We start from the raw sequence: 57362 nt of genomic DNA on the forward strand, positions 1-57362 counted from the left end.
AGCCGGGGCTTCGGATATCGGGCGATGTTGTCRCCCGAACTGCCGACCTTAGGCGGCCAGCGGCGTCACGACGACCGTCGAGCGGCTGTTGGCGCCCTTGACGGTGAAGCTGACGTGGCCATCGACCAGCGCGAACAGCGTGTGGTCCTTGCCGATGCCGACGTTCACACCGGGGTGGAACTTGGTGCCGCGCTGGCGAACGATGATCGAACCAGCGGAGATCAGTTCACCGCCGTAAGCCTTGACGCCCAGCATCTTGGGCTTGGAGTCGCGGCCGTTCCGTGTAGAACCGCCGCCCTTTTTCTGTGCCATGTTTAGCTCCTAGAAATTAGCGAAAGAAGAGGGATCAGCCGTTGACCGCGCTGATTTCCAGCTCGGTGTAGTTCTGGCGATGGCCCTGGCTCTTCTTGTAGTGCTTGCGACGGCGCATCTTGAAGATGCGAACCTTGTCGTGCTTGCCGTGGCTGACGACCTTGGCGCTGACGGTAGCGCCGGCGACCAGCGGAGCGCCGACCGTCAGGCCGTCACCGCTGCCAACTGCCAGCACCTGGTCGATGGTGACCTCGGCGCCGACTTCCGCGTCGAGCAACTCGACCTTGATCTTTTCACCAGCAGCAACCTTGTATTGCTTGCCGCCGGTTTTGATGACCGCGTACATATTCATCCTTCCGTACCTCGGGGGTACATTCACCCGGCTCCAGCGGCTCAGGTGCCAGCATCACGCTGAGCACCGCCGCCCTCGTCGGGCCTTTTTGTCGGTTTTGATCTCTCGGCAGATCACACACCAAAGGCGCACGAGCCGCAAAGAGCCCACGAGTATACCCTGAGCCTCAACCGGAAGGCAATTGCGCCGCCGCCAGGGCGCGTGCAAGCCCCGTGACAACTGCCCACAACGCCAAGCCCGTGAGGGGGCAGACAGCGTTTCTATAATCGCCGGATTCCTTGACTGAGAGTCCAGAGTGAGCGTCGAGTCTGCCTCGCCCCCGTCCCAAGTTGCCGAGGTACTCGCCCTGCTGGCCGCCGAAATGGCCCAGGTCGACGCTGTCATCGCCCAGCGCCTCTCTTCCGATGTGGCGCTGATCGACCAGATCGCCCACTACATCGTGCATGCCGGCGGCAAGCGCATGCGCCCCAAGCTCGTGCTGCTGTTTGCGAATGCCCTCGGCTTCGACAAGCCCGCGCGCTTCGAACTGGCCGCCGTCGTCGAGTTCATCCACACGGCGACCCTGCTGCACGACGACGTCGTCGACGAGTCTTCGCTGCGCCGCGGCAAGCCGACGGCCAACGCCCTGTTCGGCAACGCGGCGAGCGTGCTGGTCGGCGACTTCCTTTACTCGCGCGCCTTCCAGATGATGGTGTCGGTCGACCGCATGCGCGTGCTGGAAGTGCTGGCCGAAGCCACCAACGTCATCGCCGAGGGCGAGGTCCTGCAGTTGATGAACATGCACGACCCCGACATCACCGTGGAAAGCTATCTGCGCGTGATCCGGTTCAAGACCGCCAAGCTCTTCGAGGCCAGCGCCCGCCTGGGCGCGGTGCTCGCCAATGCGTCGCCCGAGGTCGAAGAAGCCTGCGCTGCCTACGGACGGGCCTTGGGAACAGCCTTCCAGCTCATCGACGACGTACTGGACTACGAGGGCGATGCCCTGGAACTCGGCAAGAACATCGGCGACGACCTGCGCGAGGGCAAGACGACGCTGCCGCTGTTGATCGCGATGGAGCGCGCAACGCCCGATCAGCGCGCCCTGCTGCGCCACGCGATCGAGGAAGGCGAACAGGAAAAGCTGCAGGACATCGTCGCCATCGTGCGCTCGACCGGCGCGCTGCAGTCGACGCGGGAGGCCGCCCGCACCGAAGCGCGGCACGCGGCCGACTGCCTCAGCCATCTGCCTCCAAACAAGTGGACCGAATCTCTGCTAGAATTCGCAATTCAGTCGGTTGAGCGTCACTCCTGAAAAAGAGGAGCTCAGCGGAAGACATCGGGGTGTAGCTTAGCCTGGTAGAGCGCTACGTTCGGGACGTAGAGGCCGGAGGTTCGAATCCTCTCACCCCGACCAGATCTTCCATCATTGCCCCTCGGGACGAGGGTCGTGAAAACCGACACAGGCGCCGCAAGAGTGACCTGAAATCCTGACGTTATCCCTGGAAATCGTTTGCCGCGAGTGCGGCTTGCGGCTGGCACAATCAGCAGACTTCGCTCTTTCCGTCGTCGACGCAACTGCCTGTGGAAACCACGCTCGCCGAGCCGCTCCAGTCCTCCCTGTCGGGGGTTGCGCGCATGCTGGTGCATGCGGGCAAGCTCCCAGCCAAGGCGGCCGAAGATCTCGTCAAACAGGCGAGAGAAAAGAAGACCAGCTTTGTCAACGCGGTGATCGCGAGCGGCCAGGTCTCGCCCGTCGATCTCGCGCACACGCTGTCCAGCGCACTGGCCTTGCCGCTGCTGGATCTGTCCGCGATGGACCCGCAGCGCATGCCGCAGAACGTCATCGACGCCAAGCTGGCCCTGCAGTACCAGGTTGTCGCCCTGTCCCGGCGCGGCAATCGTCTCTTCGTCGGCGGCGCCGACCCCACCGACCTGGAAGTCATCGAACGCATCAAGTTCGCGACCCAGTTGCAGCCGGAATGGGTCATCGTCGAGCACGACAAGCTGGCGAAGATGCTGTCCAGCACCAGCGCGAGTGCCACCGAGTCGCTGGAGAGCATCGCCGGCGGCGACTTCGACTTCGACATCGCCGAGGAAGATGCGACGCCGCAGCAGGAGTCGGCGGAGCTGGCAGACGTCGAGGACGCACCGGTCGTGCGCTTCCTGCAGAAGATGCTGGTCGACGCGATCAATCTGCGCGCCTCGGACTTGCATTTCGAGCCCTACGAATTCCATTACCGCGTGCGCTTCCGCGTTGACGGCGAGCTGCGCGAAATCACGCAGCCGCCCATCGCGATCAAGGACAAGCTGGCCTCGCGCATCAAGGTGATTTCGCGCCTGGACATCTCCGAGAAGCGCGTGCCCCAGGACGGGCGCATGAAGCTGAAGTTCGGCAGCAAGTCCATCGACTTCCGCGTCAGCACCCTGCCCACCCTCTTCGGCGAAAAGATCGTCATCCGTATCCTGGACTCCTCCTCGGCCAAGCTGGGCATCGAGGCGCTGGGCTACGAGAAGATCGAGAAGGATCGCCTGCTCGCCTGCATCTACCGCCCTTACGGCATGGTGCTGGTGACCGGGCCGACGGGTTCCGGCAAGACGGTGTCGCTCTACACCTGCCTGAACATCCTGAACCAGCCCGGCGTCAACATCGCGACCGTGGAAGACCCGGCCGAAATCAACCTGCCCGGCATCAATCAGGTCAACGTCAACGACAAGGCCGGCCTGAACTTCGCGGCCGCGCTGAAGTCCTTCCTGCGCCAGGATCCGGACATCATCATGGTCGGCGAAATCCGCGACCTGGAGACGGCCGACATCGCGATCAAGGCCGCGCAGACCGGCCATATGGTCATGTCGACGCTGCACACCAACGACGCACCCAAGACGCTGACCCGCCTGCTCAACATGGGCGTGGCGCCGTTCAACATCGCGTCCAGCGTGCTGCTCATCACGGCCCAGCGCCTGGTGCGCCGGCTGTGCGAGAACTGCAAGCAGCAGGCCGACTATCCGCGTGAGGCCCTGATCAAGGCCGGCTTCGTCGAGGACGACTTCGACGGCAGCTGGAAGACCTACCGTGCCGTCGGCTGCAGCAACTGCACAAATGGTTACCGCGGCCGTGTCGGTCTTTACCAAGTCATGCCGATCACGGAAGACATTCAACGCATCATCCTGGCTGAGGGAACGGCGATGGACATCGCCGATCAGGCCAAGAAGGAAGGCGTGCGCGATCTGCGCCAATCCGGCTTGGTGAAGGTACGCCTCGGCGTTACGACGCTGGAAGAAGTGCTGGCCGCCACCAACGAATAATCAGTCTCGAGGAGAGCGCATGGCTACTGCCACCGCTGCAGCAAAGGGCGTCAAGGACTTCGTCTTCGAGTGGGAAGGCAAGGACCGCAACGGCAAGATCGTCAGAGGTGAACTGCGTGCCGGCGGCGAAGCCATGGTCAGCGCCACCCTGCGCCGCCAGGGCATCCTGGTCAACAAGGTCAAGAAGCGCCGCGCCAGCGGCGGCAGCGCGATCAAGCAGAAGGACATCGCCATCTTCACGCGTCAATTGGCGACGATGATGCGCGCCGGCGTGCCGCTGCTGCAGTCCTTCGACATCGTGGCTCGTGGCGCGACCAACCCGCGCCTCACGCGGTTGCTGAACGACATCCGCCAGGACGTCGAGACCGGCACCAGCCTGTCGTCGGCCTTCCGCAAGCACCCGATGTATTTCGACGCGCTGTACTGCAACCTCGTCGAGGCGGGTGAGTCGGGCGGTATTCTGGAAGCGCTGCTGGACCGGCTGGCCGTCTATCAGGAAAAGACCGTCGCCATCAAGAACAAGATCAAGTCGGCGCTGACCTACCCCATCGCCGTCATGGTCGTGGCCTTCATCGTCGTCGCCGTCATCATGATCTTCGTCGTGCCGGCCTTCGAGGACGTATTCAAGTCCTTCGGCGCCGACCTGCCTGCACCCACGCTGTTCATCATCGCGCTGTCGAAATTCTTCGTCTCCTACTGGTGGGCCATCTTCGGCAGCATCGGTGGCGGCATCTATTTCTTCCTGCAGACCTGGAAACGCTCGGTGCCGATGCAAAAGCGCATGGACCGCCTGTTGCTGAAGGTGCCCGTCTTCGGCGACCTCATGTACAAATCGGCCATCGCGCGCTGGACCCGCACGCTGTCGACGATGTTCGCGGCCGGCGTCCCGCTCGTCGAGGCTCTGGACTCCGTGGGCGGCGCGTCGGGCAACGCGGTGTTCGCGGAAGCCACCGAGCAGATCCAGCGTGACGTCTCCACCGGCGCCGCGCTGACCACGTCGATGCAGACGACGGGCATCTTCCCGACCATGGTGCTGCAGATGTCGTCCATCGGCGAGGAATCCGGCTCGCTGGACCACATGCTGGCCAAGGCCGCCGAGTTCTACGAGGACGAGGTCGATGAGGCGGTCAAGGCCCTGTCCAGCCTGATGGAGCCCTTCATCATCGTCATCCTGGGCGGCCTGATCGGTGGCATCGTCGTGTCGATGTACCTGCCGATCTTCAAGCTCGGCCAGGTGGTTTGAGAATGGTGGTTGACTACAGCCAGCTGCTGTCACCCTGGGCCCTTGGCCTCTTCGGCCTGTGCATCGGCAGTTTCCTGAATGTCGTCATCCACCGCCTGCCGCTGATCCTGGAGCGCCAGTGGCTGCATGAGTCGGCCGCGCAGCTGACCGACGCGCCGGCGATGGCGCGCGTCGCCGGCGTGCCCCTGCCCGAGGCGGAAAAGCTGGCCAAGGCCGTCGACGCCTATGGCACCAAGATCGAGGCCCTGCCGCCCTTCAGCATCGCCGCGCCGCGTTCGCGCTGCCCCCACTGCGGCCACCAACTGCGCTGGCATGAGAACCTGCCCGTCGTCGGCTGGCTGCGCCTGGGTGGCAAGTGCGCGTCCTGCAAGGCGCCGATCTCCAAGCGCTATCCCATCGTCGAGGCCGTCACCGGCATTGCCTTCGCCGCGCTGTCATGGCGCTTCGGCGCCCAGCCGACGACGCTGCTGTGGTGCGGCTTCGTCGCCGCTCTGATCGCGCTGGCGATGATCGACTGGGACACCACGCTGCTGCCCGATGCGATCAACCAGCCCCTGCTCTGGGCCGGCCTGATCGCCGCGCTGATGGGCTGGACCATCCCGCTGGACAAGGCCCTGATCGGCACGCTGGCTGGCTATCTGTCGCTGTGGTCGGTCTACTGGGTGTTCAAGCTCCTCACCAAGAAAGAGGGCATGGGCTACGGCGACTTCAAGCTGCTGGCCGCCCTGGGCGCCTGGCTGGGCTGGCAGATGATCCTGCCCATCGTGCTGGGCGCGTCGGCCATAGGCGCCGTCATCGGCATCATCATGAAGATGAATGCCGGCCTGCGCGAGGGCCGCTATGTGCCCTTCGGCCCCTTCCTGGCAGGCGGTGGCCTCGTCGTGCTGTTTGCCGGTCAGCCGACCGTGCTGGGCTGGCTCGGCTGGACCTGACGCCTTGATGAGGGTCGGCCTGACCGGCGGTATCGGCAGCGGCAAGAGCACTGTTGCCGGTTTTCTGCGCGAAGCCGGGGCCGCCATCATCGACACCGACGCCATCTCCCGCGCGCTGACCGCTCCTGGCGGCGCCGCCATGGCCGCTGTCGCCCAGCAGTTCGGCGCTGATTTCGTCGGCGCCGACGGCGCCCTTGACCGCGACCGCATGCGCGCCCTCGCCTTCTCGGACGCGGCCGCCAAACGTCGGCTCGAGTCCATCCTGCATCCGCTGATCACCGCTGAAGCGCTGGCCCAGGCGGATGCCGCCACGGCACCCCTGCTCGTCTTCGACGTGCCCCTGCTCGTCGAATCCACGCGCTGGCGGCCTCGCCTGGCCCGCGTGCTCGTCGTCGATTGCTCGGCACAGACCCAGTTCGAGCGCGTGCAACAGCGCCCGGGCTGGACGCGTGAGCGCATCGCGGGCGCCATCGCCGCGCAGACGACGCGGGAGGCGCGCCGCGCCGCGGCCGACGCCGTGCTGCTGAACGATGGGATGCCGCTTGTTGCGCTCAGAAACGAAGTTCTCGACCTGGCCGAGCGCTGGGGCTGTGGAACAATCGCCCGGCCCTGACCGCAGTCCATCCCGAGGCCCCATTGGTCCTGTACGAGTACCCGTTCAACGAAAGCATCCGCACGATGCTTCGCCTCGAGCATCTGTTCGACCGCCTCGGTACGCTGATGTCGCGCGAGTCCGCGCTGGACCATCATTTCGCCCTGGTCACGCTGTTCGAGATCATGGACGTCGCCTCCCGCGCCGACCTCAAGAGCGACCTGCTCAAGGAGCTCGAGAAGCACAAAGCGCAATTCGTGGGCTACCGCGGCAGCCCCGGCCTCGATGAGGCCCGCCTGGACGAAGTCGTCGCCCGCATCGATGGCGCCTTCCAGCGCCTGAACGCGCTGTCCGGCAAGGCCGGCGCGACGCTGACGGGCAACGAGTGGCTGATGAGCATCCGCAGCCGCATCAGCATCCCCGGCGGCACCTGCGAGTTCGACCTGCCGGCCTACTACAACTGGCAGCAACTGCTGCCGGTGCGCCGCCGCAAGGATCTGATGACCTGGGCCCAGACGCTGATGCCGCTGGCCGAGGCCCTGCAGGTGCTGCTCGGCCTGCTGCGCGACTCCGGCGCGCCGCACAAGGTGGCGGCCACCGCGGGCCAGTTCCAGCAGAGCCTGCCGGCCGGTCGCGTCTACCAGCTGCTGCGCATGCGCATCGACCCCAGCCTCGGGCTGATCCCCGAGATCTCCGGCCACCGGCTGATGATCTCCATCCGCCTGATGCGCCAGGACGAGGAAGGCCGGCTCAAGCTGGCCCAGGAAGACAGCGGCTTCGAGCTCGCCCTTTGCCAGTAAAGAGCCCATGAAGACGAATGCACAAGGCGAGCGCATCGTGCGCTGCCCCCAATGCGGCGGCGACAGCGTGTTCGCGCCCAGCAACAAGTGGCGGCCTTTCTGCAGCGAGCGCTGCCGTCAGATCGACCTCGGCGCCTGGGCCAGCGAGTCCTTCCGCGTGCCGGCCACGCCGCCTCAAAACCCCGATGAATACGGGCCGGACGGCGAGCCGCTGGTGCACTAAGCGTTCAGCAAGCGCCGCGACACCAGCTCACGCCGCGCACTCGCGGCATCGGTGAACAAAAAGGCCTGCCAGTCGCGCGCCAGGGCCGCATCGACATTGGCCGGATGGTCGTCCAGGAACAGCAGCTCCTGGGGCGGCGCATTGAAATGACGCTCGGCCATGGCGAAGATCTCCGCGCCAGGCTTGATCTGCTTGGCGCGGCCCGAGAACAGACCCGACTCGAACCATTCGTTTAGCGGAAAGGTCCTGCTGAGATGGTCCGCATAGGGCTCGGGCATGTTGGACAGGAAGTGCAGCGTGTGCCCCGCCGCACGCAGGTCGCGGATCAGCACGACGGTGGCCGGGATGGCCATCAACTCATCCGGCACGGCACGCACCACGGCCTCGACCTCGCCGCGCGGCCAGCCGGTGCGGGCCGAGATGCGGCGCACGACCTCGGCCGCACCGATCAGGCCCTGGTCGAACAGGCCCCAGTCACCACCATAGTTCTGGAAGAAGGTTGCCGCGGCAGCGGCGCCCTGCTCCAGCGTCTCGATGCGGTGCGGCCAGAGGCGCGCGAGGAAGCTTGCCGGGTGCCAGCGGAACACCACGCCGCCGAAATCGAAGACGATCTTCATGCGGCCACCAAGCGCTTCAGCAGACCGGCCGTCGAGCCGTCCAGGCCCGCCGTGTCGCCGGACTCGAGGCGCGGCAGCAATTGGTTGCACAGCGCCTTGCCCAGCTCGACGCCCCATTGGTCGAAGCTGTTGATGCCCCACAACGCGCCGGTCACGAAGACACGGTGTTCGTAGAGAGCGATGAGCGCACCGAGCGAACGCGGCGTCAACGCGTCCAGCACGAGGGTCGTGCTCGGGCGGTTGCCGGGGAAGCTGCGGTGGCGGGACAGCACCTCGCGGTCCAGCGTGGCGGAGGCGGTCGGCGCCTTCTCGGTCAGCGCCTCGGCGGCCGTCTTGCCCTGCATCAAGGCCTGGCTCTGCGCCAGACAGTTGGCCAGCAGCTTGCGATGCTGGTCGGCCAGCTTCTCGGCCAGCTCACCGCTCACGCCGTGGTTGGGACGCTTCACGGCGATGAATTCGACCGGGATGACGTCGGTGCCCTGGTGCAGCATCTGGAAGTAGGCATGCTGGCCATTGGTGCCGGCCTCGCCCCAGATGACCGGCGAGGTGCCGATAGCCAGCGCGTTGCCGTCCAGGTCCACGCCCTTGCCGTTGCTCTCCATCTCCAGCTGCTGCAGATAGGCCGGCAGACGGCGCAGGCCCTGGTGGTAGGGCGCGACGCTGCGGCTCGTGAAGCCGTGGAAATTGCGGTACCAGATGTCGACGAGACCCAGCAGCACGGGCAGGTTCTGTTCGAGCGGCGTGGACGCGAAGTGCTCGTCCATCGCATGCGCGCCGGCCAGCAGCGCGCGGAAGTTGTCGGCGCCGACGGCAATGGCGATAGGCAGGCCGATGACCGACCACAGCGAGTAGCGGCCGCCGACCCAGTCCCAGAAACCGAAGGCCGTGTCGATGCCGAAGGCCGCGGCGGCGGCCGTATTGCTGCTGGTCGCGACGAAGTGGCGGGCGATGTCCCTGCCGCCCGCGGCCAGGAACCAGGCCTTGGCGGCCTGGGCGTTGGCCAGCGTCTCCTGCGTCGTGAAGGTCTTGGACGCGATGACGAACAGCGTGTGCTTCGCATCCAGCCCCGCCAGCACGGGCGCCAGATCATGGCCGTCGACGTTGGACACGAAATGCAGTTTCAGGTCGCGCCGGCCGAAGGCCTGCAGCGCCTGCACGACCATGGCCGGACCCAGGTCGCTGCCGCCGATGCCGATGTGCACGACGTCGGTGATCTCACCGCGCTCACCAGCCCGCACGCTCTCGGCAAAAGCCAGCATCGCGTCAAGCGAGGCCTGCACCTCGGCGTTGAAAGGCGCGTCGCTGCCGGCCGGCGCGCGCAGCGCCGTGTGCAGCACCGCGCGGCCTTCGGTGTGGTTGACCGGATCGCCGCGCAGCAAGGCATCGCGGCGCGCCTCGAGGCCGCAATCGCGGGCCAGCTTCAGCAACAGGGCCAACGTGGGCGTGTCGATGCGGTTCTTGGACAGATCGGCGAAGACCTCGGGCGCTTCGAAGGACAGCGCGCCGAAGCGACCCGCGTCAGCCTTGAAAGCTTCACGGATGTCGAAGCCGCGACCCGTCGCGGCATGGTGGGCTTGAAGTTCGGCCCAGACGGCAGACAGGTCGCAGCGCTTCATGATCAGGCGGCCTCGATGAGCTTGTCGAGCTTGCCGGCGTCGACGGCGAACAGGCGGATGCCCTCGGCCAGCTTCTCGGTCGCCATCGCGTCCTCGTTGAGCGCGAAGCGGAAGGCGGCCTCGTCGAGATGGATGGCCGGCGTCGCAGCCGTCTTGGCCGGGTCGAGGGCGCGCTCGAGCTGGGCATCCGTCGCCTGCAACTGGGCCAGCAGATCGGGGCTGATGGTCAGCAGGTCGCAGCCGGCCAGCGCCTGGATCTGGCCGATGTTGCGGAAGCTCGCGCCCATGACCTCGGTCTTGATGCCATGCTGCTTGAAGTAGGCGTAGATCTGGCTCACCGACTTCACGCCCGGGTCGTTGACGCCGGCCATTGCAGCTTCGTCCCACGCAGCCCCGGCCGACTTCTTGTACCAGTCGTAGATGCGGCCCACGAAGGGCGAGATCAGCTGCACCTTGGCTTCACCGCAGGCCACGGCCTGGGCGAAGGCGAACAGCAGCGTCAGATTGCAGCGGATGCCTTCGCGCTCCAGCTCGGCAGCGGCCTCGATGCCTTCCCACGTGGACGCCAGCTTGATCAGCACGCGCTCGCGGCCAATGCCGGCGGCTTCGTACAAGCCAATGATGCGGCGGGCACGCGCCAGGCTGGCGGCCTTGTCGAAGCTCAGGCGCGCATCGACCTCGGTCGACACGCGGCCCGGCACGACCTTGAGGATCTCCAGGCCGAAGCGCACCAACACCCGGTCGACGATCTCGTCGAGCGCCTTGCCACGATGGGCTTCGACGGTTTCCTTCAGCAGCGGCGCGTAATCTGGCGACTGCACCGCCTTCAGGATCAACGAAGGATTGGTCGTCGCATCCCGCGGCGCGAACTGCGCGAGCTGCAGGAAGTTGCCGGTATCGGCCACCACGGTGGTGAAGGATTTGAGCTGGTCGAGCTGGTTCATGACGAGGGTCTGTTCAGATGACGGGGTTCGGTGCGAGAGGGTTAGCGCGGGTGCAGGGCTAGGCGCCGCGCTGAAGCCCGGGCTGGTTGCCCGGGCAAGGCGCGCAACGACGTCGTGCGCCCGCGCCAACCCTCTCCCGAAGGGTTGGCACTCAAAAGCCTGCGTGCGGCGTTGCGAAACCTCGCTGGGGCGGCACCCCAGCTTCGTTTCGCGCCTTGCTCGCAGGCTTTTGAGTGGCAACGCATCCGATCCCCGTCATCTGAACAGGCCCCGGCCGGATTGACCCGGCGAAGAAACTGCTGCATAGTATTTCACGAAACTTAGTTACACAACGGTTAGCCTCTCATGGGAGATGCTGGCCTGGAGACCCCGCAAATGTCTTTCGATCTCGTGTTCTTTGGCGGCACCGGCGACCTGACTTGGCGCAAGCTGATGCCCGCGCTGTTCCAGGCCTTCCGGCACGGCAAGCTGCCCGAAGGCGGTCGTATTCTCGCCGTCGCGCGTGACGACCAGACCGACGAACGCTACCGCGAATGGCTGAAGGAGCGCTTCCGCGAAGTGGACGGCGCCAAGCGGCCGAGCGACGAGGAATTCGAGCGCTTCGCCGCGCTGATCCACTACCGCCGCATGGACCTGTCCCAGCCCGAGCACTACCAGGGGCTCAAGGACTGGCTGGATGCGCGCAATGCCGACACCGTCGTGCTCTACCTCGCCACCAGCCCGCATCTGTTCACCGGCATCTGCCAGCAGCTCGGCGCCGTGGGGCTGAACCACGCCAAGGTCCGCGTCGTGCTCGAGAAGCCGCTGGGCCACGACCTGGCCAGCGCCCAGGAGATCAATCGAGCGGTGCGCAGCGTGTTCGCCGAAAGCCAGGCCTTCCGCATCGACCACTACCTCGGCAAGCCCTCGGTGCAGAACCTGATGGCGCTGCGCTTCGGCAATGCGCTGTTCGAGCCGCTGTGGCGCCGCGAGAGCATCGCCAACATCCAGATCACGCTGGCCGAGCGCCTGGGCGTGGGCACGCGGGGGGCCTTCTACGACGGCACCGGCGCGCTGCGCGACATGATCCAGAACCATGCGCTGCAGCTGCTGACGATGATCGCGATGGAGCCGCCGAGCAGCAACGACGCCGACGCCATCCGCGACGAGAAGCTCAAGGTGCTGCGCTCGCTCAAGCCCTTCACGACCGAGAGCGTGGCCCGCGACGTCGTGCGCGGCCAGTACCGCGCCGGCAACATCGAAGGCCAGGCCGTGCCGGGCTACCTGGAAGAGGTCAAGGTACCGCCGGAAAGCCCCTGCGAAACCTTCGTGGCCCTGCGCACCGAGATCAACAACTGGCGCTGGGCCGGCGTGCCCTTCTACCTGCGCACCGGCAAGCGCCTGGCCGAGCGCGACGCACAGATCGTCGTCAACTTCCGCCCGGTGCCGCACAAGATCTTCGCTGGTGGCAGCCAGCCCAACCGCCTCGTCATCAAGCTGCAGCCCGAGGACGGCCTGGAGCTGCAACTGCTGGCCCAGAAGGGCGCAGGCGCCGGCGAACAGCTGACGCCGGTGTCGCTGGACCTGGACTTCGACAAGGCTTTTGCGACCCAGCGTGTCGGCGCCTACGAGCGCCTGTTGCTGGACGCCATCGCCGGTCGCCTGAATCTCTTCGTGCGCAGCGACGAGCAGGAACAGGCCTGGCGCTGGGTCGAACCCATCCTCGATGCGTGGGCGGCCGATGCGAGCGGCCCGCGTCCCTATTCCGCCGGCTCCTGGGGCCCGGCGGCTGCAAGCGCCTTGGTGGCGCGTGATGGTTTCAGCTGGGCGGAAGAATCATGATGGCCCCCACGCAAACTTCGTTTGCTGCCCCCCGGGGGGGCGCAGACCTCCCTAGGGGCGGCCCGTCGGAAGGTCTGGTATGAGCATCCTCGAACGCGTCAAGGCGGCCCTGCCCGCCCTCCCCCCGGCCGAACAGCGGGTCGCCAAGCTGTTGCTGGCCGATGCGCGCAGCTTCGCCAGCCTGCCCGTCAGCGAGCTGGCCGATCGCTCGCATGTGTCCAAGCCGACGGTGGTGCGCTTCTGCCGCAGCGTCGGCTATGACGGGCTGGCCGACTTCAAGCTGAAGCTGGCCGGCAGCGTCAACGAGGGCGTGCCCTTCGTGCACCGCGCGGTGGACGAGGACGACAAGACGGGCGACATCATCGTCAAGGTGGTCGACAACGCTGTTGCCGCCCTGCTGCACTACCGCAACGACGCCGCCAGCCACGCCTTCGAGCGCGCCATCGACGCGCTGGCCGATTCGGCCCGCCACAACAAGCGCATCGAGTTCTACGGCGTCGGCAACTCCGGCATCGTGGCCCAGGATGCCCAGCACAAGTTCTTCCGCCTCGGCGTGAACACGGTGGCAACCAGCGACGGCCATGTGCAGCTGATGAGCGCCACCATGCTGACGCCGGGCGATTGCGCCGTCATCATCAGCAACTCGGGCCGCAGCCGCGACCTGTTGGACGCCGCGGAGATCGCGCGCAAGAAGGGCGCGACCATCATCATCATCACGGCCAGTGCCTCGCCGCTCGCGCAGATCGCGCTGGGCCCCAGCCAGATCCTGCTGGCGGTGGACCACCCGGAGGACTTTGACCGCTACAGCCCGATGGTGTCGCGGCTGCTGCACCTGATCGCGGTGGACATCCTGACCACGGGCGTGGCGCTGAAGCTGGGCCAGCACCTGCGGCCCATGCTGCAGGAGATCAAGAAGAACCTGCGCGCCAAGCGCTACGCAGGTTAGGGCTACCCTGGGCTGATCAAACCGCCACGGCAGGCGGCCAGAGCAGCTCGGCCACGCCGTAGACGCGCGCCAGTTCGCGCAGCTTGTCGGGCGCGTTTTCGAGCTTGAGCGTTGCGCCCTGCTCGGTGCATTGCCGCCCGGCCGACAGCAGCACGCTCAACGCCGCGGAATCGAAATCCGTCAGTTCGGCGGCCGACAGCCTGACCTCACGGCCGGCCGCGGCCAGCACCTGGGCAGCCTCGGCGCGCAGGGCCGGCGACATCTGCGCCCAGGCGGCGCGGGCACCGTCCAGGCGCAGCCGCGTGGGCAGCTTCAGACCGCTCAAGATCAGCTCTTGGCAGTCGAGCCGGCCTTGGCATTCTTGTCGGCCAGGCTCTTGATCAGGCCGTCGATGCCGTTGGCGCCGATCTCCTGAGCGAAGCTGTTGCGGTATTGATCCGCCAGCCAGATGCCCAGCACGTTGACGTCATAGATCTTCCATTCGGCGCCGGCCTTCTCGAGGCGGTAGTCGAGCTGGATGGCGTCACCCTTGCCGCGGATCTCGGTGCGCACGACGACTTCGGTATCGGTCGGCTGGGCACGCAGCGGCTTCAGGCCGATGGTCTGGTCCTTCACCTGGGTCAGCGCGCCGGCATAGGTGCGCACGAGCAGGGTCTTGAACTCGGCCTGCAGCTTGGTCTGTTGCTCGGGCGTGGCCTGGCGCCAGAAGCGGCCGACGGCGGAGGCCGTCATGCGCTGGAAGTTCACGTGGGGCATCACCTTGGCATCGACCAGGGCAATGATCTTGTTGACGTTGCCGCCCTGGATGTCCTTGTCGGCCTTGACGGCCTCGATGGTCTCCAGGGACAGCTGGCGGATCAGCTGGTCGGGCGCGCCGGCATCGGCCGCGTGGGCGGCGTGCACGAGGCCGAGGCCAATCGTGGCCACGGTGAGCAGTCGGCGCAGGGAGGTCAGCAGAGTCATGGTGTCACTTTCACTGGACGGGACGGGACGGGCGCTCAACGCCGCAGCCCGGGTTTTGGTTGGCTCTCGGCACGTAACCGTTGGTGGCACATCAGGTCAGCGGGACGCCGCGGAGGCGGGTTCGGCCGGCTTCTTCACGCTGGCTGCGGGTTCTGAGGCCGCGGGCTGAGCGGCCGAAGCCGCCGAAGCGGCGGCAGCCGGCGCCGAGGCCCCATTGCCCGGCACCAGCAATTCGATCTCGTCGTCATCATCGAAGCTGCCGCGCCTTTGCAGATAGGCATCGCGGTAAAAGGTGTATTTGTCCAGCGCGATGCCTTCCAGCATCTCGCCGGCGCGCAGGAAGTTGGCGCGGGTGTTGATGATGTTCAGCGACGTGATCAGCACCTTCTTGCTGCCGTCGTCGAAGACGACCGCAGGCGACGCCTTCCAGTCCATCGGCAGGGCCAGCGAGTCGCGCACCGAGGACGGACCGAACAGGGGCCAGACGATGTAGGCGCCGGTGCCCATGCCCCATTTGCCCAACGTCTTGCCGAAGTCCTGGCTGTTCTTTTCCAGGCCTGCCTCGGTCGCGACGTCCAGCACGCCGACCAGGCCGATCGTCGAGTTGACGGCGAAGCGCATGCCCTGCTCCACGCCGGCCTTGAAGCGCCCCTGCAGGAACAGGTTCACCGCCGACCAGGCGTCGCCGATGTTGCCGAAGAAGTTGTCGATGCCGGTGCGGATCGGTGAGGGCACGATCTCGGAATAGGCGGTCGCCACGGGCTTGAGCACGTTCGCATCGAGGCTTTCGTTGAAGGCGAAGACCTTGCGGTTCCACGACTCCCACGGGTCCAGCTTCTGGCCCTTGGAGCCCATGACCTTGTCGACGGCGCGCTCGATGCGCGTGCCAACGCCCTTCACGGTCTGGCAGCCGGCCAGGCTCAGCGCCAGCACCAGCAGGGCCAGCATGCGCAGGACCCGGCTCACGGCTTGCCCCCCGACGCGGTCGCCGCGGGCGCCGCGCTGCCCATGTCGGACGCCTTGCTGTTGATGAACTGGCCGATGAGGTTTTCCAGCACGACGGCGCTCTGCGTCTGCTTGATGACGTCACCGCTGGCCAGGTTCTTCTCGTCGGCACCCGGCTCCAGGCCGATGTACTGCTCGCCCAGCAGGCCCGAGGTCAGGATCTTGGCCGAGCTGTCCTTGGGGAACAGCGTGTTCTTGTGCATATTGAGCAGCACCTTGGCCTGGAAGGTCTTGTCGTCGAAGCTGATCGACTCCACGCGGCCGACGACGACGCCGGCGCTCTTGACCGCCGCGTTGGGCTTGAGGCCGCCGATGTTGTCGAAGCGTGCCGAGACCTGATAGGTGGCGTCGAAATTGAGGCTCAGCAGATTGCCGGCCTTGAGCGCGAGGAACAACAGGGCCGCGCCGCCGATCAGCACGAACAGGCCCACCCAGGCGTCATATCGAGAGGATTGCATCCTTCCTTCTCCCTAAATCGAAAACATCATGGCGGTCAGCATGAAGTCCAGCGCCAGCACGGCCAGCGACGACACCACGACGGTCCGCGTGGTCGCCGCCGACACGCCTTCCGGCGTCGGCTTGCAACCATAACCCTGCAGCAGCGCGATGAAGGTGACTGTCACACCGAACACCAGGCTCTTGACGACGCCGTTGCCGACGTCCTTGAACACGTCCACGCCGCCTTGCATCTGCGACCAGAAGGCCCCGGCGTCGATGCCCAGCAGCGGCACGTCGACGAGCCAGCCGCCCATGATGCCAAGCGCCGAGAAGACCGCGGCCAGCAAGGGCATCGCGATGAAGCCGGCCCAGAAGCGCGGCGCCAGCACGCGCTGAATCGGGTCCACGGCCATCATTTCCATCGCGGTGAGCTGCTCGCCGGCCTTCATCAGGCCGATCTCGGCGGTCAGCGACGTGCCGGCGCGGCCCGCGAACAGCAGCGCCGTCACCACCGGCCCCAGTTCGCGCACCAGGCTGAGCGCCGTCAGCAGGCCCACGGCCTCGCGGGAGCCGTAGCGCTGCAGCGCGTAGTCGCCCTGCAGGGCCAGCACGGAGCCGACGAAGAGGCCCGACACGCCGATGATGAGCAGGGAGCGGTTGCCCAGATAGAAGAGCTGCTCGCGCACCAGCACGAAGCGCATCAGCGCCCGCGGCGAACAGGCAAGCAGTGACCAGAACAGGCGCGCGGCGGCACCCCAGTCGGCGAGCATCTGGCGCACGCCCAGGCCCACCTTGGCGGCCACAGCCATCATGACGCCACCCCGAAGTCCTCGGCCACGGGCCGGGCCGGTTGATGGAAGCGCACCGGACCGTCGGCCTCGGCACCGACGAACTGGCGCACCAGCGGGTCGTCGCTGTGGCGCAATTCATCCGGCGTGCCCTGAGCGACGATGCGGCCGTTGGCCACCATGGCCACCTCGTCGGCGATCTGGAAGGTCTCGTGCAGATCGTGCGAGACGATGACGCTGGTCAGGCCCAGCGCGTCGTTCAGGTCGCGGATCAGGCGGGCGGCGACACCCAACGAGATCGGGTCCAGGCCCGCGAAGGGCTCGTCGTACAGCACCAGGTCGGGGTCCAGCGCGATGGCGCGGGCCAGCGCCACGCGCCGGGCCATGCCGCCGGAGATCTCGCTGGGCAGCAGGTCGCGCGCGCCGCGCAGGCCGACGGCATTGAGCTTCATCAGCACCAGGTCGCGGATCATGGCCTCGGGCAGGTCGGTGTGCTCACGCAGCGGGAAGGCCACGTTCTCGTAGACGCTGAGGTCGGTGAACAGCGCGCCGAACTGGAACAGCATGCCCATGCGCCGGCGCACGGCGTACAGGCCGTCCAGGTCCAGCGGCGCCAGGTCCTGGCCGTCGAACAGCACCTCGCCGCCCAAGGGTCTGAGCTGGCGGCCGAACAGGCGCAGCATGGTGGTCTTGCCGCCACCCGAGGTGCCGATCAGCGCCAGCACCTTGCCGCGCTGCAGCTTCAGGTTGACTCCATCGAGGATGACGCGGTCGCCATAGCCGACGCTGACGTTGCGCAGTTCGATCAGGGGAACAGGTGCCGAGGGATTCACGCGATCAGGCCAAAGCCGGGCGGGAGAAAGGGCGCCATGATAGGGGAAACACCAAGCCTTCCCGCACAGCCGGTCTTCATGGCGGAGCGGCGACTTTGTCCGACTCGAAGCTCACCTCGATGCGTACCCAGGACTTGACCGCCTGGCCATTCAACTGCCCGGGGCTGAAGTCGGTGGCCATGAAGGCCTGCCGCGCCGTCTCGAACAGCGGCTCGGGCAACACGGCGTCGCCATCGGGCTCGACGCGCTCGACCCGACCCTGCTCGTCCAGGTAGAGCCTGAGGATGGCCGTGTAGGAACGCCGCAGCGGCCAGTTGGGGGGCCACTGCAGCAGCACGGCCGTGCGCGCCACGGGCCCCACGCTGAGCAGCGCCCGCGGCACATAGACGGCTGGCTCGACGGTGGGCACCGCCACCGGTTCAGGTGAAGGCGCAGGTGAAGGCTCAGGAGGTGGCTCAGGAGGAGCCGTCGCCTCTGTCGCCGGGCCGGGGGTGGCGGCCACCGGCGGTGCCTGCTCGGCGGCCGGCGCCACCCGCAAGTCGGCAGGCGCAGCCACGTACCGGACCGTCAGCGCCGCCGGCGTGTCGCCGGGCTTGGGCAGCAGCAGCTCCCGCTTCCAATCGCTCAGGGCCTGAGCCCCGGAGGCGAGCAGCGCGAAGTGCACCAGCGCCGCCCCGGCCAGGCACCACCAGGGCGGGCCGGCGCGCGCGCCCTTCAGTTCATCAGCTCGCGCCATGAGGTGCGGCGCAGGGTGCCTGGCGGCACGGTGATCGGGTCGGCACCTGCGCGCGAGATGTTCTTGCCATCGACCTGCTGCACCAGGGTCAGCAGCTTGCCGGTGGAGCTGACGATGCTCGTGATACCTGCCACCAGCGTCGTGCTGGAATAGGTCAGCAGCGGCTTGCCGGAACCGACGTCCAGGTAGTACAGCCAGGAGGTACCGCCGGGCGAGCAGACCGTCGGCTGCGGGATGTTGCTGGCGACGATGAGCTGGTTGAGCTGCTGGTCGAAGTCGACGTTGACCCGCTCGCCGGCGCTGAGGCTGAGGTCGACATACCAGCCCTTCTGCGTGGCCCAGTTGATCGTCGCGCCGCTCACCAGGCCGCTGCGGTCGGCCTTCAGCGTCTGCTTGACCATGCCGGCATTGCTGCGCAGGGCGCCCAGGCCGGTCACGGTCAGGTCGTCCTTGAAGGTGTAGATGGACTGCAACGCGGTGTCGCCAACGTCCGTGGTGCCCAGATAGCGCCCCGTGGCCACCGACACGACCGGGTATTTGTAGTTGCCGTTGATGATCTCGGTCAGCACGGGCTTGGTCGTGATGGGCTGGTTGCTGCCGGTCGTGCCCAGCAGCATGCTTTCCTTGCCGGCCACGCCATAGTTGTCGTCGAAGTCGAAGCGCCAGACATTGCCCAGCATGTCGGCGCCATAGACGCGCGATGCGACGGCAAGCTCGTCGTCATCCACCCAGGCGTTGATCTTGCCCAGGTTGCTGGGCGTGGAGGGGCTGCCCGCCGCGGTCGCGATCTTGCTGCTGGCGTCCACCAGCGCGCCCGTCACGGCGTCCAACACATACAGATAGCCCACGCCCGAGGTGTTGTTGTAGCCCGAGGTGAACATCACGACCCAGCGGCCGGCCTTGTTCTTGGTGATGATGGGGTTGCCGTAGCTGTAGCCCAGGTCGCCGTCGCTGCTGTACTCCCACAGCGCCTTGGGGGATGCCGGGTCGGTGATGTCGAGGGCGTAGTAGCCCTTGCCGCCCTTGCCCAGGCCGCCCACCAGAATGGTGCGCCACTTGGTGCCGTCGTACACGTCGCCCACTACCGGCGCGCCGTCGACGAAGAAGCGGTGCTTGGATTCATAGGCGGCGTCGGCCAGCAGGTACATATTGGACATGACCATGGACGGCACATAGGCCCACAGCTCCGTGCCGCCGGTGGCGTCGGCCACGTTGTCCGCCACCTTGATGGCGTGCAGCATGCCGTCGTTGGCGCCCACGTAGAGCACACCCTGGCGGGAGGCCGTCGTCGTGACGAAGGCGCTGTAGCCGGGGTCGGCCAGGCTCATGGGCGACTTCTTCACGTAGACGGGCGCGCCGTTGACGATGTCGCCCATCGGGCCGGTGCGGGTGCGGAACACCTTGTCGGCATCGGCGTTGGCGGACTGCTCGTAGGTGGTCGTGCCGCGCAGGAAGTTGATGAGATTGGCGGCCGTGGCCTTGGGCTTGGCGCCCGCGTCCATCGTCACGCACTGGCTCAGCTTCTCCGCCCCCGTGGTGCACAGGTTCTGGAAGTTGCTGACCTTGCCGGCGGTGGTCAGGTTGGCCTCGGTGAAATCGACGAGGGTGTTGCTGCCGTTGTTGAACAGGATGGTGCGCGAGGCCTGGCCCTTGATGCGATCGGAGGCCGACCAGATCGGCGTGCCGGGGTTCAGCACAGCGCCCGTGCCGGTGTCGATCTTGAACGCATTGACGGTGCCGTCCCAGGTTTTGGTGGTGTAGAGGGGGATGAACAACCAGTCATCGCCCGCCGACGGCGTCAGCGAGCTGGTGGCCGCCGCGGCAGAGCTGCCGGTGGCCGCGTCGATGCGGGTCAGCGCATCCACGAGGCTGGCGGCCATCTCCGACGCGTTATTGGCGCTGTAGTAGGTGCCACGCCCGTTCACGGCAGCGTGCCAGAGGTCATCGACAGCCGTGAGCGTGTTGGACAGCGGCTCCGGCCACACCTTGTTGCCCTGCTTGATGTCGTAGAAGTCGCCGCTGCGCTGGGTTTCGTAGTTCTTGTCGTAGGTCAGCGTGCCGCTCAGGCCCAGGCCCAGCGTGAACGTGGTCATGTGCTGGGCCGAGTTGTTGTCCTTGGTGTCGACCGGCACGATGTTGTCGCAGACGTCCTGGTTGGCGACCGAGCCCGTGCAGTTGCCCAGGGTCGCGGTGCGCAGGTCGGTGACGTAGTAGTACTGCGCCACGTCGGCCAGTGTGTCGGCGTAGCCGGCGCCGCCGTTGGCCTCATCGCGCATCGGCCGTGCCACCGACGCGCCCGCATCGGTGTTGCCGATGCCCACGGTGCCGGCCAGGTCCTTGTGCGTGATGCTGCCCTCGTTCCAGTAACCGTCCGTCGACAGGATGGTGTAGTTGCGCTGGCAGGCGTACTGCATCGGATCCGTCTGCCCGGTTAACCGGTTGGCGAAGTAGCGGCCAGCCCGCGCCAGCGCTGGCCGCAGCGGCGTGGTGCTGTTGCCCGAGGTGCCATACAGACGGGTGAAGAAGTCGGTCTTCTGCGTGCCGCCATCGAAGTCGCCGACGTTCAGGAAGCCCGTGCTGTTGGCGCCGCCATTGGCGTACTCGCTGATCTTGGAGAAGCCGACGCGGAATCGCGTGGCGTCGATCCTGGCGAAGGCCATGCCGGCACCGGCCCGCATGGCCAGCATGCGGGTGCGGTAGTAGGAGAACCAGTTGGCGTAGTTCTGCTTTTGCGCGGCGGTCGCGTTCTGGGCGCGCACGACGTCGAAGTCGGGGCCTGCACAGCTGCTGCCCGTTTTCCCGGCCTTGGGCGTCGCCCAGAGGAAAGGGCCGTAGTCGCCTTCGGTCTTGGTCGTGGTGATGGTGGTCTGAAGGGAGCAGCTGTTTGCTACGCCGCTTTTGCAGGTCTTGCCGGGCGCATTGATGCGGGAGTAGGTCGTCACGACGGAAGTCGTCGAATTGCTGGGGCTGTCGTAGTTCGACGTGGTGGTGGTGCCCGGCACCGCACAGGCGTTGTCGTTTCTGGCGCCGCACACGGCCGAAGTGACCGACTGGCTGGGGTTGCCGATGGTCGCCCCGACGACCCCGGGTGTTTCGGGGTTGTCGTTGCTCAGATCGACGGTGCTCGACCCGCTCTTGTAGCCGTCATTCCAGGCGGCCGTGAAACTCGCATTCGCCATCGAAGTGCCATCGGATTTCAAGGGCACCGGATAGTTGCGGTTGGGGTCGAAGAAGATCTTGTTGGCGCCGACCCAGCCGAAGCAGACGTCGCCGGTGGGCGCGTCGTCGGGCAGGTAGTTGTCGTTCATGGAGCCCGAGTCATCGAGCACGAACATCAGGTTGGAGCGCACCAGCGTGCCATTGGCCATGCTGCTCAGCGGCCGGTCGGCCAGGTCGGCCGATCCGGCGCTCGCCGTCGCCGCGGCCAGCAGCAAGGGCAGGCCCCCGGCCAGCCACCGCAACCCAGGGAGAAAAGAGGTCGTTTTCATGCTTGATCTCCTGCGTGGCCTACAGCTGGACCATGGTTTCGGTGAACGAGACGGTGCCGCGTGCGCTGGTGCTGCGCACGACGATGCGGTAGTACTGGGAATTCGAGACGAGGGCCTGCGCCTTGCCCGCCTTGTAGTCCTGCACGCCCTTGTTGCCGCCGCCCGTGAGCGCCGAGCCGGTCGGCACCGCACAGTCGACCGCCGACGGCGCACCTTCAGCTGCGCAAAGCCGCGTGATGATGTAGCGCGCCGTGTTGGCGCCGCCATTGAGGCTGATGTCGGCGGATGGGCGCACGCAGGTGCCCCAGCTGCCCGCCGCGTAGAGCAAGCAGGTGCCGGTGCCGTTGCCGGTCCAGTCCACCACCGCCCGCGTGTTGGCGGTGGAACCCTGGCCGGTCACGTCCAGCGCGTCGCGGCTGGTGGCGTAGTAGCCGGCGGCTGCCTGGTCCGTGTGCAGCGTCGTGCCGGCGTTGGCGTTCAGGTAGGCGACGGCCGACTCGGCGGCCTGGCTGGCCGCCGACGTCGCGTCCTGCTTGAAGCCGAGGTTGCCGATGACCAGCGCGCTGGTGTCCACCGACCGCACCAGCGCCACCGCCGCCAGCGAGATGATGACGAGGGCGATCAGCGCGAATATCAGCGAGACCCCGCGCTGCCGGCGGGTCGGCGTTGTCGTGATTGCGTGGCAGTTCATCATTTCATCGTCCCCAGATCACGTTGCGCAGGGGTGCCGTCACCTCGAACACCGAGTAGCGGTAGTGCTTCCAGTCCGGTACACCGCTGATCGTCAGGTCGAGGCACCTGCTGGTGCCGCAAGTGGTGGCGCCGGTGACGGTGCCCACGGTGCCAACGTCCCACTTGGGCGCGGCGACGGTCACTTCGTCCTTCTGGTAGCTCCCGCTGCGTGCGACCAGCGCCAGCCGCACGGCCTGCACCTGCCGCCAGCCGGCATTGGTGGTGGGCGTCACGTTGTCGTAGGTGTCGACGACGTCGTCAGCGTTGGTGTCCTTGCCATACAGGGCACGCAGCATGACGATCTGCGGGAACAACTCCTGCGACTGCATGGCGCCCGTGGTCAGGTCCAGGGTCTGCTGCTGCAGGTTGTAGTTGGCGTCCACCGCGAAAGTGCGCCGCACCAGTTGACCCGCGTTGATCAGCCGGTCGCCCGCGAAGTAGCCTGCAGCCGGCGCCACCTGGGCGCCGCTGTTCCAGGGCGACGTTGTGCCATGCACGGCCTGGTTGCTGTTGGCGAGCGCCGTGACCCGGTAGGCGCCGCACCAGTTGGTGGCGGAGTAGCTGGTGGGCACGGCGATCACGATGTCGCCCGCCGAGATCCCCACCGCCGATCGCAGCGTGAATCGATCCGCCGTGGTCGGGTGGTCGACGCTGATCAACGCCGGCACGGCATAGGCGCGGCCTGACGACATGACCGTGATGCTGTCGGGGGCGCCGTTGGCTCCGGCGGTGATCACCAGGGGCACGAGCGGCCAGTTGAAGGCGCCGCCGGCGGTGTGGTTGGCAGAGATCGGGCAGCCGAGCGCGGACAGCTCGTTGATGAGGCCGTAGCCGGCCATCTGGATCTCGCGCTGCAGGGTGTAAAGCCCCAGCGAGCCGTTGACCTGGGCATCGGCGCCACCGGTCGTCACGCGCTTCTGCCCTTCGGCGAAGGACAGCACCTGGGCGGTCACCAGCACGACGACCAGGCCCAGCAGCAGCCCGATCATCAGCTCGATGAGCGTCACGCCACGCACGGCTGCACGGCCCAGCGCGCTGCGGCCGGGGTTCAGTTTGGAATGCAAGACCATCACGGGGCGGCCCTCAGTTGATGGACGAGGCCATGTTGAATCGACTCTGCGATTCACCGGCCGCCGTCCAGCGGATCTCGATGGACACCACCCCCGTGTTGGCCACAGTCACGGTGGATTGGCCGCCGGGAAGCCGGGCCGCCACGCGGGCTTGCCAGTCCGTGCAGGCGGCCCCGCAGCTGGCCGTGGCGTAGGCGTTCAGGTTGGCGCGGTCGGTCCACATCGCGCCGAGCAACTGCTGTGCGAGGAAGGCTGCCTCGGCCCGGAAGGTGGCGGACGTCTGGGCGCGCGTCATGGCCCCTTGCAGGCCCACGACGCCCAGCACGCCCATCGCGCAGATCAACAGCGCGACCAGGGCTTCGAGCATCGCAAAACCGGTGTGCCGGCCGCGGCCAGCCTTCAGCTTCGAGCTTGTTTTCATGCCTGGAACTCCATGATGCAGCGGGTCAGCACTTGCGCGGGTCACTGCTGGCGGCGACCTTGGGCTCGCACATCCGGACGGTGCCGCCGGTCCCGATGACGATGCGCAGCGCGCGGAAGTCATCGCCAGGGACCTTGTTGTCGATGTCCAGCGTCGTCAGAGTTGCTATCGCAGGCGACATGTCCACAGCGCGGCCGAAACCGTTGAACACGACGGTGTCGGCATCACCGCCACCAGAATCGGAGCTTGACACCACGACATTCTGGGAGCCGCTGCCGGCGGCCTGCTTGTCCAGGATACGGGGTGCCGTCGTGTCGCTGACCGCGGTCGCGCATTTGCCGCTCGGGTCGTCAAGGCTGATCACCCACGATGCGTTGTCTTCGTTAACCGAGCAGCTGTTGTCCATCACCGCCACGTTGCTCAGGGTCACGAGCGAGAAGCGCACATTGGTGTTGCGCCGCATCGCCTCGGCGCGGGCACGCTGCAGCCCGGTCTGCAGGGACGTGGCCACGTTGCGGATCTGGGTGTTGCGTATCCAGGCGCTGGCGCTGGGAATCACGGCCGCGAGCAGCAAAGCCATCAGGCCGACCACCACCACCAGCTCCACCAAGGTGACACCCCGCAGGGCCTGCCGCTTCATAGCCACCTCAGCACTCCGTGCCCTTGGCGAGCCAGCAGTTCTTGCCGCTCACAGCCGTGCTCTTGAAAGTGGTCGTGGTTTGCAGATTGGCTTGGTTGAGGGTGTACACATGCCCAACCGATACCGTACCCGTCTTGCCGGTGGCGGTGAGGGTGTAGCCCTGCCCGGAGGCGGTCAGGGTGCAGGCATAGGTGAAGTTCTTGGCGCCGTTGGGGACGAAGGTCTTCCAGCTCGGGGCGGCGGCACCGTCGGCGCAGACCGTGGTCCCGTAGGCGCGGTTGTCCTGGTAGTACTGCTCCATCTTGATCCGGTAGTCCGCCAGCTGCGAGAAGCTTTCGGGCAGGGTGCCGCGGCGCACATAGTCCTTGTATTGCGGCACCGCCACTGCGGCCAGGATGCCCACGATGGCCACCGCGATCATGAGCTCGATCAGCGTGAAGCCACGTTGAACCTGAGGAGGCGCGAATTGGGACATGGGCAGTTCCTGTGGTGCGAAGACGAGGCGATGAGCGCTCGCCAGAGGGACCATCAAGTGGTCGTTTCGGGGCATTCTGCGGCAGGGCCGGCGTGAATGTCGTGCAAAACTGCGCACCGCGGCGCGGCTTCTCGACGGGCGTTCGCGCCACTGCGACGAACGGCAGGCCCCGGTAAGCAATTGCTACGGCGCCATGAAAAACGCGACCCGGAGGTCGCGTTGCAGGGGGAAAGGCGGCGCTGCTTCAGCGCGGCAGCGTCGTCGAACCCATCAGGTATTCATCCACCGCGCGGGCCGCCTGGCGGCCTTCGCGGATGGCCCAGACCACCAGGCTCTGGCCGCGGCGCATGTCGCCGGCCGCGAAAACCTTGTCGACATTGGTCTTGTAGGCGTTGGCGCCTTCGGTGGCGGCCTTGCCGTTGCCACGCGCATCCTTGTCGACGCCGAAGGCCTCCAGGATGGTCGCGACCGGCGACACGAAGCCCATCGCCAGGAAAGCCATGTCGGCCTTCAGGATCTGCTCGCTGCCCTCGATCTCGGTCATCTTGCCGCCCTGCCATTGCAGACGCACGGTCTTGACGCCGGTCAGCTTGCCCTTCTCGCCGACGAATTCCTTGGTGGCGATGGCGAACTCGCGCTCGCAGCCCTCTTCATGGCTGGACGAGGTGCGCAGCTTGATCGGCCAATAGGGCCAAGTCAGCGGGCGGTCTTCCACTTCGGGCGGCTGGGGCAGCAGTTCGAACTGCGTCACGCTCTTGGCGCCGTGGCGGTTGCTCGTTCCCACGCAGTCGCTGCCGGTGTCGCCACCGCCGATGACGATGACGTGCTTGCCATCGGCGCGCAGCTGGTTCTTCAGCTTGTCACCGGCATTGACCTTGTTCTGCTGGGGCAGGAACTCCATCGCGAAATGCACGCCGGCCAGATCACGGCCGGGCACGGGCAGGTCGCGCGACTGCTCGGCGCCGCCGGTCAGCACGATGGCGTCGAACTGGCTCTTCAGCTCGTCTGCCTGAACAGTTTCCTTGGCCCAGTTGGTGACCTTGGATCCCTCGGGCAGGGACGCAACCATCACGCCGGTGCGGAACTCGACGCCCTCGGCCTTCATCTGCTCGACGCGGCGGTCGATGTGGGACTTCTCCATCTTGAAGTCCGGGATGCCGTAGCGCAGCAGGCCACCGACGCGGTCGTTCTTCTCGAAGACGGTGACGCTGTGGCCGACGCGGGCCAGTTGCTGGGCGGCGGCCAGGCCGGCCGGGCCGGCACCGACGACGGCGACCTTCTTGCCGGTACGCACCTTGGGCGGCTGGGCTGTGACCCAACCCTCGGCCCAGGCGCGGTCGATGATGGCGTGCTCGATGGACTTGATGCCCACCGCGTCGTCATTGACGTTCAGCGTGCAGGCTGCCTCACAGGGCGCGGGGCAGATGCGGCCGGTGAACTCGGGGAAGTTGTTGGTGCTGTGCAGCACGTGAATGGCGTTCTTCCAGTCTTCCGCGCGGCCCTTGTAGACCAGGTCGTTGAAGTCGGGAATGACGTTGTTGACCGGGCAGCCGCTGTTGCAGAACGGCGTGCCGCAGTCCATGCAGCGCGCGCCCTGCTGCTTCGCCTGGTCGACGTTCAGCGCGATGACGAATTCCTTGTAGTTCTTGACGCGAGCGGGGACGGGCTCGTAGCCCTCTTCCAGACGCTCGTACTCCATGAAGCCAGTAACCTTGCCCATGCTTGGCGCTCCTTAAGCCTTGACTGCTTCAGGCGCCTTGGCCTGAGCGATGGTTTGTGCGGCTTCCCTGGCGGCGTTGATCTCGCCCAGGGCACGGCGGTATTCGTTCGGGAACACCTTGACGAACTTGGCACGCGACTCGGCCCAGTGGTCGAGGATGTCACGGGCGCGCTGGCTGCCAGTCCAGCGGTGGTGGTCTTCCAGCAGCTTCTTCAGGATGGTTTCGTCGGTCTGGGCCTCGCGGTCCACGCCGTCGACACCCTTGGTGCGATGCCAGATGGCCTTGTCGACGCTGGCTTCCTGCTCGGTCGAGGTCGCCAGCTTCTCCAGCGACACCATGCTGGTGTTGCAACGCTTGGCGAAGTGACCGTCCTCGTCATAGACGTAGGCGATGCCGCCGCTCATGCCGGCCGCGAAGTTGCGGCCGGTCTTGCCGAGCACGGCAACGGTGCCGCCGGTCATGTACTCGCAGCCATGGTCGCCGGTGCCTTCGACGACGGCCGTCGCGCCCGACAGCCGCACCGCAAAGCGCTCGCCGGCGACGCCGCGGAAGAAGGCCTCGCCGCGTGTCGCGCCGTACAACGCCGTGTTGCCGACGATGATGTTCTTGGTCGCGTCGCCACGGAAGTCGATGCTGGGACGCACGACGATGCGGCCGCCCGACATGCCCTTGCCGGTGTAGTCGTTGGCGTCACCGATCAGATAGAAGCTGATGCCCTGGGCCAGGAAGGCACCGAAGCTCTGGCCGCCCGTGCCTTCCATCTGGATGAAGATGGTGTGGTCGGGCAGGCCCTCGGGCTTGCGGCGGATCAGCTCGCCGGACAGGCGCGCACCCACCGAGCGGCGCACATTCGTCACTTCCTGCATGAACTGCACCTTCTCGCCCTTCTCGAAGGCGGGCAGGCACTTCTCGATGAGCTTCACATCGAGCGCACGCTCCAGACCATGGTCCTGCACATCGTTGTGGATGCGGGCCACGTCGGCGGGAACGTTGGGGCGGTGGAAGATGCGGGCGAAATCCAGGCCCTTGGCCTTCCAGTGCGAGATGGCCTTCTTGGTGTCCAGCCAGTCCGAACGACCGATCAGCTCGTCGAACTTGCGCACGCCCAGCTGGGCCATGATCTGGCGCGCTTCCTCGGCGACGAAGAAGAAGTAGTTGACGACATGCTCGGGGCGGCCGGTGAACTTCTTGCGCAGCACCGGGTCCTGCGTGGCCACGCCCACCGGGCAGGTGTTGAGGTGGCACTTGCGCATCATGATGCAGCCTTCGGCCACCAGCGGCGCGGTGGCGAAGCCGAACTCGTCGGCGCCCAGCAGCGCGCCGATGACGACATCGCGGCCGGTCTTCATCTGGCCGTCGGCCTGCACGCGCACGCGGCCGCGCAGGCGGTTCAGCACCAGGGTCTGCTGGGCTTCGGCCAGGCCCAGCTCCCACGGCGTGCCGCAGTGCTTGATGGACGACCACGGCGAGGCGCCGGTGCCGCCGTCATGGCCGGCGATGACGATGTGGTCGGCCTTGCACTTGGCCACACCAGTGGCCACTGTGCCCACGCCGACTTCGGACACCAGCTTGACCGACACGTCCGCCTTCGGGTTGACGTTCTTCAGGTCGTGGATGAGCTGGGCCAGATCCTCGATGGAATAGATGTCGTGGTGGGGCGGCGGGCTGATGAGGCCGACACCCGGCACCGAGTGGCGCAGCATGCCGATGTATTCGGATACCTTGCCGCCGGGCAGCTGGCCGCCCTCGCCGGGCTTGGCGCCCTGGGCCATCTTGATCTGGATCTGGTCGGCGCTGACCAGGTATTCCGTCGTGACGCCGAAGCGGCCGGATGCAACCTGCTTGATCTTGGAGCGCAGGCTGTCGTTTTCCTTCAGCTCGTAGTCGACGGCGATGACCTTGCCGTCGATCACATCGCTGATCTTGGTGCCATCGGTGATCTTGATGCCCTTGAGCTCGTTGCGGTAGCGGGCCGGGTCTTCGCCGCCCTCACCCGTGTTGCTCTTGCCGCCGATGCGGTTCATGGCGACGGCCAGCGTGGCGTGGGCTTCGGTGGAGATGGAGCCCAGCGACATCGCACCGGTGGCGAAGCGCTTGACGATGTCGGCCGCCGACTCGACTTCCTCCAGCGGCACGGCCTTTGCGGGATCGAACTTGAACTCGAACAGGCCGCGCAGCGTCATGTGGCGCTTGCTCTGGTCGTTGATGAGCTGGGCGTAGTCCTTGTAGGTCTCGAACTTGCCCGAACGCGCTGCGTGCTGCAGCTTGGCGATGGCGTCCGGCGTCCACATATGCTCTTCGCCGCGGGTGCGCCAGGCGTATTCGCCGCCGGTCTCCAGCATGCTGTCCAGCAGCGGGTCATCGCTGAAGGCCGCCTCGTGCATGCGGATGGCTTCCTCGGCCACCTCGAAGACGCCGATGCCGCCCACCTGGGTGGCCGTGCCGCGGAAGTACTTCTCGACGAAGTCCGCCTTCAGGCCGATGGCCTCGAAGATCTGCGCGCCGCAGTAGGACATATAGGTCGAGATGCCCATCTTGGACATGATCTTGGACAGACCCTTGCCCACCGCCTTGATGTAGTTGTAGCGGGCCTGCTCGGCCGTCAGCTTGGCCGGCAGTTCATCACCCATGGCCTCCAGCGTCTCGAGCGCGAGGTAGGGGTGGACGGCTTCGGCACCGTAGCCGGCCAGCACGGCGAAATGGTGCACCTCGCGGGCCGTGCCGGTCTCGACGATCAGGCCGGCCGTCGTGCGCAGGCCTTCACGCACCAGGTGATGGTGGACGGCGGACAGGGCCAGCAGCGCCGGGATGGCGATGCGGTCGGCGCTGAGGTGGCGGTCCGTGATGATGAGGATGTTGTGGCCGGTCTTGATCGCGTCCACGGCCGAAGCGCACAGCGAGGCCAGCTGCGCTTCCACGCCGGCACGGCCCCAGTCGCGCGGATAGGTGATGTCCAGCTCGCTGGGCTTGAACTTGCCGTGGGTGGGCGCCTCGATGCCACGCAGGCGCGCCATGTCGTCGAAGTCCAGGATGGGCTGGCTGACTTCCAGGCGCATCGGCGGGTTGATGGCGTTGATGTCCAGCAGGTTCGGCTTGGGGCCGATGAAGCTGTTCAGCGACATCACGATGTTTTCGCGGATCGGGTCGATCGGCGGGTTCGTGACCTGGGCGAACAGCTGCTTGAAGTAGTTGTAGAGCGGCTTGTTCTTGCCCGACAGCACCGCCAGCGGCGAGTCGTTGCCCATCGAGCCAATGCCTTCTTCGCCATTGGCGGCCATGGGGGCGAGCAGGAACTTGATGTCCTCCTGCGTCGTGCCGAAGGCCTGCTGGCGGTCCAGCAGCGTCGTCGTGAAGCCCGGGCGGGCAGTCTCGGGCACGGCGATATCGTCCAGCTTGACGCGGACGTTCTCGATCCACTGGCGATAGGGGCGCGCGTTGGCAAACTGATTCTTCAGTTCCTCGTCATCGACGATGCGCCCCTGCTCCAGGTCGATAAGGAACATCTTGCCGGGCTGCAGGCGCCACTTCTTGACGATCTTGGCCTCGGGAATGGGCAGCACGCCACTTTCCGAGGCCATGACGACGAGGTCGTCGTCGGTGATGCAGTAGCGGGCCGGACGCAGGCCATTGCGGTCCAGCGCGGCGCAGACCTGGCGGCCGTCGGTGAAGGCCATGGCGGCCGGGCCGTCCCACGGCTCCATCATGGCGGCGTGGTACTCGTAGAAGGCGCGGCGGCGCTCGTCCATGCCCTCGTGCTGCTCCCAGGCTTCCGGGATCATCATCATGGCGGCGTGAGCGAGCGGGTAGCCGCTCATCGTCAGCAGCTCGATGGCGTTGTCGAAGGTGGCCGTGTCGGACTGGTGCTCGAAGCTGATCGGGTAGAGCTTCTTCAGGTCGTCGCCCAGCACCGGCGACTTCATGACGCCTTCGCGGGCGCGCATCCAGTTGAAGTTGCCCTTGACCGTGTTGATCTCGCCGTTGTGGCAGACCATGCGGTAGGGGTGGGCCAGCGGCCACTCGGGGAAGGTGTTGGTGGAGAAGCGCTGGTGCACCAGGGCGATGGCCGAGACGACGCGCGGGTCGGCCAGGTCCAGGTAGTACTTGCCGACCTGGTCGGCCAGCAGCAGGCCCTTGTAGATGACGGTGCGGCAGCTCATGCTGGGCACGTAGTACTCGCGGCTGTGCGTGAGCTTCAAGGCCTGGATGGCGCTGGAGGCGGTCTTGCGGATGACGTAGAGCTTCCGCTCCAGCGCGTCAGGCACGATGATGTCCGGGCCGCGGCCGATGAAGATCTGGCGGATCACCGGCTCCTTCTCGCGCACGGTCGGCGACATGGGCATGTCGCGGTCCACCGGCACGTCGCGCCAGCCGATCAGCACCTGGCCCTCGGCCTTGATGGCGCGGGCGAGTTCCTGCTCGCAGGCGAGGCGCGAGGCGGCCTCCTTGGGGAGGAAGATCATGCCGACGCCGTACTCGCCGGGCGGCGGCAGGTTGACACCCTGCTTGGCCATCTCGGCGCGGTAGTACTCGTCCGGGATCTGGATCAGGATGCCGGCGCCGTCGCCCATCAGCTTGTCGGCACCCACCGCGCCGCGGTGGTCCAGGTTCTCGAGGATCTTCAGCCCCTGCTGGACGATGTTGTGCGCCTTCTGGCCCTTGATATGCGCCACAAAGCCGAGGCCGCAGGCATCCTTCTCATTGCCCGGCCGGTAGAGCCCGTGCTCGGCAAGGTCTTGGATCTCGGCTTGAATCTGCGCAGCGTGGCTCATGGCGCCCTCCTGGAACACAACAGGGCGGAAGATTAATGCAGTGCAGCAAATGCGGCAACTTGATTAAATTAGGGTCAGAGTCAATTTAATTTTGTCTCCGTTGCTCGTGCAAGTTAATTGGGGCCATAGTCAAAGCAGCTAGCCGATCTCGCCCTGGGGCGACGGCTGTGTTGGTTTGCGTGGCCGCCCGCGCGGCCGCTTGATCGCCACTTTCGGGTGAACGTCAGCCAAAACGCCCAGGAAAGCCTCGCTGCCCACCGGTCGGCCACGCAGCACGGCTTCGGTGAACTGCGCCTGCTCCAGGGCCGTGGTGCCCTGCTCCATCAACTCCGCATAGGCATGCTCACGCTCGAAGGGTGTGTTGCCCAGCGACCAATACAGCTCGTGCTCGGTGACCAAGGCGCTGCGGGTGCGGCCGAGGTGATGCGCGGCACTCGACCAAGGCCACTGCGCCGCTTCCTGGCAGAGGCCCGCTCGCACCGGATTCAGCTCGATATAGCGCATGCAGGCCAGCAGGTGCCGCTCGCCCTCGATCAGCCCGGCTCGGAAGCGCCCTTCCCAAAGCGTGCCACTGCGCTGGTGGCGAGTGTTGAACCAGGCCACGTAGCGACGGCCGAGCGACTGCATCATGCGGCTGAGGGCGTCCACCTCCGGCGGCGTCAGCAGCAGGTGCAGGTGGTTGTCCATCAGCACATAGGCATGGATGGCCACCCGGTATTGCGCCGCAACCTCTGCCAGGGTGGCCAGCATGTGCTGGCGATCATGGTCGCTGAAGAAGATGGCCTGGCGGTTGTTGCCGCGCAGGATGACGTGGTGAGGCTGACCCGGCAGGATCAGTCGAGGGAGACGGGCCATGAATGCATCCCTATCGGCACAGCGGCCTTGGCAGGAGCATTCAGAATAATCGACTCCGACCCCAATTTGTGAGGGCGAATCAGAAAAGGCTTTTGCCGGTCAGCCTGAGGTGCTCGCGGATGGCGAAGCGGTCGGTCATGCCGGCGATGTAGTCGGCACAGGCGCGCTCGCGGTCGGGGCGGTCGGCGAAGTCGGCCGGCATCTGGCTGGCGTCGGCCGAGTAGGCCGCGAAGAGGTCGCGCAGCACCTGCTCGGCACGGTTGCGCGTCGACTGAACCTGGGCGTGGCGATAGAGATTGGCGAACAGGAAGCGCTTCAGCGCCGTGCTCTTGGCTCGCATCTCCGGGCTGAAGCGCAGCAAGGGCTTGTCGGCCCGGCGCACCGCCTCGACGTCGGCGGGCGCCGCGTCGGCCAGTGCGGCGCGCGTGGCGTCGATGATGTCGTAGACCTGCGCCGACAACATGCGACGGATGGTCTCGAACAGCAGACGCTTGCCCGCCAAGCCAGGATGGGCGTCCAGCGACGCCCGCCAGTGCTCGCGCACCAGTTCGACCTCCAGCAACTGCTCCAGCTCGATCAAGCCCGAGCGCACGCCGTCGTCGACGTCATGTGCGTTGTAGGCCACCTCGTCGGCGAGATTGCAGAGCTGGGCCTCCAGGCTGGTCTGGCCGCCGTTGAGAAAGCGCGTTGCGATGCCACCCGGTTCGTCAGCCTCGAGCAGTTCGGCGTTGCGACGTGAGCAGTGCTTGAGGATGCCTTCGCGCGTTTCGAAGCAGAGATTGAGCCCGTCGAAGGCCGGGTAGCGCTGCTCAAGTTGATCGACGACGCGCAGCGACTGCAGGTTGTGCTCGAAGCCACCATGGCCTTTCATGCACTCGTCCAGCACGTCCTGGCCCGCATGGCCAAAGGGCGTGTGGCCGAGGTCATGAGCCAGGGCCACGGCCTCGACCAAGTCTTCGTCCAGGCCCAAGCTGCGCGCGATGGAGCGACCGAGTTGGGCCACCTCGAGCGAATGCGTCAGCCGCGTGCGGAACAGGTCGCCCTCGTGATTGAGGAAGACCTGGGTCTTGTAGACGAGACGGCGGAAGGCCGTGCTGTGGATGATGCGGTCGCGGTCGCGCTGGAACTCGCTTCGCGTCGGCGCGGCCGGCTCTGCAAGGCGGCGGCCGCGGCTGCGCGCCGGGTCGGCGGCGTAGGCCGGGCGCAAAATCGACATCTCAGGCGGCCCCGTGTGCCACCAGCGTCTCGACGATGCGCGCGTCGGGCACAGCGTGCAGGCCGGCCCGGCCCAGCGCCTCGATGAGGACGAAGCGAATCTCGCCGGCCTCGGCCTTCTTGTCCACGCGCATCAGCGACAGATAACGCTCGGCCCCCAGCTTGGGCGGCTGCACCGGCAGCCCTGCCCTCTCGACCAGGCGGCGCAGGCGCTCGACGAACTCGGCCGGCATCAAGCCCATGCGCTGCGACAGGTCGGCCGCCAGCACCATGCCGCAGGCGACGGCCTCACCGTGCAGCCACGCACCGTAACCCATGCCGGCTTCGATCGCATGGCCGATGGTGTGGCCGAAATTCAGGATGGCGCGCAGCCCTTGCTCGCGTTCGTCCTGGCCCACCACGTCGGCCTTGATCTCGCAACTGCGGCGCACCGCGTAGCCGAGCACGGCCTTGTCTCGGGCCAGCAGCGCATCGAGGTTGTCTTCGATCCAGCACAGGAAGCCGGCGTCGGCGATGGGGCCGTACTTGATGACTTCGGCCAGGCCGGCACGCAGCTCGCGGTCGGGCAGGCTGTCCAGCGTGTCGAGGTCGGCGATCACCCGCTCGGGCTGGTAGAAGGCGCCGAGCATGTTCTTGCCCAGCGGGTGGTTGATGGCCGTCTTGCCGCCGACGGACGAATCCACCTGGGCCAGCAAGGTGGTCGGCACCTGCACGAAGGGCACGCCGCGCATATAGATGGCGGCCGCGAAGCCGGTCATGTCGCCGATGACGCCGCCACCCAGCGCAAACAGCACGGTCTTGCGGTCCAGGGCCTCGCCGAGCAGGTGGTCGCAGATGCGGTTCAGGTTGGCCCAGTCCTTGTGCTGCTCGCCATCCGGCAGCACGACGAGGTCGACGCGGCGATAGACAGCCTGCAGGCGTTCACACAGACGTGCGGCGTACAGCGGCGCCACGGTCTCGTTGCTGACGATGACGGCTGCCGCGGCCTTGGGCAGTTGCTGCCAGCTGGCGGGCTCGTCCAGCAGGCCGGAACCGATGCGAATCTCGTAGGCGCGGTCGTCAGGAAGCTGGATGCGGACGGTATCGGTAGCAGGCATGCCGTCGAGTGTAAGAGCGCCCCCCTGGGGCGGCCCTCCGCTTGCCGTCAAGCCGGCATCAAAGCGGCTCGGCCCCCACTGTCGCGGCCACGCGCGTCGGGTCGAGCAGACCAGCCAGCTCCAGTTGCATCAGCGCCATGTTGACGAGGGCGTGCACGGACGGGCGTGCGCTCTCGAGCACATAGTGGGCGCAACGGCGGTAGAGCGGGTCGCGCTGCTGGTGCAGCTCGCGCAGCTTGGCGAGCGGGTCGCGCACCTGCAGCAAAGGCCGGGTCGTGTCATGGCGCAGGCGCCGGAACAGATCTTCGGGGGTGGAGCGCAGATAGAGCACGGTTGCGCCCTCATGCAGCAGCTCGCGATTGCGCTCCCGCAGCACGGCGCCACCACCGGTGGCCAGCACGCAATCGCCGGGCCGGGCCATCAATTCGCCGATGACCTCGGTCTCGACGTCCCGGAATTCGTCCTCGCCATGGCGCTCGAAGAACTGCTTGATGCTGCCGCCGATGCGCAGCTCGATTTCATGGTCTGAATCGACAAAAGGCACGCCGATTTGGCGTGCCAGTTGTTTGCCGACGGTGGACTTGCCACCGCCGGGCATGCCCACCAGGGCAATCACGAACGGGTCCAGACTGCCCCCGGTGGCATCGTCAGTTGGGGTCGGAACAAGACGCGGATATTCCGTACGGGCTCTTGATGAACGGCGGCTTTGCCTGCGTCTTGATCACGGTGTCCGGGACCGGCGTGAGTTCCTTATTGCCCACCAAGGAATTCAGGGTGTAGCCCGGCGTGGCAACTCGCCCCCACACGGCCGGTGGACTCACCACGCCAGAAGCGGCGACACGAATGGAATATTCGACCCATTCACCATAGTTCTGCGGATACTCGATGCGAAGCAGGGCCGTGCCGTTCGCATCAGTCTTGGTCGTGCTGATCATGGCGATGGACACGTCGGACTTGCGGGGCTCCAACTGGCCGTTACCGTTCACATCCTCCGAAACACCGTTGAATGTCTCGATCGTGCCGTTGCGGAAGCCGTTGATTGAGCTGTCCTCCGCAATACATTTGGCCCTGATGATCTGCCCCCACTTCTGATCCGCGTCGCTGTAAACCCATTCGCCCTTCTGGTAGCTCGGCAAATCGAGGAGCGGTGTCAGCTGCACGTCCGACTTGGGATTGCCTGCGGCATCCACCACCAGAACAGTGAACTTAACGGTGTAGGTTTGGCCGTTCGCACCTACTGCGATTTCCTGGGCGGAACCGATGCTGATCGACAGCGGCTGCTCCACAACGGTCAGCGAAACCGACAGCTTGCGGCTGGCAGGGCAGGCGAGGATGGTCTCGACGCTGTCGTCCTTGGCGTAGCAGGCGTAGATCTTGACCTGATCGGTCGAACTGGCGCGCTGGCCGGGAATGAAGCTTGACACCGCCACGCCATTCGCGTCGGACGTGACGATGGCATCCTTGCCCGAACCGATGTCGCCATCCGTGCCGGCCGCGTTGTCTCCCAGGCCCAGACGCACTCGGACGTTGGGCACGGGCACGTTGTTGGCGGTCAGGAACAGCAGGCGCAGTTCGGCGCGGTTGTCCTTGGAGCCGACGGCATTGACGCTGACGACCGACGGGGCCACGGTGAAGGTGGCCGAGGCAATGTCGACCGCGGCCGGCACGTCGGACAGCTTGGCGTCGATCTGCACGGTGCTGGTGATGGTCGCACCGCCCGCCTGTGCGGAGATCGCCGTCGGTCCCGAGCCCGCTGCGACATAGCTGTAAAGGTAGCGACCGCTGCTGTCGGTCGTGCCTGTAGCGCTGGCGGTCGGACCCGGGCCGGACACCGTGAGGGTGACACCGACCATGGGATTGGCGTTCACGTCGGTCAAGGTGTACTGGACCTGACCCGGGTCGCCCACCTTCAAGGTGGCGGGCTGCAGCGTGGCTTGCAGCTTCGCACCCGTCACGCGGAACGAGGCTTGGCGCACGAAGGTGCCGCTCTTGGCCGTCACCGTGACGAGACGGTTGGAACGGTCGGCACCGATGGTGACCGAAGCCTTGGCCGTACCGTCGGCCGCGGTCTTCCCGTTGCCAACCACCAGGACGGCGTTGGAGTCCACGCTGAAGGTCACGTCGATGCCAGACACCGCGTTGCGGCCGCTGTCCACGGCCGTCACGGTCACGTCGACCGTGTCACCGCCGCCATTGCCGATGGTGGCCTTGTTCAGGCTCATCGACATGTCGGCCGCGGTAGGCGTCACCGCCGACGAATCAACCACATCGAAGCTGATGGAGCGAGACACGGTACCGCTGGTCGCGGTGACCTTGATCGTCCGGTTCGTCTTGTTGCTGCCCAACTCCACCGTGGCCTTGAGCTGGCCTGTGTTGGTGTCGGTCACCGCGCCGCCGCCCGCCGCGGAGACGAAGGCGGACTTGGCCGGATCGTCGACGGCGAAGGTCAGCGGCGCGCCACCCGCGGCGCCGCGTGACGCGTCGAGCGTGGTTGCGGTGAGGTTGACCACCTGGGTGCCGTTGTTCGGCAGCGTCGCCTTGTCAGACACCAGGGAAATGTCAGCCACCTTGCTGCCGGTGACGCTGTCCACGACGTTGAACGAGAAGGTCTGGCTGACGGTGCCGCTCGATGCCGTGACCGTGACAGTCCGGCTGGTCTTGTCCACCAGGCTGACCGTCGCCGCCAACGTGCCATCGCCCGTGCCGGTGCTGGTGCCGGCGGGCGTGACGACCGCCCCACTGCTCACCGCGAAATTGATGGGAATTGCCTTGCCGATCAGCGCTGTATTGCCAGTGGTCAACGCCGTCACCTTGATGGCGAGCGTCTCGGTCCCCGTATTGGGAAGGCTGGAATTGCCCGTGATCGACAGGGCCGTCAGACTGCTGGTGTCTCCACCACCGCCATTGATCGGTGTCCCGGCGGCGCCGCCACCACCACCGCAAGCGGTGAGGACGGCCGCGAGGGCTCCGCCCAACAGCGCACGGACCGCAATCCGGCTCCAAACATCAAACTTCAACATCTCTTTGCACTCCCGTGTGTAGCCAGCGCAGCTGACACATCGTCAATTCAGTAAAACCTCAGCGCACCGTCTGCCGTTCGCTGACGACCTTGGGCGTCAGGAAGATCAGCAGCTCGGTTTTCGAGGTCGTGCGGGTCTTGTTCTTGAACAGGTTGCCAAGGATGGGCACATCGCCCAGCAGCGGTACCTTGTTCACGGTCTCGCCTTCGTCCTGGGTGTAGATGCCGCCGATGACAACCGTACCGCCGTTCTCGACCAGCACCTGTGTCTGAACGTGCTTGGTATTGATGGCATAGCCCTGCGGCGTCAGCGTGCCGCGGCTGTCCTTGTTGACGTCCACGCTCAGGATGACGCTGCCTTCGGGCGTGATCTGCGGCGTCACCTCGAGCTTGAGGTTGGCCTTGCGGAACTGCACCGACGTGGCGCCACTCGCGGTGGCCACCTGGTAGGGCAGTTCTTCGCCCTGCTCGATCAAGGCCTTGACCTGATCGGCGGTGATGACGCGCGGGCTGGACACGACCTTGCCCTTGCCGTCGGACTCGAGGGCGGACAGCTCCAGGTTCAGGAAGCGGTTGGCCGTCGCGCTGAACAGGGACAGCGCCACCGTCGCCGCGTTGCCGCCGCTGAAGGCGTCGGACGAGGTGTTGGCCGCCAGGTTGACGAACTGCGTGTTGTTGTAGTTGTTGTCGGTGTTCAGCCCTGTCTGGTAACCCACGCCGTTGTAGTTGCCGCCGACGGTCACGTAGTTGCTGCCGCCGACGCTGTAACCCGGAATGCCGCCCTGCAGGCCACGCACGTCCGCGGCCCCGAGCTTGACACCCAGCGAGCGACCGAACTTGTCATTGGCCTCGACGATGCGCGCTTCGATCAACACCTGGCGCACCGGGATGTCGATCTTGGCGATCATGGCCTGGATCTCCTCGAGCTTGCTCGGGATGTCGGACACGAAGAGCTGGTTGGTGCGCGGCTCGAAGATGACGCTGCCGCGCGCCGACAGGATGCGGGTGCCGCCGCCGGAGCCATTGCTGCCGCCGCTGCCGCTGATGCCCTGGCCGGTCAGGCCCTTGGCGAGGTCCTCGGACTTCACGTAGTTGAGCTGGAAGGACTGGGTGCGCAGGGGCTCGAGCTGGGCGATGGCCGCCTTGGATTCGAGGTCCAGCTTTTCCTTCGCCGCGAGCTCGTCCTTGGGCGCGATCCACAGCACGTTGCCGGACTTCTTCAGGCCCAGACCCTTGGCCTGCATGATGATGTCCAGCGCCTGGTCCCAGGGCACGTCCTTCAGGCGCAGCGTGACGCTGCCGGTCACGGTGTCGCTGGTGACGACGTTGAAGTTGGTGAAATCGGCAATGACCTGCAGCAGCGCACGGACTTCGATGTTCTGGAAGTTCAGCGACAGCTTGTCGCCGGCATAGCCCGGCCCCTGGGTCAGCTTGTTGGGGTCGATCTTCTGCGGACGGACTTCGAGCACGAACTGGTTGTCGCTCTGGTAGGCGCTGTGCTCCCAGTTGCCCTTGGGCTCGACGACCATGCGCACGCGGTCACCCGACTGCGTGGTCGTGATCGTCTGCACCGGCGTGCCGAAGTCGACGACGTCGATCTTGCGGCGCAGGTTCTCAGGCAGGCTGGAACGCAGGAACTCGACGACCAGGCTCTGGCCCTGCTGCTGGATGTCGACACCGACCTGGTTGCTGGGCAGGTTGACGATGACGCGACCGGCATCTTCGGCGCCGCGGCGGAAGTCGATATCGCGCAGGGGCTGGGGCGCGGCGTTCAGGCTCTGCGCGAAATGGACAGGTTCGGTGTTGGTGGCCGGAGCCACCTGCGGCGCGCTGTCCAGCACCAGAACCAGGGAGCTGCCCTCCAGCTTGGCGCTGTAGTTCGAGGCATGGCGCAGATTCAGCACCACACGGGCGCGCTCACCCGCCTGGGCCACATTGGCCGAGCGCAGATTGCCCTGGTTGATCTCGACCTGGTTGCGACCCAGGGCATTCACGACCCCTGGCAGGTCGATGGCGATGCGCGGTGGCGTCTGGATCGTGAAACCCGTTGGCACGGCCTGCAAAGGCTCACTCAATTCGATGCGCACGACTTCCACACCCGCCTGCTGGCTGGTGTTGATCGCGCGTATCTGCGTCTGCGCCCAAGCCGCCGGCGTGGCCAGCAGCGTGAGCGCGAATCCCAGCAACCAGCCACGGCCCATCGACTTATTCTCCTGCGGTGTACTGTTCATCGTCCCTTCTCCTGTAGCTGGAGGGTACTGGTGCGCTCGATCCACTCGCCCGCAGCGTCCTGGACGACTTCTCGCAACGTGATCTCGGTTTCGCTCATCTTGGTGATGCGACCGAAGTTCTGACCGAGGTAGTCCCCGGCCTTGACCTGATACAACAAGTTGTCGACGCGCAACAGCGAATAGCGGCGGTTGTCGCGCGTCAGGCTGCCCACCATGACCATGCCGTCCAGCGGATAGGCTTCCAGCGGTTCCTTGCGGCGGCTGATCTCGGCGGTCAGCAGGGAATTCGGCTGGGCCGCTTCCTGCTTGATGGCGACGCTGAGCTTCTGCGGGCTGTAGGGATCCACGCCGGCGGCCGATTCATACGGCTGCGGCAGGAATTTCTTCGGCGGCAGCAGCGGCGTGACGGTGGTCTTGGCGTCCTTCTGCTCCTGCGCCATCCACTGGCGCAGTTCGTCCATGTCGCTGCCGCAACCGGCCAGCGACAACAGGACTGCGAGGGGCATCAGCAGGCGCTTCATTTCTTGGCTCCCGCCGGCTTGGTCGCGGCCTTCTTCTGCTCGGCGACTTCGGAGGCGTCGAGGTAGCGATAGGTGCGCGCCGTGGCTTCCATGCTGAGAGCGCCATTCGCGTCGCGCGGGCCCGCGGGCGCCACGACGACGAGGTTGTGCAGCGTGACGATGCGCGACAGGTTCGACACATCGGCCGCGAAGGCGCCGATGTCGTGATACCGGCCCGACACCTTCACCGCGATCGGCAGCTCGGCGTAGTAGTCCTTGATCAGCACCTGACCCGGGCGGAACAGCTCGAACTGCAGGCCTCGGCCGACACCGGCACTGCTGATGTCGGACAGCAGGGAGTCGATCTCGGCCTTGCCGGGCAGCTGCTTCTCGAGCTGGGTCACGTACTCCTCGACCTGGCTCTTCTGCTTGCGCAGCTCGGGCAGGTTGACGGCCTGGCCCAGCTTGTTGTGATAGTCCTGGCGCAGTTGCGGCTCGCGGTCGCGTTCGGCTTCCAGGCCGGCCTGCACGTCGGAAAGCACGAAGACATAGCCGGCGATGGCCACCGCCAGCATGACGACCAGCGAGGCCGCGAGCTTGGGCAGCAGCGGCCACTGGCCCGGCTCTTTCGGGTTGAGGCCCTGGAACTGGCTCGCCAGATCGGCGAACCAGGCATTCAGGTCGAACTTGGGTGTGGAGGTCGCCATGGCGGTCAGCTCTTCTTCGGCGCGGAAGCACCCGGCGCGGCTTCGCGCACCGGGCTCTTGATCGAGACCTTCATCGAGAAGTCCAGCAGGCGGCGCTGGTCACGCGTGTTGGTCGTGACGGTGGCGAGCTTGACTTCGATGAGATCCGGCTTCTCCAGCCACTCCGAGCTGCGCGACACATTGCGCAGGAACTCGGACACGCGCTCGTTCGTCTGGGCGATGCCGCTGATGGTGACGACCTTGGCGTCCTGGCGGATGGCGGTCAGGTAGATGCCTTCGGGCGCGAGCCTGGCGAGATCGTTGAGCAACTGCACCGGCGTGTTGCGGTCGGTCTGCAGGTCCTCGACGGCACGCTGGCGCGCCTTCAAGGACTCGATCTCGGCCTTCAGGTCGGCGATGTCCTTGATCTGGGCTTCGAGCAGCGTGATCTGGCCCTGGATGTACTGGTTGTGCGACTGCTGTTCCGCAGTCAGGAACTGCAGCATCAGATAGGCCGCCACGACAAGGCCAGCGCCGACCAGGCCAGCAAAACCCAGGCCCGTGAAGAAGGCCAGCTTGCGCCGCTTGCGCCGCTCTTCGCGGTAAGGCAGCAGGTTGATCAGGATCACTGGAAGAACCTCCGCATCGCGAGGCCGCAGGCGGTCAGATAGGACGGCGCCTCACGCCGCAGCTTGGGCTCGCGCACGGCCGAGCCCATGCCCATGTTCTCGAAGGGATTGACCACCATGCAGGCGAAACCCGTCAGGTCGGTCACGCGCTCCTTCAGGCCAGGCAGCGTGGCCGTGCCACCGGCCAGCATCACGTAATGCACCTTGTGATGCGGGGTGCTGGTGAAGAAGTACTGCAGCGCCCGGCCGATTTCCTGGGACAGGCTGTCGACGAAGGGGTTGAGCACGCTGCTCTCGTAGTCCTCGGGCAGTTCGTTGGCCAGCTTCTTCTGCTCGGCCTCCTCGAAGGAGAAGCCGTACTGCCGTGAGATGAGCTGTGTCAGTTGGGAGCCCCCGAAGGACTGGTCCCGGTCGTAGAGCAGTTCATCGTCGCGCAGCACCTTGAGGCTGGTGGTGTCGGCGCCGATCTCGAACAGCGCGACCAGGGCGTCCTTGCCCTCGTTGGGCAGGGCCATGATGAGGCGGCCCATGGCCATGCGCGAGGCATGCGACTCGATGTCCAGCACGACGGGCCGCAGGCCGGCCGCTTCGGCCAGGCCCTGGCGGTCCTGCACGCGGTCCTTGCGCGAGGCGGCTATCAGCACCTCGACGTCACCCACCGACGTGGGGCTGGGGCCGATGACGCAGAAGTCCAGGCTGACCTCGTCCAGCGAGAACGGGATGTATTGGTTGGCCTCGGCCTCGACCTGCAGCTCGAGCTCTTCCTCGCGCAGGCCGGCGGGCAACATGATCTTCTTGGTGATGACGGCCGACTGCGGCATGGCCAGGGCCGCGTCGCGGGTCTTGCTGCCGCTGCGCGCAACCACGCGGCGCACTGCGTCGGCGACTTCGTCGAACTTTTCGATCTGGCCGTCAGCGATCCAGCCCTTCTCGAAGGGCTCGCTGGCAAAACGCTCAAGAACGAACTCACCGCTCTTGGTCTGGCTCAGTTCCACCAGCTTGACGCTGGATGAACTGATATCCAGGCCAATCAGGGGGGGGTGCTTGCGACCCAAAAGTGCGTCAAGTATTCCCATGCCCTTTGTTCCCGACACGCGAGTTACGTATCGGACTATTAATAAGTTACTTGAATGCTAGCAGCAAAGCCGTTGACGCCGAACGGAAAAACGGCCCAAGCTGGTAACGCCACGTTGCTAAACATACACGATTCAATTGACTTGCAAGCTACTGAAAAACACATGTGAAGCGGTCGTTTGGCACGCTGCTGGTTGGGCATGCGGGTATACAAGGAGGGCGTGACGGTGCTTCCTATAATCCGCCGCCTCCTCCCAACGCGCCCCTGGGCGCGCGCCGCCGGCTCATGAATGACAAGCTCCGCTCCGCTGCATCCAGTCCTTCACCCGCCGGCACATCCACCTCTCGCCCGCCCATCAGCATGAGTTCGCGCCTCGGCCGCTGGGCCTTGTGGGGTGTGGGCCTGGTGGCTGGCGGCGTGGCGGCCGTCGCCCTGCTGCTGGCCCTGGGCCTGGCCCTGGCCTATCCCAACCTGCCCGACATCAGCGGCCTGACCGACTACCGGCCCAAACTGCCCATGCGCGTGCTGTCCAGCGACGGCGTGCTGCTGGGCGAGTTCGGCGAGGAGCGCCGCAACTATCAATCCATCCAGCAGATCCCCAAGGTCATGCAGGAGGCCGTGCTGGCCATCGAGGACGCGCGCTTCTATCAGCATGGCGGCGTCGACTACCTGGGCATCATCCGCGCGGGCCTGGCCAACGTCGGCGAGTCGCGCAGCCAGGGCGCGTCGACCATCACCATGCAGGTGGCGCGCAACTTCTACCTGTCCACGGAGAAGACCTTCACGCGCAAGATCTACGAGATCCTGCTGGCGCTGAAGATCGAGTCGGCCCTGTCCAAGGAGAAGATCCTCGAGATCTATATGAACCAGATCTTCCTGGGCCACCGCGCGCACGGTTTCGCGGCGGCCAGCGAGATCTACTTCGGCAAGACGCTGGACAAGCTCAGCATCGCCGAGGCGGCGATGCTGGCGGGCCTGCCCAAGGCCCCTTCGGCCTACAACCCGATCAACAACCCGCGCCGCGCGAACATCCGCCAGCAATACATCATCGAGCGGATGTACGAGACGGGTTACATCACCGAAGAGCAGCGCGACGAAGCCAAGGCCGAGAAGCTGCGCATCCGCCCGGTGCAGGAATCGGTGTCGCATGCCGAGTTCGTCGCCGAGGCGGCGCGCCAGCTGATCTTCAACCAGTACGGCGATGAGTCCTATTCGCGCGGCCTGAATGTCTATCTGACGCTGAACAGCGCTGAGCAAAACACCGCCTACCGCGCGCTGCGCCGCGGCATCCTCGACTACGAGAAGCGCCAGGTCTACCGCGGCCCCGAGGCCTATGCCGACCTGCCGAGCGACGCCAAGGAGCTGGACGCCCGCATCGCCCTCGTGCTGGCCGACCACCCCGCCAATGACGAGCTGCTCGCCGCCGTCGTGCTGGAGGCCGACCCCAAGAAGGTGACCGCCGTGCTGCAGAGCGGCGATGTCATCGCCATCATCGGCGACGGGCTCAAGCCCGTCGCCTCCGGCCTGTCGGACAAGGGCAACCCCAAGACCCGCATCCGCCGTGGCGCCGTCATCCGCGTCGTCAAGGCCGTCAAGCAGAAGGACGGCAATGAATGGACCGTCACCCAGCTGCCCGAGGTCGAAGGGGCCTTTGTGTCCCTGGACCCGAAGACCGGCCAGGTGCATGCCATGGTCGGCGGCTTCGACTACAACAAGAACAAGTTCAACCACGTGACCCAGGCCTGGCGTCAGCCGGGCTCCAGCTTCAAGCCCTTCATCTACTCGGCGGCGCTGGAAAAGGGCTTCACGCCGGCCACCGTCGTCAACGATGCGCCGCTGTTCTTCGACGCCGGCACGACGGGCAGCCAGCCCTGGGAGCCCAAGAACTACGACGGCAAGTTCGAAGGACCCATGCCGCTGCGCACGGCGCTGGCCAAGTCCAAGAACATGGTCTCCATCCGCGTGCTGCACTCCATCGGCGTGAAGTACGCGCAGGACTGGATCACGCGCTTCGGCTTCGAGGCCGAGAAGCATCCGGCCTACCTGACCATGGCGCTGGGCGCCGGCTCGGTGACGCCCATGCAGATGGCCCAGGGCTATGCGGTGTTCGCCAATGGCGGCTACCGCGTCACGCCCCAGCTCATCAACAAGATCACCGACAACAAGGGCCGCCTGCTGTACGAAGCCCTGCCCGTCACGCTGAGCGACGACGCCCGCGCCATCGAGCCGCGCAATGCCTTCCTGATGAGCAGCCTGTTGCAAGAGGTCACGCGCAGCGGCACCGCGGCGCGCGCCCAGGCCACGCTGAAGCGCCCCGACATCTACGGCAAGACCGGCACGACCAACGACTCCATGGACGCCTGGTTCGCCGGCTACCAGAAGGACCTCGTCGCCATCGTCTGGATCGGCTATGACCAGCCGCGCAAGCTGGGCGACCGCGAGACCGGCGGCGGCCTGAGCCTGCCGGTCTGGATCGAATACATGGGCTTCGCGCTGAAGGGCAAGCCCGTCGACGAGATGACGCCGCCGGAAGGCATCGTCAACGTCAATGGCGAATGGTTCTACGAGGAGTACACGACCGGCAACGGCGTGCGCGAGCTGTCCAGCGAACCCGCAGCCGTGCCGGGTGCAACGACCGAGGACGAGAAGAAGTCCATCCTAGATCTCTTCAAACGCTAGAGGTTCAGGCGCTGAACGTCAGCGCCTGGCCAGCCTGCTCGCTGGCGGATTTCGACAAGCGGGCAAGGAACTCCTGGCCCTCGCGGTCCACCCACTGCGAGCCGTCCCACTTGAAGTGATAGCCGCCCGAGCGTGCTGCCAGCCAGATCTCCTGCAGCGGAGGTTGGGTGTTCAGCACGATCTTGCTGCCACCGGGCATGCTCAGCTCGAGCAAGCCACCCGTGCGATGGGTGTCGATGTCCACCACATCGCTCTCGAGCCAGCCATCGATCTGCTCTTCGATACGGGCGAGCAGCGCATGGGCCTTGGTGAGGTAGTCGGCGTCGGACAGGGACATAAACTGGGCGGATGAAGAAGACTGCCGTCAGTTTAGGTGCCCTGCTGATCACCCTTACCGTCCTCATGGGTTGCGGGCAGAAGGGGCCGCTGACGCTGCCGAAGCCAGCCGGCGCGGCCTCGGCGCCCACGCGCTAGGCGCGACCCTCTTCCACCGCGTGGCAGGCCACGCGCACGCCCTTGATCTCCAGCAGCGCCGGCCGCTCGGCCTTGCAGCGCACATTGGCCAGCGGGCAGCGCGGGTGGAAGCTGCAGCCGCTGGGGGGTTGAAGCGGATTCGGCACCTCGCCCTGCACCGGCGTGCGGGAGCGGCCGCTCATGTGGATGTCGGGGATCGCATCCAGCAGCATGCGCGTGTAGGGGTGGCGCGGCCGCGCGAACAGCTCGGCCTTGTCGGCCACCTCGACGAGGCGACCGAGGTACATGACGCCGACCTGGTCGGCCACATGGCGCACCACCGCGAGGTTGTGCGAGATGAAGAGATAGGTCAGGCCGCGCTGGCGCTGCAGGTCCTTCATGATGTTGAGGACCTGGGCCTGCACGGATACGTCGAGCGCCGACGTCGGCTCGTCGCAGACGAGAAACTCGGGCTGGGTCGCCAGCGCCCGCGCGATGGAGATGCGCTGGCGCTGGCCGCCGGAGAACTGATGCGGGAACTTCTCGGCATCGGCCGGGTTCAGGCCGACCGAACTGAGCAGCTCGCCCACCTGCCGCCGGGCCTCGGCGTTGTCGGTCACCAGGCCATGCTCGCGCAGCGGCTCGGCGACGATGTCCAGCACCTTCCAGCGCGGGTTCAGCGACGCATAGGGATCTTGGAAGATCATCTGCATGCGCCGGCGAAGCTTGAGCGCGTTCGGGCCGCCCAGCGTCTTGGCGATGTCTTCGCCGTCAAAGCGCACAGCGCCGCGTGTCGTGCCGTAGAGGCCGACCAGCAACCGCGCGACCGTGCTCTTGCCGCAGCCGCTTTCGCCGACCAAGGCCAGCGTCTTGCCGCGCTCGATGCCGAAGGACACGCCGTCCACCGCATGCACGAAGGCCTTGGGCTTGCGTTCGACGACGCGGTTCAGCCAGGGCGGCGACACATCGAAGATCTTGGCGAGGTCCTGCACCTCGACGAGGTGGGTGCTCATCGCACGGCCTCCACGGTGACGGGCCGCCAGCAGGCGGCATTCGTGGCGCCGACCTGGACCAGATCGGGACGCTCGCTGCGGCAGCGGTCGACGACGCGCGGGCAGCGCGGATTGAAGGCACAGCCTGGCGGGATGGCGGTCAGCCGCGGCATCGAACCATCGATCTGCAGCAGGCGTTCGCGATCCTCGTCCATCGCCGGGATCGAGCCCATCAGGCCGACGGTGTAGGGGTGGGCGGGGCGATGGATGACGTCGGCGACCGGGCCGATCTCGGCAATGCGGCCGGCATACATCACCGCGACGCGATCGCAGGTCTCGGCGATGACGCCCATGTCGTGGGTCACCAGCATGACGGCCGCGCCCTGCTCGCGGCAGATCTTCTTCAGCAGCGCAATGATCTGCGCCTGGATGGACACGTCCAGCGCCGTCGTCGGCTCATCGGCGACGATGAGCTTGGGGTTGCCCGCCAGCGCCAGGGCGATGACGACCCGCTGGCGCATGCCGCCCGAAAACTGGTGCGGGAAATGGTCGATGCGCGCTTCCGGTGCCGGAATGCCGGTGGAGGCCAGCAACTCGATGGCGCGCGCGCGCGCCTGGGCACCCGTCAGGTCGAGATGGGTGGTGATGGTCTCGGTCAACTGGCGGCCGACCGTGTAGAGCGGGTTCAGCGAGGTCAGCGGGTCCTGGAAGACAGCGCCGATCTCCTTGCCGCGAATGCGGCGCAGCTGCTCGTAAGGCAGGTTGTCGATGCGGCGGCCGGCCAATCTGATCTCGCCGGCGGCGATGCGGCCCGGCGGATCCAGCAGGCCGATGATGGCCGCACCGGTCAGCGACTTGCCGGCGCCGGATTCGCCGACGACGCCGAGGATCTCGCCCGGCGCGATCGAGAACGAGATGTCGTCCAGCGCCAGCAGCGTGCCGCGGCGGGTCGGGAACTCCACCCGCAGGTGGCTGACTTCAAGCAACGGGGCAGCTGTCATTGCCATTAACGCAGTCGTGGGTTGAGCGCGTCGCGCAGCCAGTCGCCGAGCAGGTTGACGCTGAGCGTGATCAGGATCAGCGTCAGGCTGGGCCAGGCGGTGATCCACCACTCGCCCGAGAACAGGTAGTCGTTGCCGTTGCGGATCAGGGTGCCCAGGGACGGGCTGGTGGCTGGCACGCCGACGCCCAGGAAGGACAGCGTCGCCTCGGTGATGATGGCCGAGGCGATCTGGATGGTGGCCAGCACCAGGACGGGGCCGAGCACATTGGGCAGCACGTGGCGGCGCATGATGCGAAAGCCGCTGACGCCGATGACGCGGGCCGCCTGCACATACTCCTTGTTGCGCTCCACGAGCGTGGAGCCGCGCACGGTGCGCGCGTACTGCACCCAGCCCGTCAGCGAGATGGCCAGCACGAGGACGACGAAGGCCAGCATGTCGGGCGCATGCGGAAACAGGCTGCGGCCGACGCCGCTGATCATCAGCGCGACCAGGATGGACGGGAAGGACAGCATCACGTCGCAGATGCGCATGATGAAGGCGTCGACTCGCCCGCCGACGAAGCCCGCCAGCAGGCCGAGACTGACGCCGATCAGGATGGACAGCAGCACCGACGCGATGCCGACGAGCAGCGAGATGCGTGCGCCATACATCAGCGCCGACAGGATGTCGCGGCCCTGACCGTCGGTGCCCAGCCAATACCTGGGCTCGCCGCCATCGACCCAGGACGGCGGCTTCAACGAATCCATCAGCTCCAGCGTCGCCAGGTCGAAGGGGTTGTGCGGCGCGACGACTTCCGCGAACAGCGCGCAGACGAAGCAGACCAGCGCGATGACGGCGGCCAGCACCGCCACGGGCGAGGTGCGGAAGGAATGCCAGACGTCGCCGTCGAAAAAGCCGCGCAGCGCGGACGTCGACGGTGTGGGGTTGGGATTGGCGTCAACTGCCATGGTCAGTGGCGCCCGGCCGCCCGAAGGCACTGACGCGCCCCTTCGGGGAGCAGAGAGCAAAGCGAGCGTGGGGGCTTCATGTTCAATGCGCTTTGCCCTCGACACGCAGGCGCGGGTCGACGGCGAAATAGAGCAGATCGACGCCGAGATTGATGACGACGAAGATCAGCGAGATCAGACAGAGGTAGGCGGCCATCACGGGGATGTCGGCGAACTGCACGGCCTGGATGAAGAGCAGCCCCATGCCGGGCCACTGGAAGACCTGCTCGGTGATGATGGCGAACGCGATCAGCGAGCCCAGCTGCAGGCCGGTGATGGTGATGACGGGCACCAGCGTGTTCTTCAGCGCATGGCCGAAGTAGACGCTGCGGTTGGTCAGGCCGCGGGCGCGTGCGAAGCGGATGTAGTCGGTGCGCAGCACCTCCAGCATCTCGGCGCGCACCAGGCGCATGATCAGCGTCAGCTGGAAGGCGGACAGCGTGAAGGCCGGCAGGATCAGATGCAGCAGGCCGTCACGGGTCAGCAGACCGGAGGTCCATGTCCCGAAGGCCACGACGTCGCCACGACCAAAGCTGGGCAGCCACTTCAGCTCCACCGCGAACACCCAGATCAGCACGATGCCGATGACGAAATTGGGCAGGCTGACGCCGAACAGGGTGCCCGTCATCAGCAATTGCGCGCTTGCCTTGCCGCGCCGCAAAGCCGCATAGACGCCGAGCGGAATGCCCAGGCCCAGGGCGATCAGACCGGCGACCAGGGCCAGCTCCAGCGTCGCCGGAAAGCGCTCGGCGATGAGCGTCGACACCTTGCGCCCCTGCCTCAGGCTGATGCCGAACTCGCCCTGCGCCGCGTTGGCCGCAAAGCGGGCGAACTGCACCGGGAAGGGCTGGTCCAGGCCCAGGTCCTTGCGCAGCGCGATGCGCTGCTCCTCGGTCGCGTCCTGGCCCAGCAGGTTGGTCACGGGGTCGCCAACGAACTGGAACAGCATGAAGGCGATGAAAGCCACCGACAACATGACGACCAGGGCCTGAACCAGGCGGCGAAGAATGAAGACCAGCATGAAGTCTCTGAAGCGGGCGCGTCACTGCGCCGCGCGAAGGCGGGATCATGGCGAAGCTTGAGGACCGGGGCCTCCCGGGAAAGCCCTAGCGCGCACGAGCGCCGCCACCAATGAAAACGGGCCGCTTTCGCGGCCCGTCGAGACATCTCGCGAGGCCGCAGCCCCGCATCGACATCAGAAGCGGTGACGCAGGCCGAGCATCGCGCCGCCGCGGCGGTTGGCGTTGTTCAGGAACATGACTTCGCCGCTCAGCTTGGTGTAGTCCATTTCGAAGTAAGCGTCGGTACGCTTGGAGAAGGCGTAGTCCACCACGACGGCGAAGAAGTTCGCCTTGGACTTGGTGTTGGCGTCCGTCGAGAAGCCCAGCGCGTTGCGGAAGGGCACCGCCAGGTTCTGCACCGTGCCGTAATGCGTCTGCTCGGTCAGCCAGACGTTGGCGCCGACGTTCAGCTGAGGGGTCAGCTGATAGGTCGCACCAAACATGATCATGGTGCGCTTCTTGATGTCGGCCGAGTCGGTGTTGAACACGTTGGCGCCCAGGATGCCGCTGGTGTAGGCACCGCGCGTCGTCAGCGCGATATTGGCCAGCGAGCCTGCAGCCGCAGAGGCACCGAAGGCCGCAGCGCTGCTCTGGTTCAGCAGCGTGAAGGGGTTCTCGAACTTGTTCTCGCCCCACGATGCGTGCACGTACAGCGGGCCGTCGGTGTAGGACGCGCCCAGCACGGTCGCCTTGATCTTCTTGCCGGTTTGCTCAGTGGCTTGCAGGTAAGCACCGCCAGCACCGAACTTGCCGTCGTTGTAGCGGCCCATGAAGCCGATGGTCTTGTTCGGCTGTGCCGCTGCGGCACCGGCTTGGCCTTCGCCAGCGCTGACCTGGACTTCGGCATAGAAGCTGCCGAACTGGGCCAGGTACTTGACCATATTGTCCTGACGCGCCGTCATGGACATGCCGATTTCGGGCTTGTACGCCTCGATATAGGGCGAGTAGCGGAAGGAAGCGAAGGTCGACGTGTAGACGTCGAACAGGATGTTGTACTGACGGCCGAGACGGATCTGGCCCAGATCGCTGGACTGCAGGCCGACCCAGGCTTGACGCCAGAAATCGGTTGCCGAGGACGCGGCGCCCGTGTCCGAATTCAGGCGGTGCTCCATGTTCACCAGGGCCTTGAGGCCGCCACCCATGTCTTCGGTGACGTTCACGCCCAGACGGCTTTGCGACATGCCGCCAGGAATCAATTGCTTCGGTGCGACGCCAGGATTGACATTGGTGGTGTAACGCGCAGCTGCGTCCACGATGCCATACAGGGTCACGCTGGACTGGGCCCAAGCGGAAGAAGTGCAAGCGGCCAGAGCGGCGACGGCCAGAGTGGCTTTTTTCATCAAGGTTGTCTCCTGCGAAGAAAAGTGAACCTTTTGATTCTCAGGGATGCGCCCTGCCATAACGGCGGCGTTGTTGTTGATTACCCACAGCAATTCCCCTGTCTCCCACGGGACAAATGCCGAGAACAAAAAAAAGCCGCCCGAAGGCGGCTTTGGCTGATTTGGCGGCGACCCGAAGGCCGCGCGTCATCAGAAGCTGTGGCGAACGCCGACGTCGTAGCCGGTGGATTTCTGGCCGTTTGCCGTAGCGGCCGGAGCGCCGCCCAGCGCGAAGCGGGTCGTGCCATCGTTCTTCAGCTCGGCGAACGTCGTGTACAGCGCGGTGCGCTTGGACAGGTTGTAGATGTAGCCGAGAGCGAACAGCTTGGGCGTGCCAACCGTGGCGAAGCCGGCTTCGCCGCTGGTCTTGGCTTGGCTGTAGGAACCCCAAAGCTGGCCTTGGCCCAGCGGAGCCGTCAGGGAGGCCGTCAGGACCTTCTGCTTGCGCGCCAGGTACTTGGATTCCGTGTAGGACAGCGACGGACGAACCACGCCGAAGTCGTAAGCCGCGCCAACCGAGGTCAGCTTGAACTTGCTGCTGTCAGCGGCATTGGACGTGCTGGCATAAGCACCCGACACGTGCAGGGGACCCTGCTTGTAGCCCGCGCGAACCGACTGGCCCTTGTTGGTGCTCGTGCCTTCACCGGCCGAGACGTCCACGCCGCCGTAGAAGCCGCCCAGGTTGGCGGGCAGCGAGTACGACGCCAGGTTGTCGGCGCGGCCGAAGGACGTGCCGTTGCCGCTGCCCAGGTTGCTGTACAGCACGCTGACGCTGCCCAGACCGGTGAACGCGCTCGGATCGAAGTCTTCGATGTGCAGACGCGACACGGTCTTGTTGCGGCCCAGACGGACTTCACCGAAATCGCCGGCCAGGCTGATCGTGGCACGGCGACCCCAGAAGGCGGCACCGCCACCGGCGACGCCCGTGTCGGTGTCGACCTGGGATTCCAGCCAGAAGCCAGCCTTCAGGCCGCCACCGAGATCTTCGGTGCCGCGCACGCCGAAACGGCTGGTGTTCAGACCGCTGGAGTCCAGCTTCTTGACCGTCAGGCCGCCGGTCTTGACAACCTTGATGTCGGCATCGATGACGCCGAACAAGGTCACGGAGGATTGCGCAACGGCTGCGCCGCCGGTCAGACCGAGGACGGCCAGGGCAATCAGAGCTTTCTTCATTCGATACTCCTAGAAATTCATCCGAGACGCCGACCAAACACGGCTCAGCGACTCACCTCCTGTGAGGAAGTGGGCGTATTCCACCAGAGCCAGGGGCCCCTCGGGAATTCACGGATATGAAATTGTGTGTTGCCGTTGCTGGACCACAACGTCACCCCCCATTCATGATTTCTTCATAGCAACACTGCTTAACTGAATGCATCAGCCTGCAAGCAATATGTATCCCCGCACACTGAGTTTCGGGGACCGCTGGCTCAGCGCCCTGGACTCCGGCCTGCGCACTGTTTTTGCGCCCACCCGGGCGGCGCGCCCGTCGCCCGCGCAGGGCATGGAAGCGGCCGCCATGGACCCGCAGCAAACGCGCGAGGCCGGGGCGCTGATGCGCGTCAACCATGTCGGGGAAATCTGCGCCCAGGCGCTGTATCAATCACAGGCCCTGTTCAGCCGCAGCGATGAACTGCGCGCGCATTTCGAGGCCGCCGCGGAAGAGGAGCTCGACCATCTCGCCTGGACGGCCGACCGCATCACCGAGCTCGGCACCCACACCAGTCACCTGGCACCACTGTGGTGGGCCGGCGCCTTTGCCTGGGGCAGCCTGGCCGGCCTGGCGGGTGACAAATGGAGCCTGGGCTTCGTCGTCGAGACCGAACGCCAGGTCGAAGCGCATCTGGCCTCGCACCTGGACCGCCTCCCCGAAGAAGACCTGCCCTCACGCGCCATCGTCGACCAGATGAAGCGCGAGGAGGCCGAGCATGCCGACGCAGCCCTGGCCGCAGGCGCGTCGCCGCTGCCCGCCCCCATCCAGGGCCTGATGCGCGCCGCGGCCAAGGTCATGACGACCGTGGCCCACCAGGTCTGATCAGAACTGGATCAGACTTCAGCGACCTCGAAGGAGGTGCTGATGGCCGAGGTCTTGGCCAGCATGGCCGTGGCCGAGCAGTACTTCTCGTGCGACAGCGCAACGGCGCGTTCGACGATCTCGGGCTTGAGCCCCTTGCCGCTGACGACGAAATGGAAATGGATGGCCGTGAAGACCTTGGGATCGCTGGTGGCGCGCTCCGCCTTCAGCGTCACCTTGCAGCCGCGCACATCGTGGCGGCCGCGCTTGAGGATGAGAACGACGTCATAGGCGGTGCAGCCGCCGGTGCCAGCGAGCACGGTCTCCATGGGTCGCGGCGCCAGGTTGCGCCCGCCGCCGTCGGGCGCCCCGTCCATGGACAGCACGTGACCGCTGCCGGTCTCGGCAACGAAGCTCATGCCACTCGGGCCCTCAGGACCCAGCCAACTGACGGTGCATTCCATGGTCATCTAGAGTCAAAGCTCCAATTCGTTCACGAAAAATATATTGCAGCGCAGCATAACTCGACGCTAAACTGCTTCCCAAGCGAAAACGTTTTCGCACCGATTGTCTCCTCCACCGCCTCCATGGTGGATTCAACCCGAGCTTGCAAAAGCTCGGGTTTTTTTTCGCCGAAGGCAGACAGCGGCGCCGCATCAGGGGTCTCCCCTATCATGCGGCGCCGCAACAAGACTGCATGGAGACCTGATGAGCGCCCCCTCGCGCCGACGCCCGTCCGCCGCCAAGGCGCCGTCTGCCGCCTCATCCCAGGTGCCCGCGATGCTGCCGCCCGGCAGCAGCTATCTGCAGCGAATTCTGAACGCCCGGGTTTACGACGTCGCCCGCGAAACCTCCCTCAGCGCGGCACCCAAACTCTCCAAGCGCCTGTCCAACAAGGTCTGGCTCAAGCGTGAGGACGAGCAGGACGTCTTCAGCTTCAAGCTGCGCGGCGCCTATAACAAGATGGCGCACCTCTCCCCCGAGCAGCGCGCCGCCGGCGTCATCTGCGCCTCGGCCGGCAACCATGCTCAGGGCGTGGCGCTGTCGGCCAAGAAGCTGGGTTGCCGTGCCGTCATCGTGATGCCGGTGACGACGCCGCAGGTCAAGGTCGACGCGGTGCGCGGCCACGGCGGCGAGGTCGTGCTGTTCGGCGAAAGCTTCACCGACGCCTATGGCCACGCCAAGGAACTGGAAGTTGCGCAGGGCCTGACCTTCGTCCACCCCTTCGACGACCCCGACGTCATCGCCGGCCAGGGCACCATCGCGATGGAGATGCTGCGCCAGCATCCCGGCCCCATCGATGCCATCTTCGTCGCCATCGGCGGCGGCGGTCTGATCTCCGGCGTCGCAGCCTACGTCAAGGCGCTGCGGCCCGAGATCAAGATCATCGGCGTGCAGACGACCGACTCCGACGCCATGCTGCGCTCGGTCAAGGCCGGCAAGCGCGTGACGCTCACCGACGTCGGCCTGTTCGCCGACGGCACCGCCGTCAAGCTGGTGGGCGAGGAGACCTTCCGCATCACCCGCGAGCTGGTCGACGACTTCATCGTCGTCGACACCGATGCCGTCTGCGCCGCCATCAAGGACGTCTTCGAGGACACGCGCTCCATCCTGGAACCCTCCGGCGCGATGAGCGTCGCCGCCGTCAAGCAGTACGCCGCCAAGACCGGCGCCAAGGGCCAGACCCTGGTCGCCATCACCTGTGGCGCCAACATGAACTTCGACCGCCTGCGCTTCGTCGCCGAGCGGGCCGAGGTCGGCGAGCATCGCGAGGCCCTGTTCGCCGTCACTATCCCCGAGGCACGCGGCAGCTTCAAGCGCTTCTGCGAACTGCTGGGGCCGCGCAGCGTCACCGAGTTCAACTACCGCATCGCCGACGCCCGGGTCGCCCACATCTTCGTCGGTATCGCCACGGCCAAGCCCGACGACGCCGCCAAGCTGGCCCGCACCTTCAGCAAGGCCGGCTTCGAGACGCTGGACCTGACCCATGACGAGATGGCCAAGCAGCACATCCGCCACATGGTGGGCGGCCGCAGCGAGCTGGCGCGCCATGAGCGTCTCTACCGCTTCGTCTTCCCCGAACGGCCCGGCGCGCTGATGCGCTTCCTGTCCAGCATGCATCCGGACTGGAACATCAGCCTCTTCCACTACCGCAACCAAGGCGCGGACTACGGCCGCATCCTCGTCGGCATCCAGGTTCCCAAGGGTGACGCCGCGGCCTTGCGTGAGTTTCTCGACGGCCTGAATTACCCCTTCGAAGACGAAACCGCCAATCCGGCCTACCGCTTGTTCCTGGGTTGAGTTGAAATGCGGGGTCTGACAACGCCTGCGCCATGACCGTCGCCCAACAGTCGCTGATTTCCCCCACCGCCAATCCCGAGCTGGAAAAGGCCTTGCGCGACCGCGTCGATCGGCGGTCGGCAATAGCCGGCGGCCTCGGCGAACTGGAGCCGCTGGCCGTGCGCCTGGGGCTCGTGCAGAACAGCCTCACACCGCGCTTCCGCGACCCGGTGCTCGGCCTGTTCGCCTCCGACCACGGCATCGTCGTCGACGGTGTCGGCGCCCAATGGGGCCGGGCGACCAAGGACCAGGTCCAGATGGCCCTGCACGCCCAGCTGCCGGTGTCGGTCTTTGCCAGGCTGCAAGGCCTGCACCTGACCGTCGTCGACTGCGGCGTCGCCGAGAACCTGCCGCCCCATGCCCGGCTGCTGGCGCGCAAGGTCTCCCACGGCACGCGCAATGCCCGCACCGCGCATGCGATGAGCCTGGAACAGGCCCACGCCGGCGTGCGCGTCGGCATGGAGATCGCCGACAACCTGCCCGGCAATGTGCTGGCCTGCGCCGCCATGGGCCAGGGCTCGCCGGAATGCGCCGCCCTCATCCTGGCACGCCTGTCTGATCAACCCGTGCGCGACTTCATCGTGTCCGGCCCGACGATGCGCCAGGACGATCTCGTCCATCTGCTCGACGTGCTGCAAGGCGCCTTGGCCCGCCACCGCGACGCCAAGGAGCCCATGGACATCATGGCGGCCTTCGGCGGCCACGAGATCGCCGTCATGGTCGGCGCCATGCTCGTTGCCGCCAGCAAGCGCAGCCTCATCATCGTGGACGGCATCGCCGCCTGCGCCGCCCTCAAGCTCGCGTCATTGATCTGCGCCCCGGTGACCGACTACGCGGTGTTCTGCCGCAGCCATGTGCACCGCGGCCTGGACGAAGCCCTGGCCCTGTTCCATGCGTCCGCGCTGCTGGAACTGGGCATGGACAGCGCCGACGGCACCGGTGCCGCCCTGGCCTGGCCCATGATCCGCGCCGCGGCGGCCCTGCTGACCGATCTGCACGAGGTCGCCGAGGCCCGCGTCGCGGCGCGCCCCGAACCCGGCGCCCACGTGCCGACGCTGGGCGCCTGAGTTCAGCTCAGCGCTGCTGCCCCTCGCTGCGCATGGGCGGCGGGTTCTGCGTGCCCGGCGGCGGCACATCGGCGCGCAGAGGCACGCCCTGGGCATTCGGCGCAAGAATCGGCGGCGGATTCGGGTTGCCGCCCAGCACCACCGGTGAAGGTGCGGCCGCCTGCAACGCGCCCGTCGCCGGGGCTGCCGGCGGGCTGATCTGCAGCACCTGACTCGGCGCTTGGCCCAGGCGGCCCAGGCTGGCGCTGCGCACATCCACACGCAGCAGGCGCAACTCGCCGTCAACGACGGCACCGACACGCACCGTGCGCGCCACGCCGTCCA

At 66.2% G+C, this 57362-nt stretch carries 53 protein-coding genes and 1 tRNA gene (1 of these 54 running past the window's edge); 15 read left to right on the forward strand and 39 right to left on the reverse strand.

Annotated features, from left to right (window positions below):
• Positions 1-48 precede the first annotated feature (48 nt).
• Complete coding sequence (gene rpmA, locus AC1D2H_RS24710) at positions 49-312, reverse strand: 50S ribosomal protein L27 (RefSeq protein WP_477930425.1); 264 nt, start codon at positions 310-312, stop codon at positions 49-51.
• Between the two features lie 34 nt (positions 313-346).
• Positions 347-658 (reverse strand): 50S ribosomal protein L21, encoded by a 312-nt coding sequence (rplU, locus tag AC1D2H_RS24715; protein ID WP_476789767.1) that lies wholly within the window; start codon positions 656-658, stop codon positions 347-349.
• A 301-nt stretch (positions 659-959) separates the two neighbouring features.
• Between rplU and ispB the strand changes: the two genes are divergently transcribed.
• The 8 genes from ispB (at position 960) to AC1D2H_RS24755 (ending at position 7736) form a co-directional block, all read left to right on the forward strand.
• A complete protein-coding gene (gene ispB, locus AC1D2H_RS24720; protein ID WP_477930427.1) occupies positions 960-1955 on the forward strand; it encodes an octaprenyl diphosphate synthase in 996 nt (331 codons plus the stop codon).
• Positions 1956-1980: 25 nt separating this feature from the next.
• A tRNA-Pro gene (locus AC1D2H_RS24725) sits at positions 1981-2057 on the forward strand.
• 221 nt (positions 2058-2278) lie between these two features.
• The gene (gene pilB / locus AC1D2H_RS24730; protein ID WP_477930596.1) at positions 2279-3946 is read left to right on the forward strand and encodes a type IV-A pilus assembly ATPase PilB; all 1668 of its coding nucleotides are present in this window, start codon (positions 2279-2281) and stop codon (positions 3944-3946) included.
• Between the two features lie 19 nt (positions 3947-3965).
• On the forward strand, positions 3966-5189 hold the full coding sequence (locus AC1D2H_RS24735) for a type II secretion system F family protein (RefSeq protein ID WP_477930429.1): 1224 nt from the start codon (positions 3966-3968) through the stop codon (positions 5187-5189).
• A 2-nt stretch (positions 5190-5191) separates the two neighbouring features.
• Positions 5192-6121 (forward strand): prepilin peptidase, encoded by a 930-nt coding sequence (locus AC1D2H_RS24740; protein ID WP_477930431.1) that lies wholly within the window; start codon positions 5192-5194, stop codon positions 6119-6121.
• Positions 6122-6128: 7 nt separating this feature from the next.
• Entirely contained in the window at positions 6129-6734 is a 606-nt protein-coding gene (gene coaE, locus AC1D2H_RS24745; RefSeq protein WP_477930433.1) for a dephospho-CoA kinase, read from the forward strand.
• A gap of 23 nt (positions 6735-6757) precedes the next feature.
• Positions 6758-7513 carry a cell division protein ZapD gene (gene zapD, locus AC1D2H_RS24750; protein WP_477930435.1) on the forward strand — a complete coding sequence of 252 codons (756 nt, stop codon included), beginning with the start codon at positions 6758-6760 and terminating at the stop codon, positions 7511-7513.
• Between the two features lie 7 nt (positions 7514-7520).
• Positions 7521-7736: a DNA gyrase inhibitor YacG gene (locus AC1D2H_RS24755; RefSeq protein ID WP_348014033.1), complete on the forward strand. Its 216-nt coding sequence runs from the start codon at positions 7521-7523 to the stop codon at positions 7734-7736.
• On the opposite strand, the gene AC1D2H_RS24760 is transcribed toward AC1D2H_RS24755, so the two are convergent.
• From AC1D2H_RS24760 to tal, 3 genes are read right to left on the reverse strand one after another with little or no spacing between them, the layout of a single operon-like run.
• Positions 7733-8353 (reverse strand): HAD family hydrolase, encoded by a 621-nt coding sequence (locus AC1D2H_RS24760; protein ID WP_477930437.1) that lies wholly within the window; start codon positions 8351-8353, stop codon positions 7733-7735. The genes AC1D2H_RS24755 and AC1D2H_RS24760 overlap by 4 nt on opposite strands.
• Positions 8350-9969 (reverse strand): glucose-6-phosphate isomerase, encoded by a 1620-nt coding sequence (pgi, locus tag AC1D2H_RS24765; RefSeq protein WP_477930439.1) that lies wholly within the window; start codon positions 9967-9969, stop codon positions 8350-8352. The genes AC1D2H_RS24760 and pgi overlap by 4 nt, the downstream gene beginning before the upstream one ends.
• A gap of 2 nt (positions 9970-9971) precedes the next feature.
• Positions 9972-10913: a transaldolase gene (gene tal, locus AC1D2H_RS24770; RefSeq protein ID WP_477930441.1), complete on the reverse strand. Its 942-nt coding sequence runs from the start codon at positions 10911-10913 to the stop codon at positions 9972-9974.
• A 375-nt stretch (positions 10914-11288) separates the two neighbouring features.
• Between tal and zwf the strand changes: the two genes are divergently transcribed.
• Together zwf and AC1D2H_RS24780 are read left to right on the forward strand one after the other, a co-directional pair.
• Positions 11289-12734 (forward strand): glucose-6-phosphate dehydrogenase, encoded by a 1446-nt coding sequence (gene zwf / locus AC1D2H_RS24775; RefSeq protein WP_477930443.1) that lies wholly within the window; start codon positions 11289-11291, stop codon positions 12732-12734.
• Between the two features lie 85 nt (positions 12735-12819).
• Positions 12820-13680: a MurR/RpiR family transcriptional regulator gene (locus AC1D2H_RS24780; protein ID WP_477930598.1), complete on the forward strand. Its 861-nt coding sequence runs from the start codon at positions 12820-12822 to the stop codon at positions 13678-13680.
• A gap of 16 nt (positions 13681-13696) precedes the next feature.
• On the opposite strand, the gene AC1D2H_RS24785 is transcribed toward AC1D2H_RS24780, so the two are convergent.
• From AC1D2H_RS24785 to AC1D2H_RS24905, 25 genes are all read right to left on the reverse strand, one after another.
• A complete protein-coding gene (locus tag AC1D2H_RS24785) occupies positions 13697-14005 on the reverse strand; it encodes an STAS domain-containing protein (RefSeq protein ID WP_477930445.1) in 309 nt (102 codons plus the stop codon).
• A gap of 2 nt (positions 14006-14007) precedes the next feature.
• The gene (locus AC1D2H_RS24790; protein ID WP_477930446.1) at positions 14008-14643 is read right to left on the reverse strand and encodes an MlaC/ttg2D family ABC transporter substrate-binding protein; all 636 of its coding nucleotides are present in this window, start codon (positions 14641-14643) and stop codon (positions 14008-14010) included.
• A gap of 96 nt (positions 14644-14739) precedes the next feature.
• Complete coding sequence (locus tag AC1D2H_RS24795; protein ID WP_477930448.1) at positions 14740-15609, reverse strand: MlaA family lipoprotein; 870 nt, start codon at positions 15607-15609, stop codon at positions 14740-14742.
• Entirely contained in the window at positions 15606-16106 is a 501-nt protein-coding gene (mlaD, locus tag AC1D2H_RS24800) for an outer membrane lipid asymmetry maintenance protein MlaD (RefSeq protein WP_477930450.1), read from the reverse strand. The genes AC1D2H_RS24795 and mlaD overlap by 4 nt, the downstream gene beginning before the upstream one ends.
• 12 nt (positions 16107-16118) lie before the next feature.
• The gene (gene mlaE / locus AC1D2H_RS24805; RefSeq protein ID WP_477930452.1) at positions 16119-16898 is read right to left on the reverse strand and encodes a lipid asymmetry maintenance ABC transporter permease subunit MlaE; all 780 of its coding nucleotides are present in this window, start codon (positions 16896-16898) and stop codon (positions 16119-16121) included.
• Positions 16895-17707, reverse strand: a complete 813-nt coding sequence (locus tag AC1D2H_RS24810) for an ABC transporter ATP-binding protein (protein WP_477930454.1) — start codon at positions 17705-17707, stop codon at positions 16895-16897. The genes mlaE and AC1D2H_RS24810 overlap by 4 nt, the downstream gene beginning before the upstream one ends.
• Before the next feature lie 76 nt (positions 17708-17783).
• Entirely contained in the window at positions 17784-18443 is a 660-nt protein-coding gene (locus AC1D2H_RS24815) for an energy transducer TonB (protein ID WP_477930456.1), read from the reverse strand.
• Positions 18422-21931: a pilus assembly protein gene (locus tag AC1D2H_RS24820; RefSeq protein WP_477930458.1), complete on the reverse strand. Its 3510-nt coding sequence runs from the start codon at positions 21929-21931 to the stop codon at positions 18422-18424. Before AC1D2H_RS24820 ends, AC1D2H_RS24815 begins: the two co-directional genes overlap by 22 nt.
• Positions 21932-21950: 19 nt before the next feature.
• Positions 21951-22622, reverse strand: a complete 672-nt coding sequence (locus AC1D2H_RS24825) for a pilus assembly PilX family protein (protein WP_477930459.1) — start codon at positions 22620-22622, stop codon at positions 21951-21953.
• Between the two features lie 4 nt (positions 22623-22626).
• On the reverse strand, positions 22627-23733 hold the full coding sequence (locus AC1D2H_RS24830) for a PilW family protein (RefSeq protein ID WP_478012786.1): 1107 nt from the start codon (positions 23731-23733) through the stop codon (positions 22627-22629).
• 13 nt (positions 23734-23746) lie between these two features.
• Positions 23747-24154, reverse strand: coding sequence for a type IV pilus modification protein PilV (gene pilV / locus AC1D2H_RS24835; protein ID WP_477930461.1), 408 nt, complete (start codon positions 24152-24154; stop codon positions 23747-23749).
• 25 nt (positions 24155-24179) lie between these two features.
• Positions 24180-24794 (reverse strand): GspH/FimT family pseudopilin, encoded by a 615-nt coding sequence (locus AC1D2H_RS24840; protein ID WP_477930462.1) that lies wholly within the window; start codon positions 24792-24794, stop codon positions 24180-24182.
• Between the two features lie 7 nt (positions 24795-24801).
• Positions 24802-25269 (reverse strand): type IV pilin protein, encoded by a 468-nt coding sequence (locus AC1D2H_RS24845; protein WP_477930464.1) that lies wholly within the window; start codon positions 25267-25269, stop codon positions 24802-24804.
• 244 nt (positions 25270-25513) lie between these two features.
• On the reverse strand, positions 25514-26989 hold the full coding sequence (locus AC1D2H_RS24850; RefSeq protein WP_477930466.1) for a glutamate synthase subunit beta: 1476 nt from the start codon (positions 26987-26989) through the stop codon (positions 25514-25516).
• 12 nt (positions 26990-27001) lie between these two features.
• Positions 27002-31759, reverse strand: a complete 4758-nt coding sequence (locus AC1D2H_RS24855) for a glutamate synthase-related protein (RefSeq protein ID WP_477930467.1) — start codon at positions 31757-31759, stop codon at positions 27002-27004.
• Between the two features lie 138 nt (positions 31760-31897).
• A complete protein-coding gene (locus AC1D2H_RS24860; RefSeq protein ID WP_477930469.1) occupies positions 31898-32614 on the reverse strand; it encodes an REP-associated tyrosine transposase in 717 nt (238 codons plus the stop codon).
• 79 nt (positions 32615-32693) lie between these two features.
• The gene (locus AC1D2H_RS24865) at positions 32694-33830 is read right to left on the reverse strand and encodes a deoxyguanosinetriphosphate triphosphohydrolase (protein WP_477930470.1); all 1137 of its coding nucleotides are present in this window, start codon (positions 33828-33830) and stop codon (positions 32694-32696) included.
• Between the two features lies 1 nt (position 33831).
• Complete coding sequence (gene aroB, locus AC1D2H_RS24870) at positions 33832-34926, reverse strand: 3-dehydroquinate synthase (RefSeq protein ID WP_477930472.1); 1095 nt, start codon at positions 34924-34926, stop codon at positions 33832-33834.
• A gap of 58 nt (positions 34927-34984) precedes the next feature.
• Positions 34985-35542 (reverse strand): shikimate kinase, encoded by a 558-nt coding sequence (locus AC1D2H_RS24875; protein ID WP_477930474.1) that lies wholly within the window; start codon positions 35540-35542, stop codon positions 34985-34987.
• A 31-nt stretch (positions 35543-35573) separates the two neighbouring features.
• Entirely contained in the window at positions 35574-37946 is a 2373-nt protein-coding gene (locus AC1D2H_RS24880) for an autotransporter outer membrane beta-barrel domain-containing protein (protein WP_477930476.1), read from the reverse strand.
• A gap of 58 nt (positions 37947-38004) precedes the next feature.
• A complete protein-coding gene (locus AC1D2H_RS24885; RefSeq protein ID WP_477930601.1) occupies positions 38005-40146 on the reverse strand; it encodes a type IV pilus secretin PilQ in 2142 nt (713 codons plus the stop codon).
• Positions 40147-40172: 26 nt separating this feature from the next.
• A complete protein-coding gene (locus AC1D2H_RS24890) occupies positions 40173-40697 on the reverse strand; it encodes a pilus assembly protein PilP (protein WP_477930477.1) in 525 nt (174 codons plus the stop codon).
• Positions 40694-41383 carry a type IV pilus inner membrane component PilO gene (locus AC1D2H_RS24895; RefSeq protein WP_477930478.1) on the reverse strand — a complete coding sequence of 230 codons (690 nt, stop codon included), beginning with the start codon at positions 41381-41383 and terminating at the stop codon, positions 40694-40696. Before AC1D2H_RS24895 ends, AC1D2H_RS24890 begins: the two co-directional genes overlap by 4 nt.
• A 5-nt stretch (positions 41384-41388) precedes the next feature.
• On the reverse strand, positions 41389-41991 hold the full coding sequence (locus AC1D2H_RS24900; protein WP_477930480.1) for a PilN domain-containing protein: 603 nt from the start codon (positions 41989-41991) through the stop codon (positions 41389-41391).
• Positions 41988-43067: a pilus assembly protein PilM gene (locus AC1D2H_RS24905; protein WP_478012787.1), complete on the reverse strand. Its 1080-nt coding sequence runs from the start codon at positions 43065-43067 to the stop codon at positions 41988-41990. The genes AC1D2H_RS24900 and AC1D2H_RS24905 overlap by 4 nt, the downstream gene beginning before the upstream one ends.
• 359 nt (positions 43068-43426) lie before the next feature.
• Here AC1D2H_RS24905 and AC1D2H_RS24910 point away from each other — a divergent pair, with 359 nt between their 5' ends.
• On the forward strand, positions 43427-45745 hold the full coding sequence (locus AC1D2H_RS24910) for a penicillin-binding protein 1A (RefSeq protein WP_477930484.1): 2319 nt from the start codon (positions 43427-43429) through the stop codon (positions 45743-45745).
• A 4-nt stretch (positions 45746-45749) separates the two neighbouring features.
• Here AC1D2H_RS24910 and cyaY read toward each other — a convergent pair whose 3' ends face one another.
• Positions 45750-46082: an iron donor protein CyaY gene (cyaY, locus tag AC1D2H_RS24915; protein WP_477930485.1), complete on the reverse strand. Its 333-nt coding sequence runs from the start codon at positions 46080-46082 to the stop codon at positions 45750-45752.
• 11 nt (positions 46083-46093) lie between these two features.
• Between cyaY and lptM the strand changes: the two genes are divergently transcribed.
• Positions 46094-46219 carry an LPS translocon maturation chaperone LptM gene (gene lptM, locus AC1D2H_RS24920; protein ID WP_477930486.1) on the forward strand — a complete coding sequence of 42 codons (126 nt, stop codon included), beginning with the start codon at positions 46094-46096 and terminating at the stop codon, positions 46217-46219.
• Here lptM and AC1D2H_RS24925 read toward each other — a convergent pair.
• The 6 genes from AC1D2H_RS24925 to AC1D2H_RS24950 form a co-directional block, all read right to left on the reverse strand.
• Positions 46216-47211 (reverse strand): ABC transporter ATP-binding protein, encoded by a 996-nt coding sequence (locus AC1D2H_RS24925; protein ID WP_477930488.1) that lies wholly within the window; start codon positions 47209-47211, stop codon positions 46216-46218. The genes lptM and AC1D2H_RS24925 overlap by 4 nt on opposite strands.
• Positions 47208-48191, reverse strand: a complete 984-nt coding sequence (locus AC1D2H_RS24930) for an ABC transporter ATP-binding protein (RefSeq protein ID WP_478012788.1) — start codon at positions 48189-48191, stop codon at positions 47208-47210. Before AC1D2H_RS24930 ends, AC1D2H_RS24925 begins: the two co-directional genes overlap by 4 nt.
• Positions 48192-48196: 5 nt before the next feature.
• Positions 48197-49141 (reverse strand): ABC transporter permease, encoded by a 945-nt coding sequence (locus AC1D2H_RS24935; RefSeq protein ID WP_477930491.1) that lies wholly within the window; start codon positions 49139-49141, stop codon positions 48197-48199.
• Between the two features lie 82 nt (positions 49142-49223).
• Entirely contained in the window at positions 49224-50201 is a 978-nt protein-coding gene (locus tag AC1D2H_RS24940; RefSeq protein WP_477930493.1) for an ABC transporter permease, read from the reverse strand.
• Between the two features lie 174 nt (positions 50202-50375).
• A complete protein-coding gene (locus AC1D2H_RS24945) occupies positions 50376-51581 on the reverse strand; it encodes a porin (protein ID WP_477930495.1) in 1206 nt (401 codons plus the stop codon).
• 189 nt (positions 51582-51770) lie between these two features.
• Positions 51771-52793 carry a porin gene (locus tag AC1D2H_RS24950; protein WP_477930496.1) on the reverse strand — a complete coding sequence of 341 codons (1023 nt, stop codon included), beginning with the start codon at positions 52791-52793 and terminating at the stop codon, positions 51771-51773.
• A 196-nt stretch (positions 52794-52989) separates the two neighbouring features.
• On the opposite strand from AC1D2H_RS24950, the gene coq7 reads away from it, so the two are divergent.
• Positions 52990-53652, forward strand: coding sequence for a 2-polyprenyl-3-methyl-6-methoxy-1,4-benzoquinone monooxygenase (coq7, locus tag AC1D2H_RS24955; protein WP_478012789.1), 663 nt, complete (start codon positions 52990-52992; stop codon positions 53650-53652).
• 11 nt (positions 53653-53663) lie between these two features.
• Here the strand turns inward: coq7 and AC1D2H_RS24960 are convergent, their stop codons facing one another.
• Entirely contained in the window at positions 53664-54095 is a 432-nt protein-coding gene (locus tag AC1D2H_RS24960) for an OsmC family protein (protein ID WP_310263339.1), read from the reverse strand.
• Between the two features lie 316 nt (positions 54096-54411).
• Here AC1D2H_RS24960 and ilvA point away from each other — a divergent pair, with 316 nt between their 5' ends.
• Both ilvA and AC1D2H_RS24970 read left to right on the forward strand, forming a co-directional pair.
• Positions 54412-55932 carry a threonine ammonia-lyase, biosynthetic gene (ilvA, locus tag AC1D2H_RS24965; RefSeq protein WP_477930602.1) on the forward strand — a complete coding sequence of 507 codons (1521 nt, stop codon included), beginning with the start codon at positions 54412-54414 and terminating at the stop codon, positions 55930-55932.
• A gap of 32 nt (positions 55933-55964) precedes the next feature.
• Positions 55965-57038: a nicotinate-nucleotide--dimethylbenzimidazole phosphoribosyltransferase gene (locus AC1D2H_RS24970; protein WP_477930500.1), complete on the forward strand. Its 1074-nt coding sequence runs from the start codon at positions 55965-55967 to the stop codon at positions 57036-57038.
• Between the two features lie 7 nt (positions 57039-57045).
• On the opposite strand, the gene AC1D2H_RS24975 is transcribed toward AC1D2H_RS24970, so the two are convergent.
• Positions 57046-57362 carry the 3' portion of a hypothetical protein gene (locus AC1D2H_RS24975; protein WP_477930502.1) on the reverse strand. Its footprint extends 289 nt past the window's final position, so only the last 317 of its 606 coding nucleotides appear in the window; its start codon lies off the right edge, out of view; it ends in the stop codon at positions 57046-57048.

This window comes from Roseateles sp. P1_C1_2 (assembly GCF_056406535.1).

Coding starts and splice junctions, on each gene's coding strand:
- AC1D2H_RS24960 (WP_310263339.1), bottom strand. CDS start 54,095: ATGGAATGCACCGTCAGTTGGCTGGGTCCTGAGGGCCCGAGTGGCATG.
- AC1D2H_RS24890 (WP_477930477.1), bottom strand. CDS start 40,697: ATGAAGCGCCTGCTGATGCCCCTCGCAGTCCTGTTGTCGCTGGCCGGT.
- rplU (WP_476789767.1), bottom strand. CDS start 658: ATGTACGCGGTCATCAAAACCGGCGGCAAGCAATACAAGGTTGCTGCT.
- AC1D2H_RS24830 (WP_478012786.1), bottom strand. CDS start 23,733: ATGGTCTTGCATTCCAAACTGAACCCCGGCCGCAGCGCGCTGGGCCGT.
- lptM (WP_477930486.1), top strand. CDS start 46,094: ATGAAGAAGACTGCCGTCAGTTTAGGTGCCCTGCTGATCACCCTTACC.
- coq7 (WP_478012789.1), top strand. CDS start 52,990: ATGCATCAGCCTGCAAGCAATATGTATCCCCGCACACTGAGTTTCGGG.
- AC1D2H_RS24760 (WP_477930437.1), bottom strand. CDS start 8,353: ATGAAGATCGTCTTCGATTTCGGCGGCGTGGTGTTCCGCTGGCACCCG.
- pilB (WP_477930596.1), top strand. CDS start 2,279: ATGCTGGTGCATGCGGGCAAGCTCCCAGCCAAGGCGGCCGAAGATCTC.
- AC1D2H_RS24740 (WP_477930431.1), top strand. CDS start 5,192: ATGGTGGTTGACTACAGCCAGCTGCTGTCACCCTGGGCCCTTGGCCTC.
- AC1D2H_RS24865 (WP_477930470.1), bottom strand. CDS start 33,830: ATGTCGATTTTGCGCCCGGCCTACGCCGCCGACCCGGCGCGCAGCCGC.
- aroB (WP_477930472.1), bottom strand. CDS start 34,926: ATGCCTGCTACCGATACCGTCCGCATCCAGCTTCCTGACGACCGCGCC.
- AC1D2H_RS24885 (WP_477930601.1), bottom strand. CDS start 40,146: ATGGGCCGTGGCTGGTTGCTGGGATTCGCGCTCACGCTGCTGGCCACG.
- AC1D2H_RS24880 (WP_477930476.1), bottom strand. CDS start 37,946: ATGTTGAAGTTTGATGTTTGGAGCCGGATTGCGGTCCGTGCGCTGTTG.
- AC1D2H_RS24930 (WP_478012788.1), bottom strand. CDS start 48,191: ATGACAGCTGCCCCGTTGCTTGAAGTCAGCCACCTGCGGGTGGAGTTC.
- AC1D2H_RS24735 (WP_477930429.1), top strand. CDS start 3,966: ATGGCTACTGCCACCGCTGCAGCAAAGGGCGTCAAGGACTTCGTCTTC.
- mlaE (WP_477930452.1), bottom strand. CDS start 16,898: ATGATGGCTGTGGCCGCCAAGGTGGGCCTGGGCGTGCGCCAGATGCTC.
- AC1D2H_RS24925 (WP_477930488.1), bottom strand. CDS start 47,211: ATGAGCACCCACCTCGTCGAGGTGCAGGACCTCGCCAAGATCTTCGAT.
- AC1D2H_RS24840 (WP_477930462.1), bottom strand. CDS start 24,794: ATGAAGCGGCAGGCCCTGCGGGGTGTCACCTTGGTGGAGCTGGTGGTG.
- AC1D2H_RS24950 (WP_477930496.1), bottom strand. CDS start 52,793: ATGAAGAAAGCTCTGATTGCCCTGGCCGTCCTCGGTCTGACCGGCGGC.
- AC1D2H_RS24945 (WP_477930495.1), bottom strand. CDS start 51,581: ATGAAAAAAGCCACTCTGGCCGTCGCCGCTCTGGCCGCTTGCACTTCT.
- zwf (WP_477930443.1), top strand. CDS start 11,289: ATGTCTTTCGATCTCGTGTTCTTTGGCGGCACCGGCGACCTGACTTGG.
- rpmA (WP_477930425.1), bottom strand. CDS start 312: ATGGCACAGAAAAAGGGCGGCGGTTCTACACGGAACGGCCGCGACTCC.
- AC1D2H_RS24860 (WP_477930469.1), bottom strand. CDS start 32,614: ATGGCCCGTCTCCCTCGACTGATCCTGCCGGGTCAGCCTCACCACGTC.
- AC1D2H_RS24815 (WP_477930456.1), bottom strand. CDS start 18,443: ATGGCGCGAGCTGATGAACTGAAGGGCGCGCGCGCCGGCCCGCCCTGG.
- cyaY (WP_477930485.1), bottom strand. CDS start 46,082: ATGTCCCTGTCCGACGCCGACTACCTCACCAAGGCCCATGCGCTGCTC.
- AC1D2H_RS24845 (WP_477930464.1), bottom strand. CDS start 25,269: ATGTCCCAATTCGCGCCTCCTCAGGTTCAACGTGGCTTCACGCTGATC.
- AC1D2H_RS24855 (WP_477930467.1), bottom strand. CDS start 31,759: ATGAGCCACGCTGCGCAGATTCAAGCCGAGATCCAAGACCTTGCCGAG.
- AC1D2H_RS24895 (WP_477930478.1), bottom strand. CDS start 41,383: ATGGCGACCTCCACACCCAAGTTCGACCTGAATGCCTGGTTCGCCGAT.
- ilvA (WP_477930602.1), top strand. CDS start 54,412: ATGCTGCCGCCCGGCAGCAGCTATCTGCAGCGAATTCTGAACGCCCGG.
- pilV (WP_477930461.1), bottom strand. CDS start 24,154: ATGAAAACAAGCTCGAAGCTGAAGGCTGGCCGCGGCCGGCACACCGGT.
- AC1D2H_RS24935 (WP_477930491.1), bottom strand. CDS start 49,141: ATGGCAGTTGACGCCAATCCCAACCCCACACCGTCGACGTCCGCGCTG.
- AC1D2H_RS24940 (WP_477930493.1), bottom strand. CDS start 50,201: ATGCTGGTCTTCATTCTTCGCCGCCTGGTTCAGGCCCTGGTCGTCATG.
- AC1D2H_RS24910 (WP_477930484.1), top strand. CDS start 43,427: ATGAGTTCGCGCCTCGGCCGCTGGGCCTTGTGGGGTGTGGGCCTGGTG.
- AC1D2H_RS24905 (WP_478012787.1), bottom strand. CDS start 43,067: ATGGGAATACTTGACGCACTTTTGGGTCGCAAGCACCCCCCCCTGATT.
- pgi (WP_477930439.1), bottom strand. CDS start 9,969: ATGAAGCGCTGCGACCTGTCTGCCGTCTGGGCCGAACTTCAAGCCCAC.
- tal (WP_477930441.1), bottom strand. CDS start 10,913: ATGAACCAGCTCGACCAGCTCAAATCCTTCACCACCGTGGTGGCCGAT.
- AC1D2H_RS24850 (WP_477930466.1), bottom strand. CDS start 26,989: ATGGGCAAGGTTACTGGCTTCATGGAGTACGAGCGTCTGGAAGAGGGC.
- AC1D2H_RS24790 (WP_477930446.1), bottom strand. CDS start 14,643: ATGACTCTGCTGACCTCCCTGCGCCGACTGCTCACCGTGGCCACGATT.
- coaE (WP_477930433.1), top strand. CDS start 6,129: ATGAGGGTCGGCCTGACCGGCGGTATCGGCAGCGGCAAGAGCACTGTT.
- AC1D2H_RS24825 (WP_477930459.1), bottom strand. CDS start 22,622: ATGAACTGCCACGCAATCACGACAACGCCGACCCGCCGGCAGCGCGGG.
- mlaD (WP_477930450.1), bottom strand. CDS start 16,106: ATGCAATCCTCTCGATATGACGCCTGGGTGGGCCTGTTCGTGCTGATC.
- AC1D2H_RS24755 (WP_348014033.1), top strand. CDS start 7,521: ATGAAGACGAATGCACAAGGCGAGCGCATCGTGCGCTGCCCCCAATGC.
- AC1D2H_RS24820 (WP_477930458.1), bottom strand. CDS start 21,931: ATGAAAACGACCTCTTTTCTCCCTGGGTTGCGGTGGCTGGCCGGGGGC.
- AC1D2H_RS24970 (WP_477930500.1), top strand. CDS start 55,965: ATGACCGTCGCCCAACAGTCGCTGATTTCCCCCACCGCCAATCCCGAG.